This is a genomic window from Ralstonia sp. OTU4908 (genome assembly GCF_038440115.1).
Taxonomy (GTDB): Bacteria; Pseudomonadota; Gammaproteobacteria; order Burkholderiales; family Burkholderiaceae; genus Ralstonia; species Ralstonia pickettii.
Window position 1 is genome coordinate 57,672 of sequence record NZ_JASATD010000003.1, and the last position, 57,671, is coordinate 115,342.

Sequence of the window (57,671 nt, forward strand, 5' to 3'; positions counted from 1 at the left end):
CGGCCAGCGCTTTCTGGATGGCGGCGCGGACCGCCCGCCGTCCAGTGCAGACGGCATCCTGGCCGACATCAGCAACGTGCTGGAGGCCAACCGCGCCCTGGTGCAGCCGGAGGCATTCCGCGCCGCGGCGGTCGCACTGGTGGCGGCGCGCATGATTGCCGTGTTCGGCATGGGCGGCGGCTCGACCACCATGGCCGACGAAATGCGCTACCGGCTCGCCCGCCTGGGACGGCCGGTCACCACCTATCATGATTCGATGCTGCAGCGGATGGTCGCGGCCACGCTCAGCCCGGACGATGTGGTGGTCGTGTTTTCCGTGACCGGCCACGTGCCGGAGGTCATCGACAGCGTGACCATCGCGCGCGAGTACGGCGCCCGGATCGTCGCCATCACGGCCATCGGCTCGCCGCTGGCGGCGCTGGCCGATGTCTTGCTGCCGATCCAGGCCATGGAAACCGATTTCATCTTCAAGCCGTCGTCATCGCGCTACGCCATGATGATGATGATCGACTTGCTGGCCACCGAAGTCGCACTGCAGCAAGCCGATCGCAGCAAAGAGCTTTTACGGCGCATCAAGTACGTGCTCGATGCGCATCGCGGCGGCGGCAATCGTCAGCCGCTCGGAGATTGACATGCAGCAGTACGACACCGTCATCCGTCAGGTCCGCATTGTGGACGGCAGCGGCCACGACCCCGAGGCCACGCTGTTCGACGTCGCCATCACCGACGGCCGCATCGCCGCCATCGCCACATCGGACTCCACCGCCTGGCTGGGCGATGAGGAAATCGCTGGCGAAGGCCGCGTCCTCGCCCCCGGCTTCATCGACGTGCATACGCACGACGACACCAACGTGATCCGCACGCCCGACATGCTGTGCAAGGTGTCGCAGGGCATTACGACGGTGATCGTGGGCAACTGCGGCATCAGCGCGTCGCCCGCAACGCTCAAGGGCGACCCGCCCGATCCGATGAACCTGCTGGGGCCTGCCAGCGCGTTTGCGTACCCGACCTTCGCGTCGTACGTGAACGCCGTCGAACGCGCGCAACCGGCTGTGAACGTTGCCGCGCTGGTCGGGCACACGGCACTGCGCAATAACCATCTGGACCGTCTCGACCGCCCCGCGACCGCTGGCGAGGTTGAAGGCATGCGCGCGCAGTTGCGCGAGGCGCTCGCCCACGGCGCGCTCGGCCTGTCGACAGGTCTGGCCTACGCCAACGCCTTTGCGTCGACCACCGAAGAAGTGATGGGCCTGACGGAGCCGCTGGCCGAAGCTGGCGCGATCTACACGACGCATCTGCGTACAGAATTTGCGGCGATTCTCGATGCGATGGACGAGGCGTACCGCGTCGGCAAACATGCGCGCGTGCCGGTCGTGATCTCACACCTGAAATGCGCGGGCGCTGCAAACTGGGGCCGCGCGGGCGAGGTGCTGGAATCCATCGAAGGTGCACAGCGCTATCAGCCGGTGGGTTGCGACTGCTATCCGTACACCGCAAGCTCGTCCACGCTGGACCTCAAGCAGGTGACGGACGAATTCGACATCTTCATCACGTGGTCGGAGCCCGAACCCAGCATGGCCGGGCAGACGCTCAAGGAGATTGCGGCCGCGTGGGGCACCGACCTGATGGACGCCGCGCGCCGCCTGCAGCCGGCCGGCGCCGTGTACCACAACATGTCCGCGCAGGATCTGGACCGCATCATCACCCACCCCGCCACCGTCATCGGCTCCGATGGCCTGCCGAACGATCCGAAGCCGCATCCGCGCCTGTGGGGCGCCTTCCCGCGCGTGCTCGGCTACTACAGCCGGGAGCGCAAGCTGCTCTCGCTCGCAGCCGCCATCCGCAAGATGACAGGCCAGTCCGCCGAGCGTTTCGGCCTGACCGAACGCGGCCTGGTGCGTGAAGGCTACTGGGCCGATCTCGTGCTGTTCGACCCCGAAACGGTGCGCGATGTCGCCACCTTTACCGACCCGCAGCAACCGGCGGCGGGCATTGCGGCGGTGTGGGTCAACGGCCATCTGTCGTATCAGGGCGGCGCCGCGCAGCCTGCTGTGCGAACACCCGGCGCGGGTCGCTTCCTCAAGCGCGGCCCGCGTGCGCCGGCAACGGCGCGCACCGAAACTCACTGAATCCAAGTTTTGTTTGCAAGTTTGAAAGAAGGAACGTAGCGATGACGATTACCCGAATTGGCGTTGAAGGCGGCACCGGCACCGGTGGCCAGCACCTCCCCTTTGCCCGCGCAGCCGGCGCAGACGGCTGGCTGTTCGTTTCGGGCCAGACGCCCATGGTGAACGGCGAGGTGGTCGGCAACGGCATCGTCGAGCAATCGCACCAGACCATCAAGAACGTGCTCGCCATCCTGGCCGAAGCGGGCTACGGGCCCGAGCACGTCGTGCGCTGTGGCGTGTGGCTGGATGACCCGCGCGACTTCCAGTCGTTCAACAAGGTGTTCAAGGAGTACTTCGGTGCCAACCCGCCCGCGCGCGCCTGCGTGGTGTCGAGCATGGTCATCGATTGCAAGGTTGAAGTCGATTGCGTGGCGTACAAGAAGCCGTAATCCGCATTTTCGTAAAGGCGCCCTGCACGACGGGGCGCCCAGACAACAAGAGCCGTGAATATCCCTGAGGAGGAAACCCGATGGTCCCGATGCAAGGCAACTCGCTGTTGCTGACCGCCGCGCTGGCGGTGGTCGCACTGATTTACCTGATTGCTGTCCAGAAACTGAACCCGTTCGTCACGCTGATCGTCGTCTCGCTTGTGCTGGGCGTGGTGGTTGGCATGCCGATGGGCAACATCGTAAAGGCGTTCGAAACCGGGGTGGGCAACACGCTCGGCCACATCGCCCTGGTGGTGGGCCTCGGGACGATGCTCGGCAAGATGATGGCGGAATCAGGGGGTGCCGAGCGCATCGCCAAAACGCTCATCAGTGCCTTTGGCGAGAAGAACGCGCACTGGGCCATGATGGTCGTGGCGTTCATCATCGGCTTGCCGGTCTTCTTTGAAGTCGGCTTTGTGCTGCTGATCCCGATTGCGTTCAACGTGGCCAAGCGCACGGGTACGCCGATCCTGCTGGTGGGCCTGCCAATGGTGGCCGGTCTGTCGGTGGTGCATGGCCTGATCCCCCCGCATCCGGCCGCGCTGCTGGCGGTGACGGCATACCAGGCAGACATCGGCAAGACCATCATGTATGCGCTGATCGTCGGCCTGCCGACCGCCATCCTGGCCGGTCCGCTGTGGGCGATGCTGGTCTCGCGCTACGTCAAGCCGGACGAAAACAACCCGCTGGCCGCGCAGTTTGTTGAAGCCGACCAGAAGCGCGAGCTGCCGGGCTTTGGCGTGACGCTGTTCACGATCCTGCTACCGGTGGTGCTGATGCTGATCGGCAGCTGGGCCGACCTGATCGTCCCGCCCAAGACGCTGGCAAACGACATCCTGAAGCTGGCGGGCAACTCGGTGATGGCCCTGCTGATTGCCGCCATCGTGAGCTTCTACACGTTCGGCAAGGCACGCGGCTTCAATCGCGACACCATCCTCAAGTTCACCAACGAGTGTCTGGCCCCGATCGCCACGATCACGCTGGTGGTGGGCGCGGGCGGCGGCTTCGGCCAGATCCTGCGTGATTCGGGGGTGTCGAAGGCCATCGTGGCCGTCGCCACCGATGCACATCTGTCGCCGCTGCTGCTGGGCTGGGTGGTGGCCGTGCTGATCCGCATCGCAACGGGTTCGGCCACGGTGGCCATGACGACCGCCTGCGGTATCGTCGCCCCAATCGCCGCAGCGTCAGGCGCCGCCGTCAAGCCGGAGCTGATGGTGCTGGCCACGGGTGCCGGTTCCCTGATCCTGTCGCACGTGAACGACGGCGGCTTCTGGCTGGTGAAGGAGTACTTCAACCTGACCGTGCCGCAAACCTTCAAGACGTGGACGGTGCTGGAGACCATCATCTCGATCGTTGCGCTGCTGCTCACGCTGGCGCTGGCGACCGTTGTTTAAGCTTGTTCCGTTGAAGTTGATCTAGGAGAACGTTGTGGGTATCGATTCCGTCGTCAAGGCCGGCCCGGTCATCCCGGTGCTGCAGTTCCAATCTGTCGATGAGGGCGTCAAGGTGTGCCGCGCGCTGTACGAGGGCGGTATCCGCACGTTCGAGATCACGATGCGCACGCCGGTGGCGCTGGATGTGATCGGTGCGGTAGTGAAGGACCTCGGCAGCGACGCCATCGTCGGTGCCGGTACGCTCACGCGGCCGGAGCATTTCCAGCAGGCGAAGGATGCCGGTGCGGTGTTCGCGGTATCGCCGGGTATTACGCCCATGCTGGCCGTGGCACAAGCCAAGGCCGAGCTGGACTGGCTGCCGGGCATTGCCACGCCGTCCGAGCTGATCCTGGCGCTGGAGTTCGGCCTGAACACGCTCAAGTTCTTCCCGGCCGAAGCGGCGGGCGGCATCCCGATGCTCAAGTCGATCTACGGGCCGTTTGGCGATGTGCGTTTCTGCCCGACCGGCGGCATCACGCCGCAAAGCGCGCCAGACTATCTCGCGCTGCCCAACGTGGTGTGCGTGGGCGGCTCGTGGATGGTGCCCAAGGACAAGGTCGCGGCCGGCGATTGGGCAGGCATCACGGCGCTCGCCAAGGAAGCCGCCGCGCTCAAGCGGTAACCAGCGTCACCTCCCTCGCGCGGCCGGCTGGTCGTCAGACAAAGCTGACCGCGCGCTCCATCTGCTCCCGATATTGAACGATATCTTCGATGGTCAGCACCGGCAGGTTGTGCTGATCGGCAAAGCGCACCGCGTCGTCGCGGCGCGCCATGGTGCCATCGGGCAGCATCAGTTCGCATAGCACGGCCGCCGGCGGCAAGCCCGCCAGACGTGCCAGGTCGACCGAGCCTTCGGTATGCCCGCGCCGCGCCAATACTCCACCCTCCTTCGCCACCAGCGGAAATACGTGCCCGGGGCTGACGACCGATTGCGTATCGGCATCCGGCGCGATGGCCGCGCGGATGGTCGTGATGCGGTCCGCCGCAGATACGCCGGTACTCACGCCCGTGCGTGCCTCGATCGACACCGTGAACGCCGTGCCGTACTGGCTGCGGTTGTCTTCCACCATCGGACGCAAGCCGAGCGATGCGCTCTTCTCCGCCGTCAGGCACAGGCAGACGATGCCGCTGCACTCGCGAATCAGCATGGCCATGCTGGCCTGCGTGAGCTTGTCGGCGGCGACGATGAGGTCGGCCTCGTTTTCGCGATCGGCATCGTCGAGCACGACAACGGGCACGCCAAGCCGCACCGCGTCGAGGGCGGCGGCCATGCGCGCAGGCATGTCGGCCGGATCGAAGCGGGCTTCGATGGCGTCAAACGCCACATTCGCGGCAGGCAATGCGGGCGGGTGAACTGCTGGGGATTGCTGAGTGGACAACATGGAAACGCTCCTCGCAAGATTGGCGACAAGACGTTCCAGGGCAAGCAGACAAACACGCGCGAGCCATGCAGCGGCGCAGCCCGGCACAAAACCAGGCGCGCTCCTGTAGCACGAGCGTGTTGTTCCGCACATCTTCTTCCATCCGGACTCTGACCGTCGGCCCCGGCATCTCACCGGATCTGCTGACCCCTGCATGCAGGCGCATGCAAGGCGCTCGCGGGCTCGCGGACACACGGTCCGCATACCGCCGGTGGGGAATTTCACCCCGCCCTGAAGACGTACTGAACCGGCAGGATCGCCGGCAAGCGCAATGCTACCGCAACAAGTTGCAACGATTCGACCCTACTGACGGGTCGGGCAAAGCGCTCTCCAGGCTTCGCGATGGCTCTGCCCCTCATGCACAGCATGAATATCAACGCTGATCCAGCATCGACTAGAATCCTAGCCTTTCCGACCGTGCCAGCGAAGTTCACCCCCAGCATGGAATCCCGCCTCTCTTCTTCCCGCCGCTCGCCATGGATGGTGTTGCTCGTTGTCGCGCTCATCGGCGTGTTCCTTGCGCTGTGGACGGACGACCTGTTCCAGCGGTCCACCCTGTTCCGACCCGATGAAGGCCGCTATGCGGAGATCCCACGCGAGATGGTGGTCTCTGGCGACTGGGTAACGCCGCGCCTGAACGATCTCAAGTACTTCGAAAAGCCGCCTCTGCAATACTGGACGACCGCTGCCACGTTCGAGGCATTTGGAGTCAACGCCTGGGGCGCGCGCCTGTGGCCGGTTCTGTTCGGGCTGGGTGGCATCCTGATGACGGCATGGACGCTGGCGGTCTATCGGGGTGGGCGCACGGCGGCGACCGGCGCGGCGATTCTGGCGTCGTCGCTGCTGTATCTGCTGTTCGGGCAGGTCATCACGCTCGACATGGGCGTGGGCTTTTTCCTGACTGTGGGTGCGTGCGGTTTTGCGCTGGCGCAGCGGTCGGGCGCATCGCGTGGCGGACGGCTCGCCTGGATGCTCGTGGTGTGGTTGGCGCTCGCAGGCGCGACGCTCACCAAGGGATTGATCGGGCTGGTCGTGCCCGGCCTGATCGGTGTGGCGTATCTGCTGATGACGCGCGACTGGGCGCTGATCCGCCGCATGCATTGGCTGCCGGGCCTGGCGCTGTACCTGATCGCCACGGTGCCGTGGTTCGTGATCGTGCAGCAGCGCAATCCAGAGTTCTTCAACTTCTTCTTCATCCACGAACATTTTCAGCGCTTCCTCACCAACGAGCACCATCGCAGCGGCAAATGGTGGTACTTCATCGCGGTGGGCGCGGCCGGGTTGCTGCCATGGACACCCCTTCTGTTTGCAGCCATCGGACGGCGGATTGGTCGCGTGGCCGATCTCTTTGTCGGCACGCGGCAGTTTGACTTGATGCGCTGGTCGATTGCCTGGGCGGCGATGATCTTCCTGTTCTTTTCGGTATCCAGTTCGAAGCTGCCCGGCTACATCGTGCCGGCCTTCCCGGCACTGGCGATTGTGCTGGCCCTGGCGCTGGAGAAAATGCCCGCGCGCGCGGTTGCGTGGTCGCTGGGCGTCAATCTGCTGATCGCCATTGGGCTGTGGTTTGCCGTGCCGGTCATCGGCGCCAAGGCCGGCGCGAAGATGCCTGCCGAACAGGTTGCCGTGGCCATGCCTGCGTTGCGTCAGGTGATGGCCATGCTGGCCGTCGGCACGCTCGCTGCACTCGTGGCGCTGCGTTGGCAGAGGCGCACCGTGGCCGTGGTCGTCCTGTCGATCTCGGCCCTGTTCTGCTGGGACCGCGTGCTCAACGCGAGCGAGATCTTCCGCGATGCGTTGTCTGCGCGGGATGTCATCGAAAAGACGCTGAATGCGACGGGGCCAATTCCGCCCGAGACGCCGTTCTACTCCGTCGAGTGGCTGGACCAGACGGCCATCTATTACCTTGGTCGACCGATGACACTGGTGTCGGGCTTTGACGAACTCGAAATGGGCGCCGGGCTTGAACCGAGCAAGGTCGTTGCTACCACGGCCGAATGGATTCGGCGCTGGACCGATGGGCCGCCCGCCTACGCCTTCATGCGCCGCACGACGTGGCAGAACCTGCAAGCTGCCGGCGTGCCGATGCGGCTCGTGGCCGAATCCGCCGACAAGGTGGTGGTGGCGCGGCGGTAAAGCATCGCCACACGAATCGCTTCTCCCAACAAAACGGGCCGCAACATCTGCGGCCCTTTTCGTTACGTGCAGCGGCTGCCGTCACTTACCACGTGCAACTGCCGCGCAGGAACGCCCATTCTTCGCATTCGTCTCCGCCGGGGCTTACGCAGGTTCCCACCTCGGCGCCATTGGCACGTGTGGAAAACTCAAGCTGACCGCCCCGCTGGAGGCAATACGTGGATGCCGGGTTCGCCATACCCGGTATTGCGCGGGGGGGTTCGGTGTCGGCGGCAGCCGGTGCCGCGTAGGCCGGCGGCTGGCTTGGCGCCGGCTGCATGGCAGGCGACGGTGGCAGCGGGGTAGCCGGCGCGGGTGCGGGTGCGGGCCTCGGCGGCGGGGGTGCGGGTTGGATGATCGTGCGCGGCGGCTCCCACGGAGGCATCGGCGACGAGCAAGCCGCCAGACCCGTCGCCAACAAACACGCGGCAACGGCGGCGGTCATGCGGGCCTGGCCAGCATCCTTGACGAGACAGACAGCGCGTTTCATGCGTTTCCTCCCGGAGTTCTGGTGAGCGCACGCAACAAGCGTGCTTGCCTCGCCTAGGATAGCTTACGCAAACGCTCGCCCGTATGTCAGTCGGACGATCGGGCGATCAGGCCGCCGCGGTCGAGACCGGAAACCGCATGGTGATCCGAAAACCTGGCGCCGACGCGTCCGCCGCTGTCGGCCCGACTGCGAGATCGCCGCCCAGGTGACGCACCAACCGATCGACAATGGCCAGGCCGAGCCCGCAGTGCGCATTGCCGCCGCGCGCCGGGTCCAGACGCACGAATGGCCGCATGACGCGGTCAAAATCGGCGGCGGGGATGCCCATGCCGTGATCTTCCACCGTCAGCGTATAGCTGGCGTCGTCCACGGCGGTGCGCACGTTGACAGGCTCCGCGCCATACGCGAACGCATTGTCGAGCAGATTGACGACAATGCGCTCCAGATGCGTCGGCTTAAGGCGGAAGCCGTCCCCGGCATGCAGATCGAGCGCGACATGCTTGCCCTGCTCGGCAAAGGGCTGCACCAGGCCGCGCAGATGGCGGTCGACCGACACCTCGCGCGCCTCGCCGTCGCCGCTTTGCGCGTAGGCCAGAAACTGCTCGACGATCGCCGACATGGATTCGACGTCGCGCTCGATACCGGCGCCGGCTTTCTGGTCGGCGAGCATTTCGGCACGCAGGCGCAGGCGCGAGAGCGGCGTCTTCAGGTCGTGCGCAATGCCGGCAAGCATGGTATTGCGCTCTTCGTCGGTAGCCGACAGGTCAGCAGCCATATGGTTGAACTGCTCGGTCAACCGGCGGAGCTCGTATGGACCGCGCTCCTTGAGCGGGGGCACGTAACGGCGCCTGGCGAGCGCGCCGGCAGCATCGGCCAGTTCGCGCACGGGGCGCTGGATCTGCCACGCCGCAAACAGCGAAAACGCGATGGCGATCGCCAGCACCACCATCACGCCAGGCACGACGGCCGAGATGGTGGGCGGCGCATGCACCCACACCAGCGGCATGGCAATCCACTTGCTCCGCTGCGGAAAGCGCACAAACACGCGGGGCGTGGGGCCCGCTTCCAGTCGCAACTGCGTGTCGGAAGGCAAGCGGCGCGCAAGTTGACGCACCAGCTCCGCAGACTTGTCGGATGCCGACGACACATCGCCGGCGGGCGGGTCTGCGGTTTCGGTCACGAGGTCGGGCAGCTTGACCTTCAAATGACCGTCCATCGCTGCCTGGAAGGCCTGCAGCTGGAACGCCATCTGGTCAACCGACGCCTGGAACTGCCGCTCCCGGCGTTCGGTACGCAGCACGCCCAGCCAAGAGAAATGGCTGAGCACGAGCACCACCACGATCAAACCGGCCAAACGGCCGAACAGCGTATCGAATCTGGGGCGGACCTTATTGAACTTCATTGAACTCTTCCCGCTCGTCCGGCACGAAGGTGTAGCCGCGGCCGCGCACGGTCTGGATATAGCGGGGGCGCTGGGCGTCCTCGTCGAGCACGCGACGCAGGCGCCAGATCTGCACGTCGATGCCCCGGTCGGACACGCCGCTGCCCGGCCCGTACATCAACTCGACGATGTGCTCGCGCGTGAGCACCTGCATCGCGTGACCGATCAGCAGCTTGAGCAATGCGAACTCGGTATCGCTGATGGAGAGCGCGCTGTCGCCGCGAAACAGCGTGCGCATGCGGAAGTTGAGCTTGAACGGGCCGAAGCTGAAGCTGTCGCGGTCTTCCGGTGCGGAGGCCGGCACGGCCAGGCGTCGGCGCAGCACGGCGTTGATGCGCGCAAGCAGCTCGCGTGGCGAAAACGGCTTGCCGAGGTAGTCGTCGGCGCCGATTTCCAGGCCGATGATGCGGTCGATCTCGTCGCTGCGGGCGGTGAGCAGGATGACCGGCACGTCGTCGTTGCGGGCGCGCAGGTCACGCAGGGCCGACAGGCCATCTACCTTGGGCATCATCAGGTCGAGGACGACCAGCGCGGGGCGCTCTCGCTCGAGCCGGGCGGCCAGGCCATCGCCGTCATGCAGCACGGAAACGGCAAAGCCCTGCTGGGTCAGGTATTCGCGCAGGAGGTCGCGCAGTTCGACGTCGTCATCGACGACCAGGATCTTGGTGCCGCTCATCTGTCTGGTGGAGTGTCGTACACGCAGGAAGGTGTGCTCATGATAGCGACTGTGGCCATCACGAATCCGGCGCGCTTTCACCATATTGTTTCTCCCGGTAACACCGCAACGGGTTTGTAATCTCACGTAATAGAACCTGCTGCGTCACTAATTCTGCGCAAAGACGTTGCCTTTAAGCTGCGGTCTCACTGGAACGGCCGCCCGCTATGATGTGCGCTCGTCCCCATATTGCTAAGAACAGGAACGCCAAATATGTCCGATCCCAAGGACCAGAAGCCCGGCCAGTTTGATGACGCCGGTCGCCGTCAATACGACGGGAACGAGACGACCCACGAGGTGTCTCCGACGCTGCTGCCGCCCCCGCGCGAGGGCGGCAAGCGCCGTCGCTGGGGCATCTGGTTGGTGATCGTTCTCCTGGTGCTGATCGGCTATGCGGTCTATCACGCGAAATATCGCAATGCCGGTGGCCCGGGCAGCTCAGGCGGACCCGGCGGGCGCGGCGCGTCCATGGCCAACAAGCCCATGCCGGTGATGGTCGGCACGGCCGTCAAGGGCGACATCAACGTGGTCCTGTCGGCGCTCGGCAACGTGACCCCGGTCAACAACGTGACGGTCAAGACACGCGTGGACGGCCAGCTCGTGCGCCTGGCGTTTACCGAAGGCCAGACCGTCAAGGCCGGCGACCTGCTGGCCGAGGTCGACCCGCGCACCTATCAGGCACAGCTCGCCCAGGCGGAAGGTCAGCTTGCGCGCGATCAGGCGCTGCTGCAGAACGCGAAGCTCGACCTGCAGCGCTATCAGACGCTGCTCTCGCAGGATTCGATCTCCAAGCAGCAGGTGGATACGCAGGCCGCGCTTGTGCGCCAATACGACGGCACGGTCAAGCTGGACCAGGGCAACGTCGACAACGCGCGCGTGCAGCTCTCCTACACGCGGATCACCGCCCCGGTATCTGGCCGGGTTGGCCTGCGCCAGGTCGATCCGGGCAACATCGTGCATGCGTCGGACACCAACGGCATCGTCGTCATCACGCAGATCGACCCGATCACCGTCATCTATTCCATTCCCGAAGACAACCTGCCCAAGGTCATGCCGCGCCTGCAGTCCGGCGACAAGCTGCCGGTGGAAGCGTGGGACCGCAGCCAGACCACGCAGCTTGCGCGTGGCGTGCTCATGACGGTGGACAACACCATCGACAACACCACCGGCACGGTCAAGCTGCGCGCGCAGTTCCCGAACCAGAACGCGATGCTGTTTCCCAATCAGTTCGTGAACGTGCGCATGCGGGTGGATACGCTGCGCGACGTGGTGATCGTGCCGGGTGCCGCCATCCAGCGCGGCACGCAGGGCACCTTCGTCTACGTGGTGGGCGACGACAACAAGGTGGCGCTGCGCCTGGTCAAGCTGGGCGTGACCGAAGGTGATCGTGTGTCGGTGGCGCAAGGCCTGCAGCCTGGCGAGCGCGTGGTGATTGACGGTGCCGACAAGCTGCGCGAAGGCTCGCCGGTGGAAGTGATCCAGCCGGGTGCCGCCGCTGCAAGCGCACCCGCCGCCGGCCAAGGCCATCAAGGCGGGCGTCATCGCCGTGGCCCGGGTGGCGCTTCGGCACCCGCCGCGAGTGCCCCGGCTGCCAAACCGTAAGCCCTGAGTGGTGCATTGCGTGCACTCGCCTGACGAAGTTTTCTGTTCCGAGCTGGCATGAATCCCTCCCGAATCTTCATCCTCCGGCCCGTGGCGACAACGCTGTTGATGGTCGCCATCCTGCTCTCGGGCCTGGTGGCTTATCGGATGCTGCCGCTCTCAGCGCTGCCCGAAGTCGATTACCCGACCATCCAGGTCACGACGCTGTATCCGGGCGCCAGCCCCGACGTGATGACGTCGTCCATCACCGCACCACTGGAGCGGCAGTTCGGGCAGATGCCCGGCCTGAAACAGATGACGTCGTCCAGCTCGGGCGGCGCCTCGGTGATCACGCTGCAGTTCGATCTGTCGCTCTCGCTCGACATTGCCGAGCAGGAAGTGCAGGCGGCCATCAACGCAGCGGGCAATCTGCTGCCGACGGACCTGCCAATGCCGCCGATCTACAGCAAGGTGAATCCGGCGGACGCGCCGATCCTCGCGCTGGCGATCACCTCCAATACGATGCCGTTGCCCAAGCTGGAAGACCTGGTCGACACGCGCATCGCGCAAAAGCTGTCGCAGTTGCCGGGCATCGGCCTCGTCAGCATCAGCGGCGGGCAGCGGCCGGCGGTGCGCATCCAGGCGAACACGTCGGCGCTGGCGGCGCTCGGGTTGTCGATCGATGACATCCGTAGCGCCATCGGCACCGCCAACGTGAACGGGGCCAAGGGCAGCTTCGACGGCCCGATGCGCGCTTCCACCATCGACGCCAACGACCAGCTCAAGTCGGCCGCCGAGTACGGCAAGATGATCGTCGCCTACAAGAACGGCGCGCCCATCCGCCTGACCGACGTGGCGCAGATCGTTGACGGCGCCGAAAACAGCAAGCTGGCCGCGTGGTCCAACACGACGCCCGCCATCATCCTCAACGTGCAGCGCCAGCCGGGCGCCAACGTGATCGAAGTGGTCAACCGCGCCAAGGCGCTGCTGCCACAGTTGAAGGAGACGCTGCCCGGCAACGTTGAGGTCTCGCTGCTGACCGACCGCACCACGACGATCCGTGCCTCGGTATCGGACGTGCAGTTCGAGCTGATGCTCGCCGTCGCGCTGGTCGTGATGGTGATCTTCCTATTCCTGCGCAACGTGCCGGCCACGGTCATTCCGGCGGTGGCGGTGCCGTTGTCGCTGGTCGGTACGTTTGGCGTGATGTACCTGGCAGGGTTTTCGATCAACAACCTCACGCTGATGGCGCTGACCATCGCCACGGGTTTCGTGGTGGACGATGCAATCGTCATGATCGAAAACATCGCGCGCTACATCGAAGACGGTGACCCGCCGATGGAAGCCGCGCTCAAGGGGTCCAAGCAGATCGGCTTCACGATCATCTCGCTCACCTTCTCGCTCATCGCGGTGCTGATTCCGCTGCTGTTCATGGGCGATGTGGTTGGGCGGCTGTTCCGCGAGTTCGCCATCACGCTGGCGGTGTCGATCCTGATCTCGGCCGTGGTCTCGCTGACGCTCACGCCGATGATGTGCGCACGCCTGCTCAAGCACATTCCCGAAGCCGAGCAATCGCGCTTCTATCACGCTGCGGGCGCGTTTTTCGACAACGTCATCGCGCGGTACGGCCGCATGCTGCAATGGGTGCTTGACCGGCAGAAGACGACGCTGCTGGTGGCCATCGGCACGCTGGTGCTGACGGGGCTGCTGTATGTGGTGGTGCCCAAAGGCTTCTTCCCGGTGCAGGACACGGGCGTGATCCAGGGCATTTCGGATGCGTCGCAGTCGATCTCGTTCTCGGCCATGGCCGAGCGGCAGCAGAAGCTGGCCGAGGTGGTGCTGAAAGACCCTGCGGTGGAGAGCCTGTCGTCGTTCATCGGCGTGGATGGCGTGAACACGACGCTTAACAGCGGGCGCATGCTGATCAACCTCAAGCCGAAGGATGAACGCGACGCCGACGCCACCGAGATCATCCAGCGCCTGCAACCCGAACTGGCCAAGGTGGCCGGTATCTCGCTGTACATGCAGCCGGTGCAGGACCTGACGATTGAAGACCGCGTCAGCCGCACGCAGTACCAGTTCACCGTCGAAGACCCGGACCCGAACAACCTTTCGAAGTGGGTGCCGAAACTCGTTGAACGCCTGCAGCAGACCCACGAGCTGCGTGATGTGGCGAGCGACCTGCAGGACAACGGCTTGCGCGCTTACGTGCAGGTCGATCGCGACAAGGCAGCGGTGTACGGCATCACGATGGCGGCGGTCGACAGCGCGCTGTACAGCGCCTATGGCCAACGCCTGGTGTCGACCATCTTCACCCAATCGAACCAATACCGCGTGGTGCTGGAAACCGACCCGAAGATGCAACTGGGGCCGCAATCGCTGTATGACCTGCACGTGGCATCGAGCGGCGGCCAGCAGATTCCGTTGGGCGCGTTTGCCACGGTGGTGGAACAGCCGGGCTCGCTCGTCGTGAACCATCAGGGCCAATTCCCGGCGGCAACCATCTCGTTCAACCTGGCCCCGCATGCGTCGCTAGGTGCGGCCGTCGACACCATCAATGCGGTCGAAGAGGAAATCGGCCTGCCGGCCAGCATGCAGACCAGTTTCCAAGGGGCAGCGTTGGCGTTCCGCGCGTCGCTGTCGAACCAGTTGTGGCTCATTCTTGCGGCCGTCATCACCATGTACATCGTGCTGGGTGTGCTGTACGAAAGCACGATTCACCCGGTGACGATCCTGTCGACGCTGCCGTCGGCTGGCGTGGGCGCCCTGCTGTCGCTGCTCGTGTCTGGCAAGGACATGGGCATCATTGCGATCATCGGGATCATCCTGCTGATCGGCATCGTCAAGAAGAACGCGATCATGATGATCGACTTCGCGCTGGAGGCCGAGCGCGAGCAGGGCATGACCCCGCGCGACGCCATCTACCAGGCGTGTCTGCTGCGCTTCCGCCCGATTCTGATGACGACCATGGCCGCCCTGCTGGGTGCCCTGCCCCTGATGCTCGGCACCGGCGTGGGCTCCGAGCTGCGCCAGCCGCTGGGTATCACAATGGTGGGCGGCCTGCTGGTCAGCCAGGTGCTGACGCTGTTCACCACCCCGGTCATCTATCTGGCCTTCGACAGCCTGGGCGGGCGCCTGCGTGACTGGCGCGCGCGCCGTGCCGCGCGGCGCCACGGTGCCGCGGGCGCCAACCAATCCGGCGGGCAACGATGAACCTGTCCGCCACCTTTATCGCGCGGCCGGTCGCCACGGCGCTGCTGACCATTGGCGTGGCGTTGGCCGGCATCGCGGCGTTCCGCCTGCTGCCGGTGTCCCCGCTGCCGCAGGTCGATTTTCCGACCATCTCGGTCAACGCATCGCTGCCGGGCGCCAGCCCCGAGACCATGGCGGCCACGGTAGCGACGCCGCTGGAGCGCTCGCTCGGCCGCATCGCCGGCATTACCGAGATGACCTCGTCTAGCTCGCTCGGTTCGTCGCGGATCACGCTGCAATTCGATCTGTCGCGCGACATCGATGGCGCGGCGCGCGATGTACAGGCGGCCATCAATGCCTCACGCAGCCTGCTGCCTTCGGGTCTGCCGAGCAACCCGACGTATCGCAAGGTCAACCCGGCCGATGCGCCGATCATGATCGTGGGGCTGACGTCCGACACCAAGTCACGCGGCGAGCTGTACGACGCGGCCTCGACCATCCTTGCGCAGAAGCTGTCGCAGATCAACGGCGTGGGCCAGGTCACCATTGGCGGTGCGTCGCTGCCGGCGGTGCGGGTGGAACTGAACCCGATGGCTCTGAACAAGTACGGCATCTCGATGGAGACCGTGCGCACGGTCATCACCAGCACGAACGCAAATAAGCCCAAGGGCATGATGGAATCCGGCGATCGCGTCTGGACCATTTATGCCAACGACCAGGCCAAGAAGGCCGTCGAATACCAGTCGCTCATCATCGCCTGGCGCAACGGCTCGCCGGTGCGGCTGGCCGACGTAGCAGAAGTGACTGACAGCGTGCAGGACATCCGCAACTACGGCTCGGCCAACGGCAAGCCTTCGGTGCTGCTGATCATCAGCCGGCAGCCGGGCGCCAACATCATCGACACAGTCGACCGCATCAACGACATCCTGCCGTACCTGCGCAACACCATTCCCGCGCAGATCAACCTCGATGTGATGATGGACCGCACGCCCACCATCCGCGCCTCGCTCAAGGACGTGGAGCGCACGCTGGTGCTTTCGATCGCGCTGGTGATCATGGTGGTGTTCCTGTTCCTGCGCAACGTGCGGGCGACGCTCATTCCCAGCGTGGCGGTGCCGGTCTCGCTCATCGGCACGTTCGGGGTGATGTACCTGTGCGGCTACAGCCTCGACAACCTGTCGCTCATGGCGCTGACCGTGGCGACAGGCTTTGTCGTGGACGATGCCATCGTCGTGCTGGAAAACGTCTCGCGCCACATCGAAAACGGCATGCGGCCCATGCAGGCTGCGCTCAAGGGCGCGCGCGAGGTCGGTTTCACCGTGGTGTCGATGAGCATTTCGCTGATTGCCGTGTTCATCCCGCTGCTGATGATGGGCGGCATCGTGGGCCGGCTGTTCCGCGAGTTTGCGGTGACGCTGTCGGTGGCGATCCTGGTGTCGCTGGTGGTTTCGCTGACCACCACGCCCATGATGTGCGCGCGCTTGCTCAAGCCTGCCGCCGAGGAAGAATACGGCTGGTTCCATCGCAAGACCGAAAGCTTCTTCACCTTCCTGCTCGACCTCTACCGCAACTCGCTGGCGTGGGCGCTGCGCCACAGTTGGTTGACGCTGCTGATCCTGCTGGCCACGGTGTGCCTGAACGTCTACCTGTACATCATCGTGCCCAAAGGGTTCTTCCCGCAGCAGGACACCGGCCGGGTGATCGGTTTCATCCAGGCAGACCAGTCCATCTCGTTCCAGGCAATGCGTACCAAGTTGACCGAATTCATCACCATCGTGCGGCAAGACCCCGCGGTGGAGAACGTGGTGGGGTTTACAGGCGGCAGTCAGCGCAATACCGGGCAGATGTTCATTCAGCTCAAGCCGCTGGCCGAGCGCAAGCTGTCTGCCGACCAGATCATCAACCGGCTGCGCGGCAAGCTGGCGGGTGAACCCGGCGCGAGCCTGTTCCTGCAATCGGTGCAGGACATCCGCGTCGGCGGTCGAGCCAGCAACGCGCAGTACCAATACACACTGCAGGCCGACGACCTGAACGAGTTGCGCGCGTGGGATCCGAAGATCAAGCAGGCGCTCACGCAGGTGAAGTCGCTGACGGACGTCAACACGGATACGCAGGACAAGGGCCTGCAGACATCGCTCGTCATCGACCGCGACAAGGCCAAATCGCTCGGCATCAACCCGAGCGATATCGACAACGCCTTGAACAACGCGTTCGGGCAGCGCCAGGTATCGACCATCTACAACCCGCTCAACCAATACCGCGTTGTGATGGAAGCGGCGCCGCAGTACTGGCAGAACCCCGACGGTCTGCGGGACATTTACATCATCACCTCGACGGGCGCGCAGGTACCGCTGTCGACCTTCTCGCACTACGAGCCCACCAACACGGCGCTGGCGGTCAACCACCAGGGGCAGTTTGCCGCAAGCACGATCTCGTTCAACCTCGCGCCGGGGGCATCGCTGTCCGGTGCCACGCAGGACATCCAGGACGCAATGAACCGCATCGGCGTGCCATCCTCCGTGCATGGCAGTTTCCAGGGCACCGCCAAGGCGTTCCAGGATTCGCTTTCCAGCCAGCCGGTGCTGATCCTGTTCGCGCTCATCACCATCTACATCGTGCTGGGCGTGTTGTACGAGAGCTACGTCCACCCGATCACGATTCTGTCGACGCTGCCCTCGGCCGGTGTGGGGGCGCTGCTGGCACTGATCATTACCGACACGGATTTCTCGATCATCGCGCTGATCGGCGTGATTCTGCTCATCGGCATCGTCAAGAAGAACGCCATCATGATGATCGACTTCGCGCTGGAGGCTGAGCGCAGCCAGGGCATGAGCCCGGCAGATGCGATCTTCCACGCCTGCGTGCTGCGCTTCCGGCCGATCCTGATGACGACGATGGCGGCGCTGCTGGGCGCCCTGCCCCTGGCGCTTGGCCACGGCGACGGCGCGGAGCTGCGTACGCCGCTGGGCATCTCCATTGTCGGCGGGCTGCTGGTCAGCCAGATCCTCACGCTATACACCACGCCGGTGGTCTACCTGGCACTCGACCGGCTGCGCCTGCGCCGCGCCGGCCGCAGCAAAGACGCGCCGCTGCCCGCATTGGATTCGCAAGGAAGCTGAACATGACAAGAGGCACCCAAGCCCTCCGTACCTCGATGCTCGCGCTGGCCGCGTGCGCACTCGTCTCGGCCTGCGCGGTCGGGCCTGACTACAAGCGGCCCGACGCCGAAGTGCCGCAGCAATACAAGGAAGCCGGCGACTGGAAAATCGCCGACCCGAGCGACGCCATCGCCCGCGGCAAGTGGTGGGAAATCTTCAATGACCCGCAGCTGAACGCATTGGAAGAACAGGTGGCCGCCGCCAACCAGAACATCCTGGTGGCCGAGGCACAGTACCGCCAGGCCCAGGCGCTGGTGCAATCGGCGCAGGCTTCGTTCTTCCCGACACTGGGTGCCAGCGCGTCGGCCACGCGCAGCCGGTCCGTACGTACCTCGATCAACCCGGATGGCAGCCTGTCAACCGGCAACCCGAGCCTGCTGAACTCGCAAAATCTGTCGCTCAACGCAAGCTGGGAGCTGGACCTGTGGGGCCGCATCCGCCGGACGGTCGAGTCGAACCAGGCCAGCGCGCAAGCCAGCGCAGGCGATCTATCGTCCGCCTTGCTGTCGGCCCAGGCGACCCTTGCGCAGAATTATTTTCAATTGCGTGTCACAGATACCCAAAAGGCCGTCCTGCAGCGCACGGTTGCCGATTACGAGCGGTTTCTGAAGCTCACGCAAAACCAGTACGCCGTGGGCGTGGCGCAGCGCTCGGATGTGCTGACCGCGCAGACGCAGCTCAAGCAATCGCAGGCGCTGCTGCTGGATACCGAAGTCGCCCGAGCGCAGCTTGAGCACGCCATTGCCGTGCTGATCGGCAAACCGCCGGCGGAGTTCTCGCTGGCCCCGGCCACAGCTGCGAGCGCCGCCGACCTGCCGGCCCTGCCTGCCATTCCGCTGGAAGTGCCATCAGCAGTGCTGGAGCGCCGTCCCGACATCGCCGCCGCCGAGCGACGCATGGCCGCTGCCAACGCGCAGATCGGCGTGGCCAAGGCCGCGTACTTCCCGACGCTTTCGCTGGGTGCCTCAGCCGGCCTGGCGGCCAACACGCTTTCGCGCCTGGCTACACTGCCCAGCCGCGTCTGGTCGATCGGCCCGACCCTGGCGGCCACGCTGTTTGATGGCGGTGCGCGTGCGGCCGCCCTCGACAAGGCCGGCGCTGCTTACGATGCATCGGTCGCAACGTACCGCCAGACCGTGCTCGGTGCATTCCAGGATGTCGAAGACAACCTCGCCGCGCTGCGCTGGCAAACGCAGGAATTTGGCGTACAGGCCGATGCCGTCAAGGCCGCGCAGGAAGCCGCGCAGCTCAACCTGAACCGCTATCGCGCGGGCACGGTGAGCTTCCTGGAAGTCATCACTGCACAAGCCACGGCCTACAGTGCCGAGCGCACGCTGCTCACGCTGCAGGGCAAGCAGTATTCGGCAGCGGTGCTGCTGGTGAAGGCGCTGGGCGGTGGCTGGCACGGCGAAGTGCCGGTGGTCGGCAAGGCCGCGCTGCAGCCGGCATCCACGCCAGCCGCGCAATAACCCTTCTGTTGTTGTGTTGCCGGCGGCCGACGACGTTTCGCCACCGGCAATGTCCCCTTGTGCGTAAGGCCGCACGCAGGCGGATAGTTCCCCCTATAATCGACGGAATTTATTTCAGACCGCCCCGATCATCTGGGCCGGCTGATGCAGCACCAGGCGCGCAAATTGCGTCGCCCGATGCCTTGCAAGCCCGCTCGGTGCCATCCAGACCGTCCGTTTGCCTGCCACCACGTCCGCCGCGCGCGTGGTTGCCGACGCAGTTGCCCCGATTCACGCGCGCCGCTCAACTGATTCTGCACTCTCTGATGATCCGATCCGCGCTTCCCCGTTCCGCCAAGCTGCTGGCCGCCGCCCTGGGTGCCGCCACGCTGTTTGCTGCCCTGCCCGCTCAGGCCGACCCGTCCGTGCGCGCCATCTACGGCAAAGACAACAAGCACGGCATCGAGAAATACGGCGTCGACCTGGATTTCGACTCGGGCTTCCACTGGGGCAACCCGCAAGGCTGGTTCGTGAACCTGGATTGGGAAGTCGCGCTGGGCCAGTGGCGCTCGACCAAGGGCACCAACCGCCAAAACATCACCGAATTCGGCGTGACGCCGCTGTTCCGCCTTGAAAAGCGCGGCGGCTCGTGGGTACCGTTCATCGAGGCTGGTGTAGGCCCGCGCTTGCTGTCGCACGTCAGCACGTCCAACGAGCACTATTTCAGCACGGCCTTCCAGTTCTCCGACATGATCGGCGTGGGCGTGGCCTTTGGCAGCAAGCAGCAATTCCAGATGGGCTACCGCTTCGAACACCTGTCGAACGCGTCGATCAAGCGTCCGAACCCCGGCACGGATCTGAACGAGCTGTACCTGCGTTACACGTTCTGAATTTCGAGCGTTTGCAACGCTTGAAGGAAAACGGCCTGCCTTGCGGCGGGCCGTTTTGTTTGGGTGCGCGGTAGCGGATCAACGCGCGTCGGCTTCGCCGTCGAGATCGCGATTGCGCGAGCGCATGCCCATCAGCCGCTCGTAGTTGAGCGAAGCATGGAACCCGAGGCCATTGCCGCCCGCACGTTTGACTTCATACATCGCGGCGTCGGCATTGCGGATGAGCGTCTGCGCGTCGTGCCCGTCGGTCGGGTACAACGCCACGCCAGCACTCACGCCCAACGACAGCACGTGGCCTTCCACACGGAAGGGCGTCTGCAATTGTTCGATCAGACGCTCCACAGTTTGCGTCACATCGTCGCGCGTGGCGCAATGCGTGAGGACGGCGACAAATTCATCGCCGCCCAGGCGCGCCACCGTGTCGGAAGCGCGCAGCCCGCTGCGCAACCGCATCGCCGTGGCCTTCAGGACGAGATCTCCCACCGCGTGGCCATACTCATCGTTGACGGGCTTGAAGCGATCGAGATCAATGAACACCACGGCAACCTGCCCGCGCGCGCGACGCGCCGCCTGAATGGCGACGAACAGGCGATCGCGAAGCAAACGTGCGTTGGGCAAGTCCGTCAGCGGATCATGCAACGCAAGGTGGTGCGCCTGGTCCAGCGCCGTGCGCCGCTTTGTCACGTCGAGCAGCGTGCCGCTCACACGCGTGGCCATGCCGCGGGCATCGCGCTCGGTCACGCGCCCGCGCGCAGCCACCCAGATCCATTGGCCATGGCGCGCGCGCATGCGCTGCTCGATTTCAAAGCTGTCGGCATCACCGCGCATATGGCGATAGATGCGCCGCGCGCTCAATGCGGCGTCCTGCGGATGCACCATGGCGAACCACGCATCCGGATCGTTGGACAGATCGGTCGGCTCGTAGCCGAGCATGTCGGCCGTCCGGCGGTTGAACGACACATGCCGTGCACGCGTGGACCAGTCGAACGTACCCAGCCCGGCGCCGTCCAGCACATAGGCCAGCCGTTGCTCCGAGGCGCGCAGCGATTCCAGCGCCAGGCGCCGCGCGGTCACGTCCTGCATCTGCACGACGAGGTGCTGGTTGCCGTGATCGTGCGCCACCGCCACGTCGGTCTGCACCCACACGGTGGTGCCGTCTTGACGGACCAGGCGCGTTTCCATCGACAGCGCATCGCGCTGGCCGGTGAGCAGCGACTCGATGCCGTGTCGCGTGCGCTCAGTGTGATCGGGGTGGCACAGGTCGAACAGATCGCGCTTGCGCAGCGCCTGTGCTTCGTGACCGGTCAGCGCGCACAGCGCTCGGTTCACGTCGAGGAAGCGACCCTCCGGCGCGCACAGGCCGATTCCTATCGGCGAATGTTCGATCGCAGCCTTGTACAAGTGGTCGTCCTCAAGCATGGCGATGCTGTTTCGCGAATGCGGCAGTCCCGGGGGTGGTTGATGTGGTGGCCATCGCGCCGCCGGGAGCCCTATGACGCAATGGTTGCGTCGGGCGCGCGCGGTGGGCGTTGGCGTGATCCCCGTAACCGGTCTCGTGGTCTGCGTGGACCAGTTGGCAGCTGGCACTGACAGACCTTGGTGCGTTGCAAGCGCACGAATCGAGGCGGACTATAGAAGCCGCGAGTTAACGGAGCAATCCCTTCCCGCGAGGGGACATGGACCCCGAGCGCGCTTTGGGTCCCCTCGTGCGCGAGATGACGCGAAGGAAACGCGCCCCGCGTCATTCCCGTCTGCGTTTGTCGACGTCGATTGTCGACTCTTGCCCAGCGTCGCTGGACACTTCACAACTGTACACCGTCCCCCCGCCGCGAAGCAGCTAGCCGTTCGGTTAGGTCGAGTAGACACTGCCAACACGCAATCGGTTGCCACACCGGTGGGCAGCGATCTCCACATTGTGAATGTCTTAAGGTGAAAACAAGGCCCCCAGCCTCATCCGGAAGGACGAAACGCGCAAAGGGCCGGCTCCGTTACTATTCTTCAATATCGCTTCAGGGGGGCGAATTCAAACACGGCGAGCCGCGGCAACAGCGCACGCGGTTGTGGGAGGTCGTATGGAATTGAGCTTTGTCGCCCCCGGCACGCAGACGCATCGGTATGCGCTCAAGCTAGCGGGCCTGCCCGAAGGCACCGGGCCCGGAACGACGCCAGTCGATCCAGCCTGGGTGGACGATGCCCTCACCGCCGCGGTGCGCGTATTCGACGCGCACCGCGTGCACTTTGCCGACGCCTATTTCGCCTATCGCGCACGTGAAACCGCGCAGCATCCCAAGCGCACCGCCGGCAAGACCTCAACTGCCCGCGTTGCCGGCGATCTTCACGACGATACGCCGCTGCTCGCGGATACGTTTGCGATTGCGCAGCTGGCGGCACTTGTCTCGCTGGAGGCGTCCGGCGTGGCCGATGTGATCGACATTCACCTGGTGGTGGAGCGCCTGCGGGACGATGCCCCTGTCCCGCCCGCTGACGGCATTGGTGACGTGACCTTCGTTTCGGAAACCGGCGTCGGCGTGCAGAGCGCGGCAAGCCGGCACTAACGCGCACGGCAGCGCCTCAGGGCCCGTTGTGCGTGGGCCGTGCCGGCACGATGGTCGGTTGAGGCTCCGTTGGCGCGGCGACGGCATCGGCGTCACGAAACGTCCAGTACCGGTGCACCAGGAAGTTGAAGATGGCAGTGATGGACGAGGCAAACACCTGCGCAATCAGGTAATACAAACCGATCCCCAGGCCGACGGCCATGATGGTCGCGTTGCACCCCAACGCTAGAAAGGCCACCAGGCCAAAGCGCACCATCGCGCCGATGTGCCCACGTGTGCTGTTGAAGACGGCCTGCCGGCTGATGAAGTAGTTGAGCGTGGCACCGATCACGCTGCCCGCCACCGACGCCCGCCACGGCGAGACCCCCACCTGCACGAGCCCGAACAGCACCACATAGTGCGCCAGCGTTGCACCGCCGCCGATGACGACATAGCGAGCAAACTGCTCCACCGCCGCCCAGAAATGCCGCCGAGACGCCATGCGCGTGCCCCCCATCCACGTTGGAACCGACATTGTGCTCGATCATAGCTCCCGGGCTGCAACTCGCGTGCCACCGACCCTGCACAATAAAGTGCGCTTAAAGTTGTGCAACATTTGGCCGTATAGAAACGTGGGGCCCCGCGCGGGCGTGGGCTCCCTATTGCCATGCTCGAACTTCAACCTCTCGACATTCCGCTTGCGATTCCCCTGCCGTGGCCGATGCTTGACGCCGACGGGCAGTTGCTCGTCCCGAAGGGCGATGTCATCCACTCGCCGGAGGAAATCGACCTGCTGTGTACGCTGCACCGCCCGCATCGTCAGCCGGACGGCACGCCCACGCCTGCTCCGGCGTTTGCCAATACGCAGTTCCCCAACACGATGTTCCCCGACATGGGGGACGACCCTGACGGTGAACGCACGATCGCCATGGAGCTGCTGGGCCTGCGCCCCGGCGGCATGCTGACCGTGCGCCTGACCGCAGGCGCCGGGCAAACCAAGGGCACCGCGCGGGTAATAGGCTACAGCCCGCAGCGCCATCTGCTCATCACCATGCCCATCGACGGCGGCCGCGCAGTCATGCCGGTCAAGGATGAATTGGTGGACGTTCACGCATTCTCGGGCGAGGGCATCGCCACTTTCGAATGCACGGTCATGGCAGTAAGCCGCATCCCGTTCGAATACGTGGTGTTGTCGCCGCCGCGGCGGATCAAGAACCGCGCGTTGCGCAAATCGCTGCGCGTGCGCGCCAACGTGGTCGGCAAGATGCTGGTGAGCGGCGACCCGCCACGCATGATCCATATCTCCGACATCAGCACCACGGGCGCGTCGTTCCGCTCGGCGCATCGGCTGGAAGTGAGCGGCGCGCCTGCGCGTCTGCGCTTCCGGGTCAAAACGCGCGACTATCACTCCGAGCTGGTGGCGGCCGCCCTGGTGCGCAGTGAAAAACCGGCCGACCTGCCCAACGTGTATCAATATGGCGTGGAATTCGTCGAGTTGGTCGCCGCCCAAAAGATGCTGCTGCAGTGCTTTATCTATGAACAGTTGCTTTGGGGTGGGCAGCGCATGGTGTAACGTGGAAACAGCACTGATATTCGCATCTTTTTGATCAGAATTAATTAGCGTTAAACGTTAAAGGCGTTCGCCTGATCCACGCAAAAAGATGCTGGGAAACGGCCATCATGGCTGCCTTTAGGCTTATGATGCCGCAGGCTTACCTGTGACAAAGCATTACAATTGACGGCGCCCCGAGCGCACGCATTTCCGTTTTAAAGGTATTTGCAGGACGATCCCCATTTATGAGCCGCGCAAGGTCTGCCGCGCCATCGAGTCTGGATCCCATCTCCGGATTGCCCGACCGCGGGCGATTCGTCCAATTGCTGGCTGCCATGCCTCAGCCCGCACGCCAGGATGCAATCGGCGCCCTGCTGCTGATCGGCTTCGACCATTTTGCCGAGGCGACCAACACGCTCGGGCCCTTGGCAGCGCGGGAGGTCATCGCCGAATGTGCATCGCGGCTTGAAGCGCTGAGCATGCCCGCCGCGGATGGCAATGCACCCATCGTCGGGCGCATCGGCCCCGAGACTTTTGCCGTTGCCTGCCCAGACTTCGTCTCGGCACAGGATGTACATGATCTGGCGCGGCGGATTTCTGCGGCACTCACGCGACCTTTCATCACGCATGGTTACGAGCTGGTCTGCTCTTGCAGTATCGGCATGACGCTTTTCGAGGGCATGCCCTCCGATGCGGCACGGCTGATTGAACAGGCCGACCGGGCACTCTATGGTGTTCAGCACGGTGCCGAACCAAGCCCCGCGCTGTATGCCCCGGCGGCCATGCCCCCAGGCACGGGCACCAACGTCGCCCGCGCCGCCGAATACGACGCCATCGCCGAGCACCCGCGCCTGGCCGCCCAACTGCGCCACGCGCTTGCGCGCCGCCAGTTCAGCCTGAACCTGCAGCCACAACTGAGCCTGACCGACGGACGGATCGTCGGCTACGAATTCTTGCTGCGCTGGAGCTCACCCGAGCTGGGAGGCGTGGCACCGGCGGATTTTCTGCCGATCCTGGAGCAGACCGGCGACATTCGCGAGGTGGGCCACTGGGTGCTCGACAGCGCAGCCCAGATGCTGGCCGGACTGCTGCGCGAAGAATCCGAGCGCGCGGGACGCAACAGCCGGCATCAGCCGGGCGTGCATGCAGCCGTCAACCTGTCGGTTGCACAGCTGCTCGATCCGCAATTGAGCGACGTCGTGCGCGACATTGCCGTGCGCCACGCGGTGCCGACCACCCGGCTTGTCTTCGAGATATCGGAACACACGCTGCACCGTGCCAACGGCTCGGCGCAGAAAGCGGTGGAAGCCCTGCACGCTTGCGGCGCGCGCGTGGCGGTGGAAGACTTTGGAGCCACCGCGCACAGCCTCGATTGCCTGGCAACGTTCCGCCCCGATCAGGTCAAGCTCGACCAGGGGATCGTCAACGCAGTGACCAACGCGAGCGATCACACGGTGCTGCAACGCCTGGTGACTGCCGCGCATGGTGCGGGCGTGCCCGTCATCGCAACGCGCGTGGAAACCGCCGCACAGCTCCATGCCTTGCGCGCCTGCCGCTGCGACGTGATCCAGGGCTACCTGCTCTCGCAGCCCTTCCCGGCCCGCTGGATCGACGACACACAAGACGTGATTGCCGAGCGCGCGCGCGATCTGATGCCGTAAAGGAAAATGCCTTCCCGCCTGTCAGGCGGAAGGGCATTGGTGTTTGCGCCCGCGCTGCTTATGCGTGTTCGACGCGGAAGACCGCCACCGCGCTGCGCAGCGCCTCGGCCTGCTCTTCCAGCGACTCCGCCGCGGCCGCAGCCTGCTCGACCAGCGCGGCGTTCTGCTGCGTCACCTGATCCATCTGCGTGACGGCCTGGTTGACCTGCTCGATGCCGCTGCTCTGCTCTTCCGACGCGGCACTGATCTCGCCCATGATGTCGGTAACGCGGCGCACGGCCACGACCACCTCCTCGATGACCGTGCCGGCTTCGGCCACCAGGGTCGAGCCGTTCTGCACGCGGCCCACTGAATCGCCGATCAGTTCCTTGATCTCCTTGGCCGCCGTGGCGCTGCGCTGCGCGAGGCTGCGCACCTCGCCGGCAACGACGGCAAAACCGCGGCCCTGCTCGCCAGCGCGTGCGGCTTCCACCGCGGCATTCAGCGCCAGGATGTTGGTCTGGAACGCAATGCCCTCGATCACGCCGATGATGTCGGCGATCTTGCGGCTGCTTTCGTTGATGCCGGCCATGGTGTCCACCACGCGGCCCACGACTTCTCCGCCTTTGACGGCGATGTCCGACGCGTTGACCGCCAGCGTGCTCGCCTGACGCGCGTTGTCGGCGTTCTGCTTCACGATGCTGGTCAGCTCTTCCATGCTCGACGCTGTTTCTTCCAGCGATGAAGCCTGCTGCTCCGTGCGCTGCGAGAGATCGGCATTGCCGGCTGCAATCTGCTTGGTGGCGCTGGCGATCGAATCCGATCCCGTGCGCACTTGCCCGATGATCTGCTGCAGGCTCGTTTGCATGGACGACACCGCGTGCATGAGACGGGCGGTTTCGTCGCGCCGGCCAGCGGTGGTCTGGCCTTCCATTCGGGTGGCGAGGTCGCCGGAGGCCATACGCTCGAACACCTGAATGGCGCGCTCCAGCGGACGCACCACGGTGCGGCCGAGTACGCCACGCGCCACCACCGACAGCACCAGCGCGGCGGCCAGCAAGCCACCCGAAATCCAGATGCTCATTGCGTAGCGCGATTGGGAATGGTCAAAGCGTTGCTGGCCGTACTTGAAGCGCGCCCCGACCAGCGGCCCGAGCGCCGTGTCGTAATCGACGAAGAGCTTCGGCACCAGATTCGTGTTCAGCTCCCGGTACGTGGTGAGGTCGCTGCGCTCCAGCGCGGCAATGGCCGGCTCCAGCGCGGTCTTGACGAACTTGGTGCGGGCGGCGTCGGCGGCTTGCAGCTGGGCGCGGTCGGCCTCCGGAATCGGCAGCTTCATGAACTGGGCCCAGGCATCGTTGGCCGAGTTGACCATGGTGTGCGCATCAGCCAGCAGCTTCTTGAGTTCTTCCGGCGACGAGACCGAATCGAAATTGGTCAGGTGGATGCGCGCCCACAGCAGGTTGATGGTGTCTTTGGCCAGCAGGTCCAACCCCTTGGCGTCTTCCAGATATACCGCGCGCAAATCGTCATTGGTCGCCCGGCCGGTGGTGATACCCGCGAAGCCCACCAGGGCAATCATCACTGCAAATACCGCGACCAGAAACGTCAGCCGCGTGCGAATGCTTGTGTCCATCCACTTCCACATGTGTTTTTCTCCTGCATGGTTGGGCCGTGCGGCGCCGAGATCCCGTCCCCGCGCCCCTCTTCAGGCACCCTGTTCACTCCCAAAGGTGCTAACGGCAGCGGACGGGAGAAGTAGAGGGCTGCGCCCCGAATGTCCGGAATGCGCCGCAAGTGATATGCAAGACGGCAAAAAAGATGCGGCCGACGCACCCCACGTGCGCGGGGTCGCACTAAAATGCGGATTGCGCCACCGCTGGGGTGGCAATCACCAACATCGTGCGGGATACCGCACGGCTCACAAGGGGATCGAGATGAAGAAACTGATCGCACTGCTGGCCCTGGGCTGCGCCGTTCTGGCTGGCTGCAACACGATGGCGGGCATGGGTAAGGACATCCAGACCGGTGGCCAGAAGCTGGAAAACGCGGCTGACAACACCAAGCAGAAGATGTAATGAGGCAACGGCCGGGCAACCCCTGGCCAGAGCTGCGAAACGCCGCCCTTCGCGGCGTTTTCTCTTTTTGGGCCCCGCTATAGCAGCTCTTCCGGGGTAAACGGCGCCAGCATCTGGATCCACGTCCGGCGGCCCAGGCCGACCTCGGGCTCGTGATCGACGACGACCTCCTTGCCGTTCTCGTGCGTGGTCCAGCGCAAGTGGCCATCATCCTTGGTCACCCGGTAGGCACTGTCGCGCACCGAGTCGTCAAACAGCCGGGCTACCGCCTCCGACAGCACTGGACTGCGGATGATCAACCCGGTTTCCGTGTTCAGTGCGATAGAGCGCGGGTCGATGTTCATCGAGCCGACAAACAGCGTGCTGCGGTCCACCACGATCGATTTCACATGCAGGCTCGCCTGCGAGGAACGGAACGTGCCGAACATCTTTGGGCGATCGCCCAGCGTCGGCCGCAGTTCGTACAGTTCAACGCCGTCGTCGACCAGCTCGCCGCGATATTTCGCATAGCCCACATGCACGATGGGTGCGTCGGTCGCCGCCAGCGAGTTGGTCAGCACACGCAGGCGCACGCCGCGATCCTCCAAATGCTTGGCCACCTCAACACCACGCTTGCCTGGCACGAAATAGGGCGAGATCAACACCACCTCGCGCTTGGCCTCGTCAATCAGGCGCAGGAGCGTCTGGGAAAGGCGTTCGCCGCCCGGTTCCACCTTGTCGCCCGATACCTTTGCCGGACGGTCGACGATCACCTGCGCGGGAGCCCACTCCAGGCGCAGCCGGCCCCGGGCGATCTGATCGGCAAGGAACCAGTCACGCGGGGCAGGCTTGAGCGGCAAGGGTTCTTCCGGCGCCGGGCTGACGAGGTCCGTCTGGTTGCGACGTTGCTCAAGTTGCGAGACCACCTGGCCCGATGACGGCTCGCTCGAACCCGAACCGGTGTCGATCGGCTGGGTCGGCACGTCGATATGCTGCGGCGCACCCTCCGGGCGACGCGGCATCGTCACGGGTGGCGGATAGTTACCCTCTTTTTGCTCGGGCGGATGCGCGGCAGTCGGCTCGGGCGCCAACGCCTGCACCGGATAGGCGAATTCGCTGTTCCAGTAGGCATCGAACGCCGACGACAATTGCCGCACCGCGGGCCCCGCGGCCAGCACGTCAAGATCCACAAAGTTGGTGGTCTGATTTTGGGTGAAATATTCGGCACCCAGATTGCGCCCGCCTGTCACGGCCAGCGCGTTGTCGGCAATGAAGGCCTTGTTGTGCATGCGCCGGTTGACGCGGCGGAACTCGGCCGCGCCGCTCAGATACCGCGTCAGATTCGACATCCGCCCGCCCGGAAACGGGTTGAACAGGCGTACATCGATGTTCTTGTGCGACGAGAACTTAAGGAACGCGAGATCACGCCCGTCGCTGTGCAGGTCGTCAACCAGCATGCGCACACGCACGCCGCGCTCGGCAGCCGCCAACACATGACGCATCAATTCGCGCACGCTGTTGTCGCTTTCAATGATGAAGTACTGCAAGTCCAGCGTGCGTTCTGCCCGGTCGGCCAGTGTGAGCAGCGTGGCGTAGGCTTCCTCGCCCGACGGAATCAGCCGGAAGCCCGACACATCCGCCGACGGCGCATTTGTCTGCGCAAGCCGCCCAAGCGACGTGGCCGACTCGGCGTTCGGCAGCGCCGTCGTGACGGGGCGATCCACGTGCTCCGGCAGGCTGACGCAGCCGCTCAGCAGCGCGATGGCCAAGCAGGTGAACCAAGCGCGCAGAGACGCGGTCGGGTGGTTCCTTGGGTGCCCTTGCATGTTCGATGTCATGGTGAAGACGGGGCGACAGGACGTCGACTTCACACCAGCATGGCGCGTGCCTGAGCCCGCCGCGCCACCAGACTACGCGAGAAGACAGCCGCGGCAATATCCGTGTTTGTCCGACGCCACCTGGGGCGTGTCAAAATGGCCCCAGGTGTGTCCTCCTCCCTGGGCTCTTGATGCTGACCAACACCACGGCATTTGCCGCCTTTCTCTTTGTTGTGCACTGCGTGGGCGTGCTCGCGGCCATGCATGCCGTGCTGACCGTGCGGACATCCCAGGGCGCCATCGCCTGGGCCATTTCACTGGTCACGCTGCCGGAATTCACGCTGATCCCGTATCTGATCTTCGGGCGGAGCACCTTTGCGGGCTATGTGGATGCGCGGCGCTTTCACAACGCCCGCCTGCGCGAAATCACCCTCTCCGACGACTGGCGTCGACTGCGCGACCATGAATCGAGCGTGGTCGCGCCGCAGCACACCTGCATGCAGGCCTTGCCGCGCCTGACCGGCACACCGTGCCTGGCGCGGAATCGCGTGCGGCTGCTCGTCAACGGCGCAGAAACCTTCGAGGCCATCTTTGCGGCCATTGCGCAGGCGCGCCGGGTGCTGATCGTGCAGTTCTTCATCGTGCACGACGACACGCTTGGCCGCCGACTCGCCGAACTGCTGCTCGATCGCGCGCGGGCCGGGGTGCGCGTCTACTTTCTTTTCGACAGCATCGGCTGCCACGCGCTGCCTCGCCGCTATGTGCAGCGGCTCATTGAAGGCGGCGTACACGCCAAGCCGTTCTCCACCCATGCCGGGTTCGTCAACCGCTTCCAACTCAATTTCCGCAACCACCGCAAGCTCGTGGTGGTGGACGGCGAGCGCGCTTACGTGGGCGGTCACAACGTCGGCAACGAATACATGGGCGAAAAGCCGCCGCTTGCACCGTGGCGCGACACGCATATCGAGATCGTCGGTGCCGCCGTGATGGACCTGCAGCTCACCTTTGCCGAAGACTGGTACTGGGCTGCCCGCGAAGTGCCGCAACTCATCGTGCCCGAGCTGCGCCCCGAAGAAGACATGGTTTGCCAGGTGGTCGCCAGCGGCCCGGCCGACAAGCAGGAAACCTGCTCGCTGTTCTTCATGGAGGCCATTCAGTCGGCGCGCAAGCGGCTGTGGATCACGTCGCCGTACTTCATTCCGGACGAAGCCGTGTTTGCCGCGCTGCGCCTGGCGGTGCTGCGCGGGGTGGACGTGCGCATCCTGATCCCATCGCGGCCGGACCACCACATGGTGTTCCTGGCCTCCACGTTGTATGCGTATCAGGCGATTCGCGCGGGCGTGAAGATCTACCGCTACCTGCCCGGCTTCCTGCATCAGAAGGTCGTGCTGATCGACGACGAGGCCGCTGCCGTGGGCAGCGCCAACCTGGACAACCGTTCGTTCCGCCTGAACTTCGAGCTGATGATCATGACCGCCGACTCGCGCTTCGCCAACGATGTCGCGCAGATGCTCGAAGCCGATTTTTCCGAAGCCGCCCGCGTGGGCCGTGACGAATACGAACGCGCACACCCGCTGCGCCGCGTAATCATGCACGTGGCCAAGCTGTTCGCGCCCATCCTGTAGCCACCGTCACGGTTCGAATTCGCCCGCAAGAAGCGGAGCGCACGCAGACATCGGCATCCCTACCCTGAAGCAACGTTTTTCAGGAGAGTGCGATGCCCGATTTTCATCCTTCAACCGCTAACCGCCTGCCCCCGGGCTTCAACCGGCTGGCCGGCTCCAACCTGGCCGCGCAGTCGGCCGAGCAGATTGCACTGGCGGCCATGCCAATGGTTGCTGTCCTCACACTGCATGCCGACGCCAGCACGGCAAGCTGGCTGCAAGTGGCGCTCACGCTGCCGTTTGTCCTGTTTGCCATTCCTATCGGCATGCTGGCCGACCGATGGCCCAAGCGCGCCCTGATGGCCGGCGCAGAGGCGGTGCGCGCGTTGGCCTTGTTTGCTGTGGCGGGGTTGCTGGTGGCCGGGCGGCTAAACCTCGCCGCGCTCGGTGTGCTGGGCTTTGTTGCCGTGTGCGGCACGGCGGTGTTCAGTGTGGCGGCGCCTGCATTGGTGCCATCGCTCGTGCCGGCAGCAATGCTCGCGCGCGCAAACGGCCGCATCGAATTGGCGCGCACGATCGCATTTGCGTGCGGGCCGGCCATCGGCGGTGCGCTGATCGGCTGGACAGGCTCAATGGCGACGTTCGCGCTGGCGGCGGCGCTGTCCGCCGTGGCTGCGGCGCTGATGGCTGGCGTAACCGCCCCGGCGCCCGTGGCCCGGCGCGCGGCGCATCCGCTGCAAGACATCGCCGAGGGCGCGCGCTTCGTGTTTCAGCATCCGCTGCTGCGGCCGGTATTCATCACGCAATGCGTTTTCACCATGTCCTTCTTCATGGTGCTTGCCGTCTTCGTTCCGTATGCGGCGCACCGGTTGAGTCTTTCTGCACAGGCGATTGGGTTGACGCTCGGCATGTACGGCGCGGGCATGGTGATCGGCGCACTGCTGGCCGCGCGCATCCTTGCGCGCTGGCGCTTCGGCCATGTGGTGGCAACTGGCCCGGTGTGCGGACTGGCGGGCGGCGTGCTGCTTGCGGCCACACTCTGGCAGCCTTGGCCGGTGCTGGCACAGGCGGGCTTCTTTCTGCTGGGTGGCGGACCCATTCTTTGGGTGGTGAGCACGACCACGCTGCGGCAGACGGTGACGCCACCCGCGTTGCTGGCGCGTGTATCCGCAGTGAATGTGATGTCGTATGGCGCTCGGCCGGTCGGCGCGGCAATGGCAGCGTGGCTCGCCGCACACGCCGGTGTGGGCGCGTGCCTCGTGGCGGCGGCGGCGGGCTTTGCCCTGCAGCTGCTGTGCATTGCGCAATCGCCCGCAGTGCGGTTGGTGCGTCAACCGCGTGCGGACGATGCGTCGGCCGGGCTCGAGCCTGCCTGAGCCGCATTGGCATCGCGACCACCGCGCCGCCTCTCGACCAGCCGGCAGCGGTGGCGTCAAACCATGCGGCGGATGCCGAACCGCTGCGCGCGGCGGCGCCATACGAGCGCGTAATACAGCCCCTGCATCACGAACATGGCAAGGAACGCGGCCGGGTATGCAGCCCAGATGCCATCGGTGCCGATATGCCGGCTCAGCACCCAGCCCACCGGCACTTCCACCGCCGCGATGGCGAGGATGGAAATGGCCGTGGGCGCCATCACCGTGCCGCTCGAGCGCATCACGCCCGAGAACACGCTCGCCATGCCAAAGATGACCGAGCTCCACAGCGAGATATGCAAAAGGCTCTGGGCAAGGCCCATCACTTCTGCACTGGTGGTAAACCAGCCGATCACGGCGCGCGAGAAGAGCAAGGCCATCACCACCAGTACGCCGGTAATGGCCACGTTGAGCCAGAGCCCCGTGCGGGTGATGGCGTCCAGCCGCTCAGTATTGCCCGCACCGATGGCCTGCGCACCCAGGATGGACGCCGTGATCGCAATCGACATGGCGGGAAACTGCACGTAGCTGATGATCTGCGTGCCGGCGCCGTAAGCGGCCGTCGCGTCGGAGCCGAAGCCGTTGACGAATGACAGCAGCGCCAGCTCGGCAATCGAGATCACCACGAGCTGCACGCCCGTCGGCACGCCGATCTTCAGCACGGTTTTGAGCACGCCAAAATCGACCCACAGGTGCCGCGCCAGCACGGCATCGGGCGCCAGCGGATGATTGCGGCGGCGCAGGAAGAAGGCGAGCCACACCAGCGCGACCGTGAACGAAATGATGGTCGCCGCGGCGCCGCTTGCCACGCCCAGTTGCGGCAAGCCGAACCAGCCGCGAATGAAGGTCGGCGTCAGCACCAGCCCGATCGCCGTCGACAGCGCGAGGGTGCGCAGCGGCGTGCGCGTATCGCCCACGCCGCGCATCATCGCCGTAGCCAGCAGGTAGACGAACAGGCCCGGCATGGCATAGAGCATGACGCTGGCGTAGAGCGTGGCGTCTTGCAGGATATCGGCCGGCGTGCCGAGCCAACCCAGCAGCGCGTTTGCGAAGGGGCCGCCCAGCAGTGCCACCGCCAGCCCGACGATGAAACCCACGGAGAGCGTGGTGCCGGCAACAGTCTTGACCGCCTCGGGCTTCTTGGCGCCCCACGCCTGCCCGATCAGCACCGCCGCACCGGACCCCAACCCGATGATGAAGGCGATGAAGAAGAACAGGATCGGGAAGAACGCCGACACCGCGGCGAGTGCCTTCACGCCCAGCATGTGGCCCACATAGACGTTGTTGAGCGTGCCCGACAACGATTGCAGGATGTTGGCCAGGATCAGCGGGCCGAGAAATGCAATGAATGTTCGCCACAACGGGCGAGCAGCAGGCGCTGTCATGCAGCCTCCTGTTGAGAATTGAAGGCCCGGCTCGCCAGTTCGCGCGCAAAGTCGCGCACGTCGGCGGGCCAGGACTGGGTGAAGGATTCGAACGCCGTGGCATCTGCGGCAAACAAGGCCAGCGTGGCGTCTTCAAAGCGTGCGGCATTGCCGGCCATGGCCGACATGAAGCGGTACGCAGCTTCTTGGGCCTCGCGTCGGCGGTTTGCGCCTTCGGCGGCGCGGCGTGCATCTTCCACCAGCTTGCGCAGCGTAACCGACGCCCCGCCCGGCTGCGCGGCCAGCCAGTCCCAGTGGCGCGGCAGCAAGGTGACCTCGCGCGCAATCACGCCGAGCTTTGGGCGGCCAGGGCCACGCGGGCGGCTTTCGGGTTCAGCGGGTTGCGTGGCAGATGGCGCGGCGCGATCGAGGCGGGCAAGCACGTCTTCCACCGTGCCGCGCAAGTCGAATTCCACCGGCTGCGCCGTGGTGTTGTCGAACACCAGCACCTGCGATTCGGGGTGTGCATCGACGTGGATCTTGACGGCCCGGGCGACGTCGCGGACGGGCCCGGCGGCCAGGCGCTGCGTGCCGCCAAAGGCCGTGCACGCGTGGATTGCTGCGGCATCCATGAGAAACGCTCCTGCTGAAGTTTCAACAGGAATGCATTCTACCCGGGTTTAATTGGATGTCAATATTACCCGGGCATAAAAGCGCTATCGCGCGCAGCGTGACGCGCAGTCACGCCGCCTGCTGCACGCGTGCCTCCACCAGCAACCGCTTCAGCTCCGGCACGCACGAGCCGCAATTGCCGCCCGCTTTCAGGCAGGCCGTGATTTCACCAGTGGATTGCAGGCCCTTGGTGCGAATCGCATTGCAGATGGTGTTGCGGCCCACGCCAAAGCAGGAGCAGACGGTCGGCCCCACATCGACGCCCGCTTCGATCGGCTGGCCGAGCAGCACGCCCGCGCGATCGACGTCTTCCAGGCGCTCTTGCGCAAACAGGCCAGCCAGCCAGTTGCGCGACGGCAGATCCGGGCGCGGTGAGAGAAACACGCAGGCTTCGATGCGGTCGTCCACCACGTGTACCGCGCGGTAGACACGCGCGGTGGTGTCTTCGTATTCAAGCCAGTCGGCGTGCGGATCCGTCACGCCAAGCAGCGCGCGCGCCCAATTGTGTACCGAGTCCAGTTGCTGGCGGCCGGCCAGCTCATAGCGCACGAATTGCTTGCCCTGAATCCGCGTCCACCACGTTGCATCGTCGGTGTCGAGTGCGCTGCGCGAGAGGACAAAGCCGTGCCAGGCCACATCGAACGGCTCGACCATCACCGGCGTGTGCTTGAACTCCGGCTCGCCGGATACCGGGTCGACCACCGGATTGACGACCGCACCGACGCGCGCATCGGAAGCAAACTGGCCGTTCCAGTGGATCGGCACGAACACGCTGCCGCGCGCGATGCCGCCCGTCATGCGCACACGCGCCACCACGCTGCCCCAACGCGACGACACGCGTGCCAGGTTGCCTTCGCGCACGCCAGCCAGCAGCGCATCGTGCGGGTGCAGATCGACGAACGGTTCGGGCACGTGGTCGGCCAGCTTGGGGGCGCGACCGGTGCGCGTCATGGTGTGCCATTGGTCGCGCACGCGGCCGGTGTTCAGGATGAGCGGATAGTCGCCATCGACCGCATGCGCCGGCGCGCGGGCCGGCGTCGGCACGAAACGCGCACGACCATCGGCGTGAGCGAAATGGCCATCGCTGAAGAGGCGCGCTTCGCTCTTGCCCGACGTTGCGATGGGCCATTGCACGGGCGACATGCCGTCGTATGCTCCGGCATCGAGCCCCGCCAGGCCGCCGAGGTGGAAGGCGCGGCGGACGCCGCTCGCATCGTTGGCGTAGGCGGACAGGCGCGCGTGTTCATCAAACACATCGCCGGGGCTTTTGAAATCGAAGCCGTCGTATCCCATGCGGCGAGCGACGTCGGCGATGACGTCCCAGTCGGCGCGCGCCTCGCCGGGTGCCGGCAGAAAGGCGCGCTGGCGCGAGATGCGGCGTTCGGAGTTCGTCACCGTGCCGTCTTTCTCGCCCCAGCCAAGCGCGGGCAGCAGGATATCGGCCAGCGCGGTAGTGTCGGTGGCTTCAACAATGTCTGAAACGACGACGAGTCTGCACTTGGCCAGCGCACGGCGCGCCTGGTCCGCATCCGGCAGGCTGACCACGGGATTGGTGCCGATGATCCACACGGCCTTGACGCGCCCGTCTTCAATGGCCTTGAACAGGTCGACCGCCTTGAGGCCCATCTTATCGGCCATGCGCGGCGACGCCCAGAACGTTTGCACGAGGTCGCGATGCGACGGATCATTCAGCTCCATATGCGCGGCCAGCATGTTGGCCAGACCGCCCACTTCGCGGCCGCCCATCGCATTCGGCTGGCCGGTAATCGAAAACGGCCCCATGCCCGCGCGGCCGATACGGCCCGTGAGCAAGTGGCAGTTGATGATGCTGTTGACCTTGTCCGTGCCCGCCGTCGATTGATTCACGCCCATCGAAAACGCCGTGATGGTGCGTTCGGTATCGGCAAACCAGCTGTAGAAGGTCAGCAGATCGTCGAGCTTGAGCTTGCATGCCTTGGCGACGGCTTCAACATCGTGGCTCTCGGTGCCGGCGGCTTCCAGCGCGGCGTCCGGGCCGTTGGTATGCAGCGTGACGAAATTCCTGTCCACCACACCACGCCGCGAGAGGAACGACAGCAGGCCGTTGAACAGCCGCACATCGGTACCGGGCTTGATGGGCAGATGCAGATCGGCCAGCTCGCACGTGGCCGTGTGGCGCGGGTCCACCACCACCACCTTCATCTCGGGCCGCGCCTCCTTGGCGCGCACGATGCGCTGGAACAGGATCGGGTGGCACCACGCCGTGTTGGAGCCGACCAGCACGATGAGTTCTGCCGTTTCCAGATCGTCGTAGCAGACGGGCACGAGGTCTTCACCGAACGCGCGCTTGTGCCCGGCCACGGCCGACGACATGCACAGCCGCGAGTTGGTATCGATGTTGGCCGTGCCGATGAAGCCCTTCATCAGTTTGTTGGCGACGTAGTAATCCTCGGTCAGAAACTGGCCGGAAACGTAGAGCGCGACCGCATCGGGGCCGTGTTCTTCGGCGATGCGGCGAAAGCCCTGCGCGACGGCGTCAAGTGCGGTGTCCCACGTCACACGCTGCAGCGGGGCAATGGAGGCGTCGAGATCATGCGAACGTTCGCGGATGGCGGGATACAGGAGGCGGCCTTCGAGGCCGACGGTTTCTCCCAGCGCTGAGCCCTTCACGCAGAGGCGCCCTGCGTTGGCGGGGTGCGTAGGGTCGCCTTGAATGTCGACGCTGCCATCCGCTTGCGGGGTTGCCAGCACGCCGCAGCCGACGCCGCAGTAGGGGCAGGTGGTGCGTACGGCGTTCGCTACTGGGTGGATGGGGATGGTGGTCATCGTCATTTCCGTATTGCTGTGCGTTTGTCGTGCACCCCTTGTTTCACCCCCTGCCGGGGGCGACTCACTTTCTTTGTCTTGCCAAAGAAAGTAAGCAAAGAAAGGCGCGCCCGAGATGGCGACTTCCCCTTGAATTTATGTAACCAGGCGGGGAAGGAGGCAAACTCGCTTCGCTCAGACAAGCCTCCTTCCTTTTTCCGCCCGCTTACAGAAATTCAAGGCGCCATCTAGGGCTTCAACTGCCACACCGGCGGCATGCAAAGGGTGTTGCCGGTGTCGTGTCTTGCCGGTGTTCATTACGCCGCCTCCGCTTCGCAAAGCGCGCGGCCAAACAACAGGCGCTGGCGGATCGACGTGATGGGCACCTCGCGTTGGATCAGGTCGAAGTACCACGGGCCGTCTGCTACATCGCCGTACAGGACTGCGCCGACGATACGGTCTTCCTTCAGCACCAGGCGCTTGTAGACGCCCCGGCGCGGGTCGCGCAGCACGATATCTTCGGTGCCGTCGCCGCCGATGAAATCACCGGCGGAATACAAGTCCACACCCGTGACCTTCAGCTTGGTTGCGGTGGCCTGCTGGACATAGCGCCGGTGCCCGGCACCGGCCAGGTGCGCGGCACACACGCGGGCCTGGTCCCAGATGGGAGCGACAAGTCCGAACGTGGCGCTGCGGTGCTGCACGCATTCGCCCACGGCGTAGATGCGCGGGTCGTAGGTCTGCAGCGTGTCGTCGACGACGATGGCGCGCTCGCAATGCAGGCCGGCGGCCTTGGCCAGCTCAATATTGGGGCGGACGCCGGCAGTCATCACCACGAGGTCGGCGGGAATCTGGGTGCCGTCCTTGAAGCGGACGGCGCTCACGCGGTCGGTGCCCAGCAACTCGGCCGTGTGCGCGCCCAGCAGGAAGCGCAGGCCCTTGGCTTCCAGCGCCTTCTGCAGCAACTGCCCGGCGGGCTTGTCCAGCTGTCGCTCCATCAGCGTGTCGGGCAGGTGCACGACCGTCACATCCATGCCTTGGCGCATCAGACCGTTGGCCGCTTCGAGCCCGAGCAGGCCGCCGCCGATGACGACGGCATGCCGATGATTGCGCGCGGCTTCGAGCATCGTCTCCACGTCTTGAATGTCGCGGAAGGCGATCACGCCCGGCAGCAGGTGCCCCGGCACCGGCAGGATGAACGGACGCGAGCCGGTGGCGATCAGCAGGCGGTCGTAGCGCACCTCCACGCCATCGCGCGAGCGCAGCGTGCGGCGCGGGCGGTCGATGGCGACCACCGGGTCGCCCGCGTGCAGCGTGATGTGGTTCTCGTCGTACCACTCATGCGTATTGAGCATGATGTCGTCAACCTGCTTCTCGCCCGCCAGCACGGGCGAGAGCAGGATGCGGTTGTAGTTGCCGTGCGGCTCTTCGCCGAACACGGTCACGTCGTACAGGTCCGGCGCGAGCTTGAGCAATTCTTCGACCGTGCGCATGCCGGCCATGCCATTGCCGATCACGACCAGCTTGGGGCGTACGGTCTTGGCGTTCATGCTGCCCTCTCCTGAAGTTTGTCGGTCATTGGAATCGGCTCATGCCGCTACCCACACCTTGCCGTCTTCCACCTTGGTCGCGTACGCGTGCACAGAGTTGGCCGGCGCTTCCAGGCACTCGCCCGTGGTCAGATCGAAATGCTGCTTGTAGATCGGCGAGGCCACGACGATGCGCTCTCCCAGATTGCCGACCAAGCCGCGCGAGAGCACGGCGGCGTCGGAGTTCGGATCGTAGTTGCCGATGGCGTACACGCCTTGCGACGTGTTGCCAGCCACACGGAACACGGCAACCTGGTCACCGTCCACCAGCGCGCAAACGCCGGTATTGGGGACGATGTCGTCCACGGCACAGATCGGGGTCCAACGGGATGCTTGCATGGCGTTCTCCTCTTCTCTCGGGCTCAAGCGGCTTCAGCCACAACGGGAATGCGTACGGGCCGCGTCTTGGCACGCTCCTCGACCGTCGCTGGGCGAATCTGGCCGCGCTCTTCGACGAAGACGACATTCGCATCCTTCGCTTCGCTGTTGACGAAGTGGCGGAAGCGCTTGCGCACGTCAGGGTTCGTCACAGCCGTCTTCCATTCGTCCTGGTAGGTGTCGACCACGTGCTGCATCTCGGCTTCGAGTTCCGCCACGATGCCCAGCTTGTCGTTGATCACCACGTCCTTCAGATAGTCGAGACCGCCTTCGAGGTTGTCCCGCCATGTGCTGGTGCGTTGCAGGCGGTCGGCCGTGCGCACGTAGAACATCAGGAAGCGGTCGACATACTTGATGAGCGTTTCCTGGTCGAGGTCGGCCGCCAGCAGTTCGGCATGGCGGGGCTTCATGCCGCCGTTGCCGCACACATACAGGTTCCAGCCCTTCTCGGTGGCGATGATGCCGACGTCCTTGCCTTGTGCCTCGGCGCATTCACGCGTGCAGCCCGACACGCCAAACTTGATCTTGTGCGGCGAGCGCAGGCCCTTGTAGCGGTTCTCCAGCGCCACCGCAAAGCCCACCGAATCGCCCACGCCATAGCGGCACCATGTGGAGCCCACGCACGACTTCACAGTGCGCAGCGATTTGCCGTACGCGTGGCCCGATTCAAAGCCGGCCGCGATCAGCTCTTCCCAGATCAGCGGCAACTGCTCCAGCCGCGCCCCGAACAGATCGACGCGCTGGCCGCCCGTGATCTTGGTGTACAGGCCGTATTTCTTGGCGACCTGGCCTACGGCGATCAGGCCGTCTGCCGTGACCTCGCCACCCGGCATGCGCGGCACGACGGAATACGTCCCGTCCTTCTGGATGTTGGCGAGGAAGTAGTCGTTGGAATCCTGCAGGCTGGCATGCTCTTTCTTGAGCACGAAGTCGTTCCAGCACGAAGCAAGGATGCTCGCGACGGCGGGCTTGCAAATGTCGCAGCCTATGCCGCTGCCATGCGCTTCCAGCAGCGCGTCGAACGACTGGATGCGGCCCACGCGCACCAGGTGATACAGCTCCTGACGCGAATACGGAAAGTGCTCGCAGATGTGGTTGTTGACGGCCAGGCCTTGCTTCTTCATCTCGGCCTTCATCACCTGCGTCATGAGCGGCACGCAGCCGCCACACGAAGTGCCGGCCTTGGTGGCGTCCTTGAGCGCGCCCACGGTCGTGGCGCCAGCACACACGGCCTGGCACAGCGCGCCCTTCGACACGTCGTTGCACGAGCAGATCTGCGCGCTTTCAGGCAGTGCATCCACACCCAGCGCCGGGCGTGCATTGCCATCGGCCTGCGGCAGGATCAGGAATTCCGGCGCCTCGGGCAGTTCGATGCGGTTGAGCATCATCTGCAGCAGCGTGCCGTATTCGGCCGCATCGCCCACCAGCACGCCGCCCAGCAAATACTTGCCGTCTTCCGATACCACCAGCTTCTTGTAGATCTGCTTGCGCTCGTCGGTGAACTGCACGCTGCGGCTGCCCGGCGTCACGCCCTGCGCATCGCCCAGGCTGGCGACGTCCACGCCCATCAGCTTGAGCTTGGTGCTCATGTCGGCGCCGCTGAACTCCGACGCATCGTCGGCGGCCAGGATCTGCTTGGCGGTGATGCGCGCCATCTCGTAGCCGGGCGCAACCAGACCGTAGACCTTGCCGCCCCACAGTGCGCATTCGCCAATCGCGAAAACATCCGGCGCGGAGGTGCGGCACTCGGAGTCGATCACGATGCCGCCGCGCTCGCCCACTTCCAGCCCGCAAGCGCGCGCCAGTTCGTCGCGCGGGCGGATGCCGGCCGAGAAGACGACCATGTCGGCTTCCAGGTGCGTGCCGTCGGCAAAGTTCAGGCGGTGCGTCGCCGTTTCGCCGTCGACGATCTCCGACGTGTTCTTCTGCGTGTGAACGGTCACGCCCAGGTCTTCGATCTTCCGGCGCAGCATGCGGCCGCCGCCGTCGTCCACCTGCATTGCCATCAGGCGACCGGCAAACTCGACCACATGCGTTTGCAGGTTCATGTCGCGCAGCGCCTTGGCGCATTCCAGCCCCAGCAGGCCGCCGCCGATGACGACGCCGGTCTTGGCGCGCTGGCCGCATTCGGCCATCGCTTCGAGGTCTTCAATGGTGCGATAGACGAAGCAGTCTTTGCGGTCGCGGCCCGGTACGGGCGGCACGAACGGCAACGAGCCCGAAGCGAGGACAAGCTTGTCGTACGGCAGCACCTCGCCGGTCGAGGCCGTCACCGTTTTGGCGGTGATGTCGATGGCCGTGGCGCGGGCGTTGAGCTTGAGCACCACGTCGTCGCGGTCAAAGAAGCCCGGCGCCACGAGCGAGAGCTCTTCCGCCGTCTTGCCCGTGAAGAATTCCGACAGGTGCACGCGGTCGTAGGCGGGGCGCGGCTCTTCGCACAGCACCGTCACCTGGAGGTGATGGCCCGGAGCATGCAGCAGGCTTTCCAGAAACTTGTGGCCCACCATTCCGTGGCCAATGACGACGATCTTCATGGTCATGGTGATGTCCTCTTTCAGGCGTTGCCGGCAGCGGCCAGCGTGTTGTCGTACAGCGCTTGTTCGCGCGCCTTGTGTTCTGCCGAGAAGCGCACGGCAATGGCGCAGATGGCTGATAGCGCCACCAGAACGCCGAGGATGGACAGCGTGGCCTGCGTATCGGCCATGCCCTTGAGCAGGAAGCCCGCCGCCACCGCGCCGGCGTTGCCGCCCGCACCGATGATGCCGGCCACACCGCCGAGTGCACGGCGGTCAATGAACGGCACCAGCGCATACGTGGCACCGCATGCCATATGCGTGAACAGGCCGAAGCCCAGCATCGCGAGAATGGCCACCGGCACGCTGCCGGCATGGGCAAAGCCGAACAGGCCCAGGCCCTCGCCCATCATCAGCACGCACAGCAGTTGGGTGCGCGCATCCAGGCCTCGCTTGGCAGCCACGCGGTCCGACACGATGCCACCCAGCGCACGGGCAAACAGCGCCAGCAGGCCGAAGCTCGCCGCAGCCATGCCCGCGGCCGACAGCGACAGGCCGAAATGATCGACGTAGTAGGTGGCGGCGATGTTATGGATGAAGATCTCCACGCCAAAGCACGCGCCGTAGGTAATGAACAGCAGCCACACCCGGTAGTTGCCGGCGGCGGCCACAAAGCTGCCCCAGCCGCCCTTCTTGCCGCCTTCGATGGTCTTGCCGGCGGCGCGCAGTGCGCTGAAGTTGCCTTCCGGGCAGTCCTGCGTATAGCGCCAGTACAGCGCCGCGACGAGCAGCATCGCCACGCCCGGCACCACCATGGCCAGGCGCCAGCCCATGCTCTGCGTCACGCCCATCATCACGATGGCGGTCAGCAGCAGCGGCATCGTGCCTTGCGCCACACCGCCGCCTGCGTTGCCCCAGCCGGCCGCCGCCGCGTTGGCGGTGCCCACCACGTTCGGCGCGAACATGACCGACGTGTGGTACTGCGTGATGACGAAGCTCGCACCAATCGCGCCAATCGCCAGGCGGAAGAACAGGAAGGTCTCGTAGCTTTGCGCGAGTGCCACGCCCAGCACCGGGATGGCCCCCAGCAGCAGCAAGCCGGTATACGTCTTGCGCGGGCCGAAGCGGTCGCACAGCGGGCCGACGATCAACCGCACCAGGATCGTCACCGCCACCGCCGCGATGTTGATGTTGGCGATCTGCCCCGGCGTGAGGTGGAACTCGCCTTTGAGCACCGGCATGAGCGGCGCGCAGGCGAACCATGCGTAGAAACACACGAAGAACGCGAGCCACGTCAGATGGAAGGCGCGCATCTGCGGCGTACGCAGGCTGAACAGGTCGATTCGGGTGGCTTTGCCGGTCATGTTGAATCCCAATCAGGGGCCGAAAAAAAGAAAGGCGTCCGAGAGCCCGGCTGCACTAGCCAGGGTCTGGGACGCCGTTGTCCAAGTCGCCCTGAGCACCAGGGCCTTCACCACGAAGAGCACGGATCGCCTTTGACCCGCGCAATGGTGCTACGCAACAGGTATGCCAGGCTCACAAAGCCTTGTCCTATCGCGGTTTACAGGAAATTGGCCAGACACCGGCCAGGGCGCGTGCCTCACACACGGGCACCGCACCGCACGCTTTCGGTGCAGACACGATTCGGGATGGTGCGGCACAGCAAATGCGTCGGCCGCCGCCAAGGGCGACCGGCGCATCTCGCGCATTGACCGATAGGAAGGGAAGCTGCCGGATCAGGTTTCGGCGTCAGTAGCCGTGCGTCACGATCGACAGCACCGAGAGATCCGGATGCGTGCCGTCGACAATGCTGCGCGCCACGTGTACGGCTTCCTCCATGGCCTCTTCGGGGCTGCGGAAGGTATCGTCGCCATCTGCATGAAAGGGCACGACATGACCGGGCAACTGTGGATCGGCGCCGGGGTGGCACACGTAGCCGGTGTAGGTGTAGCGCGAGGAGTTTGCCCGTGTCGGGCTTGGAACAACGTGAATTTCGAACCCTTCGTAGAGTTCTTGCGGTGCGGTGGTGAGCTGGTCAGACATGGTGGCCTCGCCGGGTTAGCGTGTACCGGCCCCGCCGGCGCTTGTGGCGCGGCGCGGCTGCCCTGGGTTCAACCAGTCTAGGTGATGCGGTGCATGTTGAAATCCGGCGGTTGGATGACATGCGCATCCACCGCCGTTCTTGGCGCCGGTGCCGGCGCGCGCTATGCGCGCTTGATTAGCCGGATGATGAACAGCAGGATCACCGCGCCGATCACCGCCGTGATGATCGAGCCGATCCACCCACCGCCCAGCGAGATGCCGAGCACCCCCGCCAGCCATCCGCCGATGAACGCACCGACGATGCCGACCACGATGTCGACGAAGATGCCGAAACCGCCGCCCTTGACCAGGATGCCGGCCAGCCAACCCGCCACCGCGCCAATGATCAGCCAGGCAATCAAACCGTGTGAGGCCATGTTTGCGCTCCAGAGAATGTGCGTTTTGAGGGACGTTACCGCATAGGCATAGTAGGCGAAGACAGCACAATCGCGATGTGCGTTCGACGGGGTTTTTGCAATTGCGTCGGGCTATCCGAGCATCCCGCGACAGCGCGTCACATTGCACTGCAGGGTAGGACGCCTAAAATTTCAAAAATTCCTGAAAATTGAGAAAGATCAAAACAATGCAACTCTCTCCCTTGAAACAGCGCTTCGTCCTGCATTTCGGCGAGATGGGCAGCCGCTGGGGCATCAACCGCACCGTCGGGCAGATCTACGCGCTGCTCTATGCTGCGCGCGAGCCGATCAACGCGGACGAGATCGCCGAGTCGCTGGGCTTCTCCCGCTCGAACGTGAGCATCGGGCTGAAGGAGTTGGAGTCTTGGAAGCTGGTCCGCCTCTCGCACAAGCCGGGCGACCGGCGGGAATATTTTTCCGCCCCGGACGACATCTGGACCATCTTCCGCACGCTGGCCGAGGAGCGCCGCAAGCGCGAGATCGACCCCACGCTCTCGCTGCTGCGGGACGTGATGCTGGAATCCCCCACCGATCCCGACGACCGCCACGCCCAGGCGCGCATGAAGGAGATGTACCAGCTCATCACGCTCATGACCAACTGGTTCGACGACGTGCAGAAGCTCGACGCCGAATCGCTTCAGCAACTCATGAAGATGGGTGCCAAGGTGCATAAGTTGTTGGAAATGAAGAACAAGCTTGCCGTTGTCGTTGGCGGCAAGTCCAAGTAGCCCCCGAGAAAGCCATGTCACTCGATCCCGTTGTCCTGGCGCGCATCCAGTTTGGCGCCAACATCACCTTCCACATCCTCTTTCCCACCATCAGCATCGCGCTTGCGTGGGTGCTTCTGTTCTTCAAGCTGCGCTATCGCAAGACCGGTGACGAGGCCTGGATGGCCGCCTATCGCCTTTGGGTGAAGGTCTTCGCATTGACGTTCGCGCTGGGCGTGGTATCCGGCGTGACGATGAGCTTTCAGTTCGGCACGAACTGGCCTGGCTATATGAATACCGTCGGCAATATCGCCGGACCGCTGCTGGCGTATGAGGTGCTGACCGCGTTCTTTCTGGAAGCCAGCTTTCTCGGGATCATGCTATTCGGCACCGGCCGCGTGAGCCCGCGCATCCACACATTCGCGACGTTCCTTGTCGCGTTGGGCACGACCATCTCTGTCTTCTGGATCATCGCGCTCAATTCGTGGATGCAGACACCCGCCGGCTACGTGATGATCGACGGCCGTGCGCATCCGCAAAGCTGGCTGGCGATCATCTTCAACCCGTCGTTTCCCTACCGGTTCACGCACATGCTGCTGGCGTCGGGGCTGACGGTGTCGTTCCTGCTGGCGGGGTTGTCCGCTTACCGCTGGCTGCGCAACGACCGCGGTGGCGACGTGCGTGCGGCGCTCAAGACCGGCGTGGTGCTTGCCGCCATGCTCATCCCGTTGCAGATTGCCGCCGGAGATGCGCACGGCCTGAATACGCTGGAACATCAACCTGCCAAGCTGGCCGCGATGGAAGGCATCTGGCAAACCGAACGCGGTGTGCCGGCCGTGCTGTTCGGCATTCCCGATGCAGCAACGCGCAGCAATCGCTACGAGATCGCGGTGCCGAAGGTGGCATCGCTGTATCTCACTCACTCGCTCGACGGCGAAGTGCGGGGGCTCGATCAGTTCGATCAGCATCCGCCCGTGCTGCCCGTGTTCTTCGCCTTCCGCCTGATGGTGGGCGTTGGCTTGCTGATGCTGGCGGTGTCGTGGACCAGCGCCTGGCGCCTTCGCCGCAATGGTGAACTGCCGCGCTGGCTGGCGCGCACCCTCGTCGCCATGACGTTCTCCGGCTGGGTGGCGGTGGTGGCCGGCTGGTACGTGACCGAGATCGGCCGGCAACCGTGGCTTGTCTACGGCGTGCTGACCACCGCGCAGGCCGCCTCATCCGTGCCCGCGCGGATGATCGGCAGCACGCTGGCAATGTATCTCGCGCTGTACGCGTTCCTCATCGCCTCCTACATTGGCGTGGTGTTCTATCTGGCCCGCAAGGCCGGCGGCGCCATCGACCCGACCGATGCCGACATCCCCGGCAAGCACACCTCTGAACTTTCCGCGCCCGTCGCGAGCCACGCATGAGCACCATTCCTGACCTCACCCAACCCGCCGGCTGGCTGCCGGTGGTCTTCATGGCCCTGATGGGGATCGCCGTGCTGGCCTACGTCGTCCTGGACGGCTACGACCTGGGCGTCGGCATCCTGCTGCGCCGCGCCGACGACGCCGAGAAGGACACCATGATCGCCTCCATCGGCCCGTTCTGGGACGCCAACGAAACCTGGCTCGTGCTCGGGGTCGGGCTGTTGCTGGTGGCGTTTCCGGCCGCGCATGGCGAGATCCTGGGCGCGCTGTATCTGCCGGTGGCGCTGATGCTGTTCGGGCTCATCCTGCGTGGCGTGGCATTCGACTTTCGCGTCAAGGCACGCGCGCACCACAAGCCGTGGTGGAATCGCGCGTTCTATGCCGGCTCTGTCATTGCCACCGCAGCGCAGGGCCTGATGCTCGGGCTGTACATCACCGGCTTCCAGTACGACGCGGCCAACGTCATCTTTGCGATCTGCACGGCAGGCGGCCTGATTGCCGGCTACCTGCTGCTGGGCGCCACGTGGCTCATCATGAAGACGGAAGGCGCGCTGCAGCTGCGCGCGGTGCTGTGGGCACGCGGCAGCCTGTGGTTTACCGCGTTGGGCGTGGCCGCCGTGTCGCTGGCGACGCCGTGGGTCAGCACTCGCGTGTTCGACAAATGGTTTGCGCTACCGAACATCATCCTGCTGGCGCCCGTGCCGCTGGTGACAATCGTGCTGTTCCTGCTGATCGACTGGGTACTGCGCCGCCTGCCGCAGCAGATTGCGAAGGGCGATGAACACCTCGTCTGGGCGCCGTTCGTCGGCACCGGCGCCATCTTTCTGCTGGCCTTCAACGGCCTCGCCTACAGCCTCTTCCCGTATCTCGTGGTGGACCGGCTCGACATCTGGCAAGCGGCCAGCGCGCCGGAATCGCTCGAGTTCATGCTGGTGGGCGTGGCCATCGTGCTGCCGACCATCGTCGGCTACACGATCTACTCGTACAAGGTGTTCCACGGCAAGGCGACGGAGTTGCGGTACTACTGAGTCAGCTACGAGCGCAGATACGTCCGCCCGGTGCTGTCTTGACGCTCGACTAGCCTTGCGGCCGGCGCTGCGACAGCACCCACAACATCGCGCCCACGGCTTCCGCCTGCGAGCGCGTGCAAGTCTTTTCAAACATGGCCCGAAGTTGCGAGCGTACGGTCGACCGAAGCGGTAGATCATCGACTGCCGATAGGCGACCATTTGCGCTACGCTTACACCCTTTCGCCCGACCGGGCTTTCATCGCCTTTTGCGTCACCTCATGCCCGCCCTGCAACACGTCGACCTCCGCACGGACCCCGCCGCCCGCCCTTTTGTGAAGGACGAAACCGTCCACGTCGACTTTGCTGCCGAAGCCGGCGAGCTGATGAGCCTGGAAGGCCCCAATCGCTACGCCCCCGGCGATGCGCTGATCACCGGTTCAACCGGCGACCGCTGGGTGGTCTCGCGCGAGCGTTTCGATGCGAAGTACGTCCCCGCCGATGCATCGCTCGCGCAGGGTCAGGCTGGCGCCTACCGCAACCGGCCGAGCGTGGTGCTGGCCAAGCAGATGCGCGAAGCGTTCTCGATGGCGCGCTCCGAAGCCGGCGATGTACTGCACGGCCAGGCCGGTGACTGGGTGCTCCAGTACGCCCCTGGCGACTACGGCGTCGTGCAGGCGCAGCGCTTCGCCAAGGTCTACCGCCCAGCCTGAAGCGTTACTGCGCCGCCTGCTGCTGGCGCTCGACTTCGTGGTGCTTCATCTGCAGGTAATCCTGCCGTTCGACTTCATGCAACTGGCGCGGGTACTGCTCGGTGGCGCTGAACCAGGTATTGAGCCGCTGCTGCAAGCGCTTGTCGGCCGGCGCCGACAGCGACTTCAGGTAGGCGTCGATGGCGAGGTAGTAGCGCATCGTGTTGCGCTCGAGCAGGCCGCGCACGCCGCCCACATATTCGGGCTCCCCGCCCGATGAGGACTCCGCCGTCTTGGTAAAGCCGACCTTGCCGCTACCGACCGTGGCAAGGTATGTGCGCATCGCCAGACGCCCCGCCGTACCGTAACCGTACGCGTAGGTCAGGTGCAGGAAGGTATGGTTGCCGGCGCCCGGCGCGGGAATGGCCTCCAGCATGATGTGATAGTCACGCGTGCTGAGCGGGCCGGAAGCCGCGCTGAGTTCCACGCGAAAATAATCTGCACTGCTGGCAACGGGGTGATAACCGAACTCGAGGCGATAGCTGCTGGAGAGCGAGTCTTCCACCTTGCGGCCGAGGTTCACGTTAAGCACGCTGCCATCCGTACCCTGCGTGGCGTGGCAGTACTTGATATTCAGATGCAGGATGAGGACGTCGCACCAGTTGGCAGCGCCGTGCTCCGGATCGCCCAGCGCGCTCTTGACGGTGGCGAACGGGTAGTCGAGCACGCTATAGATGTCGCTCTTGAGCCGTTCGGGCGCTTCGGTGGATTCCAGCACCAACGGCCGATGGAACACGTTATCGGCCAGCTGGGGCGCCACGGTCTGGTATTTGTCGCGCAGCGCTTGCGCGTTGTCTGCCGCACGCGCGGGAAAGCTCAGGCACAGGCCTGCCATCAAGGTAATCAGGGCAGGCGAGCACAACCAGGCGGTATGTCGACGGGGGGTCATAGGCATGGCGTTCTCGTGGAATCGTTCTTCATTCTAGGAGGCGCGGATGCACATGCCGTCGCAACAAATGGTCCTGCGCCGGCACATCGTCCATGCGGCGTTCTGTCATCACGGCAGCCAACGCATGCGCCGATGCGGCTCGGTAAAATGAGCGCTTCTTCGCCTCGTGCTTCCCGGCACTTTCGGCACCATGCCCTCGCCACTCGACGCCATTCGCGAACGCATCGCCAACCAGGTCCGCGGCCTGACGCGCGCCACCGGCAGCCTTACCCTCGACATTGCTTCACCGCCGGGCGACCCCGGCCTGTTCGGCCCCGACGCGGTCTGCTGGAAGGTGCACGCCGATTTTCCGGCGATGATGGCCGGCGGCATCAGCGCGTTGTTGTTGCAGGCGCTGCACCCCCGCGCGCTGGCCGGCGTGTGGGACCACTCCAATTTTCGTGAAGACCTGCAAGGGCGCCTGGGCCGCACCGCGCAGTTCGTGGCCGGCACCACGTATGGCAGCCGGCAAGATGCGCTGGCGCTCATCGACCGCGTGAAGACGATCCACGACCGCGTGCAGGGCATCGCGCCCGATGGCCGGCCGTATTCCGCCAACGACCCCGACTTGCTCACCTGGGTGCACGTGGCCGAAATGTCGAGCTTCCTGGCGGGCTATTTGCGCTATGTAGATGCCAGCCTGAGCGGCGCGCAGCAGGATCGTTACTTTGAAGAGACTGCGCTGGTGGCCGAGATGCTCGGCGCGCGGGACGTGCCGAAATCGCGGGCGGCCGTGCAGACCTATCTGAACGCGATGCGCGCCGAGCTGGTGGCCAGCGATCGCACGCGCACGGTGGTGGACGTCTTGATGACGTGGCAGGCCCCGCGGCCAGGGTTGCGTCCAGCGGTCCGCCTCTTCCTGGACGCGGGCATCCAGCTATTGCCACCGTGGGCCATCCAGATGCTCGATCTGAAGCGGCCGCCGCTGCAGGCGGCGTTTGCCTCGGCGGCCATGCGGACCGTGGCACCGACGCTGCGCTGGGCGTTGCATGACGGCAGCGTGGCGCGCCGCGCTCGTCGGCGCGCGCTGGCGCCTGCAGCCACCTAGCGCGCCCGGCTTTTACTCGATGGCTTCGGCAAGCGACACCTTGCCGCGCAGCGCCTTCTCTTCCAGCCGCACGATCAGCAGCGGCGAAATCACCGACACCGCAGCAGCAAAGAAGAACAGATGCCGGAACGCGCTCTCGCCTGCGCGTTGCAACGCCTGGGCGTCGGCGCCATTGCTTGCCAGGGCCGCGTGGAATAGGTCCATCAGCACGTCGCCGCCGGCGGCCACCTGCGCTTCGGGCGCAGCCTGACGCAGCAGCGCAATCAGCACGGACGTCAGCACTGCCACACCCACAGCGCCACCCAGCAGGCGCGAGAACGCCGTCAGCGCCGTGGCCAGGCCCACAGTCTGCGGGGGCACCGCGTTTTGCGTGGCGACCAGGCCGGTCGGGAATTGCACGCCAATCGCCAGTCCGAGCACGATCATCGCAAGGGTGAGCGCCAGTACGCTGTGCGGGTCCAGCAAACCCAGCGATGCCACAGCAAACGGCACCACGCATGCGCCGCCCACCATCAGCGGCTTATAGCGGCCGCTGTGCGTCATCCACTTGCCGGCGATGAAGGCGCCGAGCGGAATCGACAGCGTGAGCGGCACCAGGCGCAGCGCGGCGGCATCAGGGCTGGCACCGGCCACCATCTGAAAGCGCAGCGGCATCAGCACCGACGTGGCAATCAACTGGAAGAAACACAGGAAGAGCGCCAGGCAGCAGATCGTGACCGTGCGCACACGGAACATCGACAGCGGAATGATCGGCTCGGCGGCACGGTTTTCTTGCCAGACGAACGCGCCCAGCAACACCACCGCGCCCGCCAGCAGGCCGAGGTTGTCGGGCTGCCTGAGCGGCGCGCCCTGCCCCACCCGGGTGATCATCAGCAAGAGCGCGGTCAACCCCGCGGCAAACAGCACCACGCCCGGCACGTCGATCGGGCGACGCTGATGCGCCACCGGCAGATGCCGCAGCGTGCGGCGCACGACGAGCAGCGCGACGATGCCCAGCGGCAGGTTGATCCAGAAAATCCAGCGCCACGATAGGTAATGCGTCAGGTAGCCGCCGATCACCGGCCCGGCGAGGCTGGCCATGGCCCACATGCCGCTCACGTAGCCCTGGTAGCGGCCGCGCTCACGCAGCGGCACCACATCGGCAATCGTGGCCTGCGACACCGAGATCAAGCCGCCGCCGCCCAGGCCTTGCAGCACGCGCGCAACCAGCAGCATCGGCATGCTGGTCGCCAACGCGCACGCCACCGACGCCAGCACGAACAGGACGATGGCCGTCGTCAGCATGGCGCGGCGACCGTAGAGGTCGCTCAACTTGCCGTAGATGGGCGTGACGACCGTGGACGCCACCAGATACGCCGACACCAGCCACGCCATCAGCGCAAAGCCGTTGAATTCGCCCGCGATCACGGGCAACGCCACGGCAACGATCGTCTGTTCCAGCGCGCCCAGCAAGATGGCGAGCATCAGCCCGCCCATCACCGCCATCACCGGAATTTCAGGCACGGGTAGCGCATCCAACGGGCTGGATGCCGACGCAATGGGCGCAGTAGGCGTATCTGGCTTGGGCGGTTCGATGCTGGGGCGGGAGGACATGGAAGCGTGCGCGCATGCCGCTCAAGGCACTCGCGCCAATGGGAGAAGCGAAGCCGTTGATGATACTGCCGATTCGCAATCGTTGCAGAGTCAACGATCGGGCTGCCGAACGATGTCCTCATAGCAGCGACTGACATTTGCCGTCATGCCGGGCAACTCTTCTGCCAGGAATTCGATAAACGCGCGCACCGCCGGTACCAAGCCCCGGCGTGACGGAAACACCGCGTGAAACTGGTGCACCGGCAACCGGTATCCCGGCAGCAGCACAACCAGCCGGCCATCACGAACCGGCTCCGCGCAGAGGTTGAACGGCAGTTGCGCAACGCCAATGCCGGCCAGCGTGGTCTGCCCCATCAGATACAGGTCGTCCGTCACCAGCGCGGGGGTGTATTCGATATCGACCGCACCGCCTTCGGGAGCGGTCAGGCGCCAGCGCGTCCGCTCACCGGCCGCGCCGTCGACACCCACGCCCATCACGCCGCGCATGGATTCGGGCGTCTCAAACGGGCCATGCTCGGCAACAAACGACGGGCTGGCCACCAGCACCTGGTCGCTCACGCCAAAACTGCGCACGACGAGGTTGGAATCGTCCAGCGTCGAGCGCACGCGCAGCGCCACGTCGTAGCCGTCGCCTATCACGTCGACACGGCGGTTTGTCACGTCCAGCTCCAGGCGCACATCGGGCTGTGCGCGCAGGAATTTCGACAGCACGGGCGCGATGAACACATGCGCCACGCCCACCGGACAGCTCACGCGCAGGCGGCCAGAAGGTTTCTCGCCGGCGTGCTCGGCCACCTCGAAGGCGGCGCGGGCGGCCTGGGTCATCGATTCGCAATGCGTAAAGAACGCCGAGCCCACGTCCGTGACATGCACGGCGCGCGTTGAGCGCTGCAGGAGCCGCACCCCCAGACGTGTTTCCAGATCCGCCACGCGGCGGCTCACGCGCGATTTGGGAATCCCCAGCGCCCTGGCGGCGCCGGAAAAACTGCCGTGCGTCACCACGCTGGCAAACAGGACGAGGTCGTTCAGGTCTTCCATGGCGGTTCTCCAAAGCACCCGCGCATTGTCCCACTCATAGAACGATATGTGTCGATTGGACCCACTACTGGAACTCGCTGCATCGCACTATCTTTGCAGCAACCCACCTTTTTCCTGGAGAGACACCATGCAAGTCCTTCACATTGATTCCAGCATCCTCGGTGACGCCTCGGCCTCGCGCCTGCTGAGCGCCGCCATTGTTGACGAGCTGCGCCGCGAAAACCCCAGCGCCACCGTCGTCCACCGTGATCTGTCGGTCGAAGCCATTCCGCACCTGGACGGCGCCATTGCCGCGGGCTTCCGCGCCACGGGCGCCGACGATTTTGACGACGCGACCCGCGCAGAGCATGCACGCTCGGAAACGCTCGTGAATGAACTGCTCGCCAGCGATGTGATCGTGGTCGGCGCGCCGATGTACAACTTTTCGGTGCCCAGCCAGCTCAAGGCCTGGATCGACCGCGTGGCGCAAGCCGGCCGTACGTTCAAGTACACGGCAACTGGCCCGGTCGGACTGGCCGGTGGCAAGAAGGTGATCGTTGCGTCGACGCGCGGCGGCATGTACTCCGCCGGCCCGGCCGCCGCCATGGATTTCCAGGAGGCCTATCTGAAGACCGTGTTCGGCTTCTTCGGTATCACCGATGTGCAGTTCGTGCGCGCAGAACGCCTGGCGATGGGCCCGGACGCCCGCGCACAAGCCCTGGAAGCCGCACACGCCGCCATGCGCGACGTTGTAAGCCAGGCCGTGGCAGCCTGAGCGAACAGGATTGCGGCACAACGGGACGCGCCACACCCTGCCTCGCACAATGCCAAACGGGCGCCGCATCGCTGCTGGCGCCCGTTTTCGTTTTCTACTGCCGTGACAACAAGGTGCGATCGCCCGGCGGGCTGATCGGCCGATTACTCGTCGTGGTGTTCGCGCGCCTGATGCATGGCTTCGAGCACACGGCGCGCCCGCAGTTTGTTCCACACAGCCGGCACGACGATCGCGGTGGCGATCAGGCACGGTGCAGCCCAGGCGATGGTGGATTCCAGAAAATTCGTCATGATGCATCCCCCCGATATGTTGCCGATGCGCACGGTTGGGCGGCGCGCATCGCATGGTCCCCGCAGGGCTTGCTGCCTCGACTGGGCCAAGGCGCCCTGACATCTGTCTCTATATAAACGGCTATCGGCGCCTCGCGTTCAAACTTGAAGCACAACGTTTGCCGTTTGGTGTATTTCCCGCCGATCTCGACGATCTGTCAATGGTGTGACGATAAGTTCGTAGAACATTGTGGCGCAGCGCTGACAGCGCCCGGGCGACCGGCCTCCGCTCCACAGTCTCGCCGCAAAGGTAACGGCGAATTACGGGGGCCCCGCAGCGAGTGTTGCCAACGCCGGGAGGACGGCCGTTTGCCGGCTTGGGCGCCACAGTTTTGCTTACAAACCGTAAAGCGCGGTTGCGAGGCATTTCCATACAGTGAGGCCAGATCAACGGCCACCAACACCTAGGAGCCTCATCATGAAACGCACCATCGCCCTGCTCATCCTTGCTGCTGCCGCTACCTCTGCGCTGAGCGCCTGCGTGGTGGTGCCGGCCGGCGGCTATTACGATCGCCCGCATTACTACCACCCGTACTACCGCGGCTATTGATCCGCAAACTGCGTGGCGCGGCCGGCATGTCCGCCCCTCAGGCCTTGCGCGCCTGCAGCATGCGGATGCGCGCGACGGCTTGGTGGTCGGTCGTGGCGGCGTCACAAAGGCGCGCCGGGTCGGCCTTCAGTGCCGTGCGCGAACCGCCGTCCAGGTACACCATGAGCCCCGACGGATAGAACCCCGCCGACAGGTTCTTGCGCACATCGGCATCCAGCAAGGGCATCGCCTTCAGATCCAGCATGGTCTGGTAGAACGGCGTGACGAAGTCGTAGTAGCCGTTGGCGGAAAACACCTTCAAATCCACGTTCAGGCTCATCGTGGCGGGCGTCGGTATTGACCTTGAAGTACACGGCCAGCGTGGCGCCCGGCGCAGTTGCGCCTCCCACCTCCAGGTCGAGCACGACTTCGCCGTCGGGCCCGCTCGGGTCGCCGGTTGGGCGGTTTGCGCCCTGCCCGACGGGCACGGCCGTCACCGTCGGCACGGGCACGCCCAGCTCCTGGAAGTACGCACGCAGACCGTCTTGCCGGTAGCCGCCGCCGCGTTCGATAAACGCAATGCACTGGCCCGCGCCGTCGCCCTGCGGAAAGCCGTAGAGCTGCGCGAGCTGCATCGGTGTGTACGACGCGGTGGGGACCGCACGCGCGGGCCGGATGCCTCCCGGCTCAGTCGACCCGGCAGGCAGCGGCACGAAGCGGAAATGCGGCTGCGCCTGTGGGCGCGAGTCGAGCCCCAGTACGGCAACAACCACGTCCTGCAATGACTCCGGCAACCGCAGCGGGCCGGAACGCCCGCGGTATTCGCAATCGCCATGTGCCACGCGGTGCAGGTGCGTATCGAACGCGCGGCAGAACTGTTCGACGGAGCCCTCGAGCGTGACGGTGGCGGCGGCCACGTTCACTTCCACCACTTGCAGACGGTGTTCGCGAGCAAAGGCGCGGACGGCATCGATGTCGTCCGTAGTGGCGCCAAACTGGGCGGCCCATTCTTCGCGGGTCAGCGGTGTGGGCGGGGGCGTCCCGGCGGCATGCGCGTGAACACAGCCCGACAGGCGCGCATCGAGTTCAGCCTCGTTCGGCCGGCGCAATTGCACAAGCGCCCGGATCTGCTCCGCCGGGTGCGCATCGCCGAGAATGCGTGCGTCTTCAGGAATCGTGCGCTCGCTGCCGTGCAGGGGGTGCCGGACCATGGGCCATCTCCATGTAGGTAGGTGGCCCGTGCGTCGCAACCGGCGTGCCGCGGCGCTGAGGGTGCCGGCAGGATGCGGCGCCACCTCCCACCACGTTAGGCGATGGCTTGTCCGCTTGATCTGCGGGGTTCGTCAGTCGGCGAAATCGGCGCTGCCAGCGCCTTCTGCGGAATGCTGCGGCTTGCCTTCGGCAAAGGCACGGCGAATCAGCGCGCCGCATGCCGCGCTGCGCACATAGGCGCGTGGGCCAAGGGTCTCGCGCACGAGCATGCCGTAGTACCGCTTGTCAGCGGTGATCCACGGATAGAAGCCGAACGCCCCGGCCGAACTGAACGCGCCGTCGCCGCCGGGCTGATCCTCGATCCAGTAATTGAGCGCGTAATGCCATGGCAGCGCGGCGGGCGTGCTGACGGCAGTTGGGCATGTGCCGGGCTCGGTGCAGACGGCATGCTGGCCGAGCATCCTGCCGAGCTGATATTCACCGCGGATGAGACGACGCAGGAACTGGCCGTAAGCAGCCGGCGTGGCGATCATTCCGCCGGCCGGTTCGGGCGCGAGATAACGGATGCCGAGCGGCTTGCCGGCATCGCGCAGGCCCGGTGCATTGGCAAGCTGGTGGTCGAGGTCATTGTTGAGCGCTTCGGCATCGGCGCGGCCCAGGCCGAGATCGATCAGCAGCTTCTGATCATGACCGCCGTTGTAGCTGAAACGGCCGACGTGCCCGGGCGTGAAGGTCGCGTTGCGACCGCGCGCAAAGCAGCTTTGCACGGTGTCATTGCGATTGCACAGCAACGGATTGAGCCCGTCGTAGCCCGAGCGCATGGTGAGCGCGTCGATTTCGGCGGGTGTGGGCTTGCCTTGCGCACGCTCGACCACGTAGGCGCCAAATATCCATTTGGAGGCCGATGCCAACCGCACCGTCTTGTTGGCGCCGATGCGCTGGCCCTGCTGCCCGTGCATCAGCTCGCCGTGGGCGTCACCGATTTCCCAGTAGTAATCGCCTAGACGCTGACAACTGCCGGCATGCGCCAGTGTTGATTGCACCGCGGCACGGCGCGCTGCCAGGCTCGGCGCAGCGGCGTGGGCGGCGGCCCCTGCCACCAATGCAGCCCATGCCACCAAAGCGGCACGCCCCCCTTGCCCGAACCCTGCGAACGCCCTGTTGTTCCGGGCGCGTCTTGCTTGCGTCATGTCGATGTCCTGCTCGTTCTGTGTTGCCTTGCCAGCCCGGCGGCACTGTAACGCAGGTGCGTGGCATTTCGCTGTTTTACGCTCGGGCGCTTGTTGCTGTGCAGTCTTGCAACAAGTCATCCACGAAACGCGCGTGACTGTATCGGTGGCACCTTGCAGGCAGGTTGCGGGGCGCCATCGTCATGCGTTTCAAACGTAAGCGTTTGCGCATCGATTAA

The 57,671-nt window shown here is 65.1% G+C and carries 46 protein-coding genes, 2 pseudogenes and 1 riboswitch (1 of these 49 only partly in view); of the genes and pseudogenes, 24 read left to right on the forward strand and 24 right to left on the reverse strand.

Going from position 1 to position 57,671, the window contains the following annotated elements; genetic code table 11:
• From AAHM38_RS03785 to AAHM38_RS03805, 5 genes are all read left to right on the forward strand, one after another.
• On the forward strand, positions 1-631 hold the 3' portion of the coding sequence (locus AAHM38_RS03785; RefSeq protein WP_024542574.1) for a MurR/RpiR family transcriptional regulator. The gene continues 239 nt to the left of window position 1, outside the view; only the last 631 of its 870 coding nucleotides appear in the window; its start codon lies off the left edge, out of view; the stop codon is at positions 629-631.
• 1 nt (position 632) lies between these two features.
• Positions 633-2,129: an N-acyl-D-amino-acid deacylase family protein gene (locus tag AAHM38_RS03790; protein ID WP_116575328.1), complete on the forward strand. Its 1,497-nt coding sequence runs from the start codon at positions 633-635 to the stop codon at positions 2,127-2,129.
• Positions 2,130-2,170: 41 nt separating this feature from the next.
• Positions 2,171-2,557 (forward strand): RidA family protein, encoded by a 387-nt coding sequence (locus AAHM38_RS03795; protein WP_009240594.1) that lies wholly within the window; start codon positions 2,171-2,173, stop codon positions 2,555-2,557.
• An 80-nt stretch (positions 2,558-2,637) separates the two neighbouring features.
• A complete protein-coding gene (locus tag AAHM38_RS03800) occupies positions 2,638-3,990 on the forward strand; it encodes a GntT/GntP/DsdX family permease (RefSeq protein ID WP_027679122.1) in 1,353 nt (450 codons plus the stop codon).
• Between the two features lie 34 nt (positions 3,991-4,024).
• Positions 4,025-4,651 (forward strand): bifunctional 4-hydroxy-2-oxoglutarate aldolase/2-dehydro-3-deoxy-phosphogluconate aldolase, encoded by a 627-nt coding sequence (locus tag AAHM38_RS03805; protein WP_116575205.1) that lies wholly within the window; start codon positions 4,025-4,027, stop codon positions 4,649-4,651.
• Positions 4,652-4,685: 34 nt separating this feature from the next.
• Here the strand turns inward: AAHM38_RS03805 and ribB are convergent, their stop codons facing one another.
• Positions 4,686-5,411, reverse strand: coding sequence for a 3,4-dihydroxy-2-butanone-4-phosphate synthase (gene ribB, locus AAHM38_RS03810; protein WP_116575206.1), 726 nt, complete (start codon positions 5,409-5,411; stop codon positions 4,686-4,688).
• Between the two features lie 126 nt (positions 5,412-5,537).
• Positions 5,538-5,693, reverse strand: a riboswitch (FMN riboswitch).
• Between the two features lie 198 nt (positions 5,694-5,891).
• Between ribB and AAHM38_RS03815 the strand changes: the two genes are divergently transcribed.
• Complete coding sequence (locus AAHM38_RS03815; protein ID WP_179817498.1) at positions 5,892-7,586, forward strand: ArnT family glycosyltransferase; 1,695 nt, start codon at positions 5,892-5,894, stop codon at positions 7,584-7,586.
• A gap of 85 nt (positions 7,587-7,671) precedes the next feature.
• On the opposite strand, the gene AAHM38_RS03820 is transcribed toward AAHM38_RS03815, so the two are convergent.
• The 3 genes from AAHM38_RS03820 to AAHM38_RS03830 all read right to left on the reverse strand — a co-directional run bounded on the left by AAHM38_RS03820 (position 7,672) and on the right by AAHM38_RS03830 (position 10,232).
• Positions 7,672-8,115, reverse strand: coding sequence for a putative hemolysin (locus tag AAHM38_RS03820; RefSeq protein ID WP_116575208.1), 444 nt, complete (start codon positions 8,113-8,115; stop codon positions 7,672-7,674).
• Between the two features lie 106 nt (positions 8,116-8,221).
• Positions 8,222-9,517 (reverse strand): ATP-binding protein, encoded by a 1,296-nt coding sequence (locus AAHM38_RS03825; protein ID WP_116575209.1) that lies wholly within the window; start codon positions 9,515-9,517, stop codon positions 8,222-8,224.
• Entirely contained in the window at positions 9,504-10,232 is a 729-nt protein-coding gene (locus tag AAHM38_RS03830; protein ID WP_116575210.1) for a response regulator, read from the reverse strand. Before AAHM38_RS03830 ends, AAHM38_RS03825 begins: the two co-directional genes overlap by 14 nt.
• Before the next feature lie 252 nt (positions 10,233-10,484).
• On the opposite strand from AAHM38_RS03830, the gene AAHM38_RS03835 reads away from it, so the two are divergent.
• The 5 genes from AAHM38_RS03835 to AAHM38_RS03855 all read left to right on the forward strand — a co-directional run bounded on the left by AAHM38_RS03835 (position 10,485) and on the right by AAHM38_RS03855 (position 20,540).
• Positions 10,485-11,873, forward strand: a complete 1,389-nt coding sequence (locus AAHM38_RS03835; RefSeq protein WP_116575211.1) for an MdtA/MuxA family multidrug efflux RND transporter periplasmic adaptor subunit — start codon at positions 10,485-10,487, stop codon at positions 11,871-11,873.
• A 57-nt stretch (positions 11,874-11,930) separates the two neighbouring features.
• Entirely contained in the window at positions 11,931-15,065 is a 3,135-nt protein-coding gene (locus AAHM38_RS03840) for an MdtB/MuxB family multidrug efflux RND transporter permease subunit (RefSeq protein WP_116575212.1), read from the forward strand.
• A complete protein-coding gene (locus AAHM38_RS03845; RefSeq protein WP_065854514.1) occupies positions 15,062-18,163 on the forward strand; it encodes a multidrug efflux RND transporter permease subunit in 3,102 nt (1,033 codons plus the stop codon). Before AAHM38_RS03840 ends, AAHM38_RS03845 begins: the two co-directional genes overlap by 4 nt.
• 2 nt (positions 18,164-18,165) lie before the next feature.
• Positions 18,166-19,671: an efflux transporter outer membrane subunit gene (locus AAHM38_RS03850; protein WP_116575213.1), complete on the forward strand. Its 1,506-nt coding sequence runs from the start codon at positions 18,166-18,168 to the stop codon at positions 19,669-19,671.
• Between the two features lie 305 nt (positions 19,672-19,976).
• Positions 19,977-20,540 carry an acyloxyacyl hydrolase gene (locus tag AAHM38_RS03855; RefSeq protein WP_009240582.1) on the forward strand — a complete coding sequence of 188 codons (564 nt, stop codon included), beginning with the start codon at positions 19,977-19,979 and terminating at the stop codon, positions 20,538-20,540.
• A gap of 78 nt (positions 20,541-20,618) precedes the next feature.
• On the opposite strand, the gene AAHM38_RS03860 is transcribed toward AAHM38_RS03855, so the two are convergent.
• On the reverse strand, positions 20,619-21,959 hold the full coding sequence (locus AAHM38_RS03860; protein ID WP_116575214.1) for a sensor domain-containing diguanylate cyclase: 1,341 nt from the start codon (positions 21,957-21,959) through the stop codon (positions 20,619-20,621).
• 653 nt (positions 21,960-22,612) lie between these two features.
• On the opposite strand from AAHM38_RS03860, the gene AAHM38_RS03865 reads away from it, so the two are divergent.
• Positions 22,613-23,095 (forward strand): hypothetical protein, encoded by a 483-nt coding sequence (locus tag AAHM38_RS03865; RefSeq protein WP_116575215.1) that lies wholly within the window; start codon positions 22,613-22,615, stop codon positions 23,093-23,095.
• A 16-nt stretch (positions 23,096-23,111) separates the two neighbouring features.
• On the opposite strand, the gene AAHM38_RS03870 is transcribed toward AAHM38_RS03865, so the two are convergent.
• On the reverse strand, positions 23,112-23,609 hold the full coding sequence (locus tag AAHM38_RS03870; protein WP_257019782.1) for a GtrA family protein: 498 nt from the start codon (positions 23,607-23,609) through the stop codon (positions 23,112-23,114).
• Positions 23,610-23,741: 132 nt separating this feature from the next.
• Between AAHM38_RS03870 and AAHM38_RS03875 the strand changes: the two genes are divergently transcribed.
• Positions 23,742-24,647: a flagellar brake protein gene (locus tag AAHM38_RS03875; RefSeq protein ID WP_103519126.1), complete on the forward strand. Its 906-nt coding sequence runs from the start codon at positions 23,742-23,744 to the stop codon at positions 24,645-24,647.
• Positions 24,648-24,871: 224 nt separating this feature from the next.
• A complete protein-coding gene (locus AAHM38_RS03880) occupies positions 24,872-26,287 on the forward strand; it encodes a bifunctional diguanylate cyclase/phosphodiesterase (RefSeq protein ID WP_116575216.1) in 1,416 nt (471 codons plus the stop codon).
• A gap of 58 nt (positions 26,288-26,345) precedes the next feature.
• On the opposite strand, the gene AAHM38_RS03885 is transcribed toward AAHM38_RS03880, so the two are convergent.
• Entirely contained in the window at positions 26,346-27,914 is a 1,569-nt protein-coding gene (locus tag AAHM38_RS03885; protein ID WP_103519128.1) for a methyl-accepting chemotaxis protein, read from the reverse strand.
• A 289-nt stretch (positions 27,915-28,203) separates the two neighbouring features.
• Here AAHM38_RS03885 and AAHM38_RS03890 point away from each other — a divergent pair, with 289 nt between their 5' ends.
• On the forward strand, positions 28,204-28,344 hold the full coding sequence (locus tag AAHM38_RS03890; protein WP_009240575.1) for an entericidin A/B family lipoprotein: 141 nt from the start codon (positions 28,204-28,206) through the stop codon (positions 28,342-28,344).
• Between the two features lie 77 nt (positions 28,345-28,421).
• On the opposite strand, the gene AAHM38_RS03895 is transcribed toward AAHM38_RS03890, so the two are convergent.
• Positions 28,422-30,149, reverse strand: a complete 1,728-nt coding sequence (locus AAHM38_RS03895; RefSeq protein WP_103519483.1) for a phospholipase D family protein — start codon at positions 30,147-30,149, stop codon at positions 28,422-28,424.
• A 182-nt stretch (positions 30,150-30,331) separates the two neighbouring features.
• On the opposite strand from AAHM38_RS03895, the gene cls reads away from it, so the two are divergent.
• Together cls and AAHM38_RS03905 are read left to right on the forward strand one after the other, a co-directional pair.
• Entirely contained in the window at positions 30,332-31,765 is a 1,434-nt protein-coding gene (cls, locus tag AAHM38_RS03900) for a cardiolipin synthase (RefSeq protein WP_103519129.1), read from the forward strand.
• A 92-nt stretch (positions 31,766-31,857) separates the two neighbouring features.
• A complete protein-coding gene (locus AAHM38_RS03905; protein WP_116575217.1) occupies positions 31,858-33,120 on the forward strand; it encodes an MFS transporter in 1,263 nt (420 codons plus the stop codon).
• A gap of 56 nt (positions 33,121-33,176) precedes the next feature.
• Here AAHM38_RS03905 and AAHM38_RS03910 read toward each other — a convergent pair whose 3' ends face one another.
• The 9 genes from AAHM38_RS03910 to AAHM38_RS03950 form a co-directional block, all read right to left on the reverse strand.
• On the reverse strand, positions 33,177-34,544 hold the full coding sequence (locus AAHM38_RS03910; RefSeq protein WP_103519131.1) for an MATE family efflux transporter: 1,368 nt from the start codon (positions 34,542-34,544) through the stop codon (positions 33,177-33,179).
• Positions 34,541-35,155: a DUF2239 family protein gene (locus tag AAHM38_RS03915; protein WP_116575218.1), complete on the reverse strand. Its 615-nt coding sequence runs from the start codon at positions 35,153-35,155 to the stop codon at positions 34,541-34,543. Before AAHM38_RS03915 ends, AAHM38_RS03910 begins: the two co-directional genes overlap by 4 nt.
• A gap of 109 nt (positions 35,156-35,264) precedes the next feature.
• Positions 35,265-38,006 carry a nitrate reductase gene (locus AAHM38_RS03920; RefSeq protein ID WP_179817496.1) on the reverse strand — a complete coding sequence of 914 codons (2,742 nt, stop codon included), beginning with the start codon at positions 38,004-38,006 and terminating at the stop codon, positions 35,265-35,267.
• A gap of 290 nt (positions 38,007-38,296) precedes the next feature.
• A complete protein-coding gene (locus tag AAHM38_RS03925; protein WP_116575220.1) occupies positions 38,297-39,529 on the reverse strand; it encodes an NAD(P)/FAD-dependent oxidoreductase in 1,233 nt (410 codons plus the stop codon).
• Between the two features lie 39 nt (positions 39,530-39,568).
• Entirely contained in the window at positions 39,569-39,907 is a 339-nt protein-coding gene (gene nirD, locus AAHM38_RS03930; RefSeq protein ID WP_116575221.1) for a nitrite reductase small subunit NirD, read from the reverse strand.
• A 23-nt stretch (positions 39,908-39,930) separates the two neighbouring features.
• On the reverse strand, positions 39,931-42,486 hold the full coding sequence (gene nirB, locus AAHM38_RS03935; protein ID WP_116575222.1) for a nitrite reductase large subunit NirB: 2,556 nt from the start codon (positions 42,484-42,486) through the stop codon (positions 39,931-39,933).
• Positions 42,487-42,500: 14 nt separating this feature from the next.
• Entirely contained in the window at positions 42,501-43,823 is a 1,323-nt protein-coding gene (locus tag AAHM38_RS03940) for an MFS transporter (protein ID WP_012430233.1), read from the reverse strand.
• A 385-nt stretch (positions 43,824-44,208) separates the two neighbouring features.
• The gene (locus AAHM38_RS03945; protein WP_004627538.1) at positions 44,209-44,502 is read right to left on the reverse strand and encodes a hypothetical protein; all 294 of its coding nucleotides are present in this window, start codon (positions 44,500-44,502) and stop codon (positions 44,209-44,211) included.
• A gap of 161 nt (positions 44,503-44,663) precedes the next feature.
• Positions 44,664-44,918 (reverse strand): GlsB/YeaQ/YmgE family stress response membrane protein, encoded by a 255-nt coding sequence (locus AAHM38_RS03950; RefSeq protein ID WP_004627540.1) that lies wholly within the window; start codon positions 44,916-44,918, stop codon positions 44,664-44,666.
• Between the two features lie 206 nt (positions 44,919-45,124).
• Here AAHM38_RS03950 and AAHM38_RS03955 point away from each other — a divergent pair, with 206 nt between their 5' ends.
• The 4 genes from AAHM38_RS03955 (at position 45,125) to AAHM38_RS03970 (ending at position 48,793) form a co-directional block, all read left to right on the forward strand.
• Positions 45,125-45,685 (forward strand): GbsR/MarR family transcriptional regulator, encoded by a 561-nt coding sequence (locus AAHM38_RS03955; protein ID WP_024974666.1) that lies wholly within the window; start codon positions 45,125-45,127, stop codon positions 45,683-45,685.
• A gap of 14 nt (positions 45,686-45,699) precedes the next feature.
• Positions 45,700-47,073 (forward strand): cytochrome ubiquinol oxidase subunit I, encoded by a 1,374-nt coding sequence (locus tag AAHM38_RS03960; protein ID WP_103519137.1) that lies wholly within the window; start codon positions 45,700-45,702, stop codon positions 47,071-47,073.
• Complete coding sequence (locus AAHM38_RS03965) at positions 47,070-48,101, forward strand: cytochrome d ubiquinol oxidase subunit II (protein WP_004627546.1); 1,032 nt, start codon at positions 47,070-47,072, stop codon at positions 48,099-48,101. Before AAHM38_RS03960 ends, AAHM38_RS03965 begins: the two co-directional genes overlap by 4 nt.
• A 260-nt stretch (positions 48,102-48,361) precedes the next feature.
• Positions 48,362-48,793 (forward strand): PGDYG domain-containing protein, encoded by a 432-nt coding sequence (locus tag AAHM38_RS03970; protein ID WP_116575223.1) that lies wholly within the window; start codon positions 48,362-48,364, stop codon positions 48,791-48,793.
• 4 nt (positions 48,794-48,797) lie between these two features.
• Here the strand turns inward: AAHM38_RS03970 and AAHM38_RS03975 are convergent, their stop codons facing one another.
• Positions 48,798-49,727, reverse strand: coding sequence for a hypothetical protein (locus tag AAHM38_RS03975; RefSeq protein ID WP_116575224.1), 930 nt, complete (start codon positions 49,725-49,727; stop codon positions 48,798-48,800).
• A 184-nt stretch (positions 49,728-49,911) separates the two neighbouring features.
• Here AAHM38_RS03975 and AAHM38_RS03980 point away from each other — a divergent pair, with 184 nt between their 5' ends.
• Positions 49,912-50,808, forward strand: coding sequence for an oxygenase MpaB family protein (locus tag AAHM38_RS03980; protein ID WP_116575225.1), 897 nt, complete (start codon positions 49,912-49,914; stop codon positions 50,806-50,808).
• Positions 50,809-50,820: 12 nt separating this feature from the next.
• On the opposite strand, the gene AAHM38_RS03985 is transcribed toward AAHM38_RS03980, so the two are convergent.
• Together AAHM38_RS03985 and AAHM38_RS03990 are read right to left on the reverse strand one after the other, a co-directional pair.
• Positions 50,821-52,401 (reverse strand): MDR family MFS transporter, encoded by a 1,581-nt coding sequence (locus AAHM38_RS03985; RefSeq protein WP_116575226.1) that lies wholly within the window; start codon positions 52,399-52,401, stop codon positions 50,821-50,823.
• Between the two features lie 90 nt (positions 52,402-52,491).
• Positions 52,492-53,439 (reverse strand): LysR family transcriptional regulator, encoded by a 948-nt coding sequence (locus tag AAHM38_RS03990; RefSeq protein WP_116575227.1) that lies wholly within the window; start codon positions 53,437-53,439, stop codon positions 52,492-52,494.
• 127 nt (positions 53,440-53,566) lie between these two features.
• On the opposite strand from AAHM38_RS03990, the gene AAHM38_RS03995 reads away from it, so the two are divergent.
• Positions 53,567-54,193 (forward strand): FMN-dependent NADH-azoreductase, encoded by a 627-nt coding sequence (locus AAHM38_RS03995; protein WP_116575228.1) that lies wholly within the window; start codon positions 53,567-53,569, stop codon positions 54,191-54,193.
• 143 nt (positions 54,194-54,336) lie between these two features.
• Here the strand turns inward: AAHM38_RS03995 and AAHM38_RS04000 are convergent, their stop codons facing one another.
• A complete protein-coding gene (locus AAHM38_RS04000) occupies positions 54,337-54,483 on the reverse strand; it encodes a hypothetical protein (protein WP_165835776.1) in 147 nt (48 codons plus the stop codon).
• Between the two features lie 457 nt (positions 54,484-54,940).
• Here AAHM38_RS04000 and AAHM38_RS04005 point away from each other — a divergent pair, with 457 nt between their 5' ends.
• Entirely contained in the window at positions 54,941-55,072 is a 132-nt protein-coding gene (locus tag AAHM38_RS04005; protein WP_004627564.1) for a hypothetical protein, read from the forward strand.
• Between the two features lie 37 nt (positions 55,073-55,109).
• On the opposite strand, the pseudogene AAHM38_RS04010 reads toward AAHM38_RS04005, so the two are convergent.
• The 3 genes and pseudogenes from AAHM38_RS04010 to AAHM38_RS04020 form a co-directional block, all read right to left on the reverse strand.
• Positions 55,110-55,397: pseudogene (locus tag AAHM38_RS04010) on the reverse strand (peptidase S1); the annotation flags it as partial.
• 409 nt (positions 55,398-55,806) lie between these two features.
• Positions 55,807-56,262, reverse strand: a pseudogene (locus AAHM38_RS04015) (protease pro-enzyme activation domain-containing protein); the annotation flags it as partial.
• 132 nt (positions 56,263-56,394) lie between these two features.
• Positions 56,395-57,453: a hypothetical protein gene (locus tag AAHM38_RS04020; protein WP_116575230.1), complete on the reverse strand. Its 1,059-nt coding sequence runs from the start codon at positions 57,451-57,453 to the stop codon at positions 56,395-56,397.
• Positions 57,454-57,671 lie beyond the last annotated feature (218 nt).

Excerpts from the sequence above, each read along its gene's own strand:
- AAHM38_RS03995 (WP_116575228.1), top strand. The coding sequence starts at position 53,567 with ATGCAAGTCCTTCACATTGATTCCAGCATCCTCGGTGACGCCTCGGCC.
- AAHM38_RS03950 (WP_004627540.1), bottom strand. The coding sequence starts at position 44,918 with ATGGCCTCACACGGTTTGATTGCCTGGCTGATCATTGGCGCGGTGGCG.
- AAHM38_RS03850 (WP_116575213.1), top strand. The coding sequence starts at position 18,166 with ATGACAAGAGGCACCCAAGCCCTCCGTACCTCGATGCTCGCGCTGGCC.
- AAHM38_RS03875 (WP_103519126.1), top strand. The coding sequence starts at position 23,742 with ATGCTCGAACTTCAACCTCTCGACATTCCGCTTGCGATTCCCCTGCCG.
- AAHM38_RS03835 (WP_116575211.1), top strand. The coding sequence starts at position 10,485 with ATGTCCGATCCCAAGGACCAGAAGCCCGGCCAGTTTGATGACGCCGGT.
- ribB (WP_116575206.1), bottom strand. The coding sequence starts at position 5,411 with ATGTTGTCCACTCAGCAATCCCCAGCAGTTCACCCGCCCGCATTGCCT.
- AAHM38_RS03855 (WP_009240582.1), top strand. The coding sequence starts at position 19,977 with ATGATCCGATCCGCGCTTCCCCGTTCCGCCAAGCTGCTGGCCGCCGCC.
- AAHM38_RS04000 (WP_165835776.1), bottom strand. The coding sequence starts at position 54,483 with ATGACGAATTTTCTGGAATCCACCATCGCCTGGGCTGCACCGTGCCTG.
- AAHM38_RS03960 (WP_103519137.1), top strand. The coding sequence starts at position 45,700 with ATGTCACTCGATCCCGTTGTCCTGGCGCGCATCCAGTTTGGCGCCAAC.
- AAHM38_RS03970 (WP_116575223.1), top strand. The coding sequence starts at position 48,362 with ATGCCCGCCCTGCAACACGTCGACCTCCGCACGGACCCCGCCGCCCGC.
- AAHM38_RS03870 (WP_257019782.1), bottom strand. The coding sequence starts at position 23,609 with ATGTCGGTTCCAACGTGGATGGGGGGCACGCGCATGGCGTCTCGGCGG.
- nirB (WP_116575222.1), bottom strand. The coding sequence starts at position 42,486 with ATGACCATGAAGATCGTCGTCATTGGCCACGGAATGGTGGGCCACAAG.
- AAHM38_RS03890 (WP_009240575.1), top strand. The coding sequence starts at position 28,204 with ATGAAGAAACTGATCGCACTGCTGGCCCTGGGCTGCGCCGTTCTGGCT.
- cls (WP_103519129.1), top strand. The coding sequence starts at position 30,332 with ATGCTGACCAACACCACGGCATTTGCCGCCTTTCTCTTTGTTGTGCAC.
- AAHM38_RS03825 (WP_116575209.1), bottom strand. The coding sequence starts at position 9,517 with ATGAAGTTCAATAAGGTCCGCCCCAGATTCGATACGCTGTTCGGCCGT.
- AAHM38_RS03910 (WP_103519131.1), bottom strand. The coding sequence starts at position 34,544 with ATGACAGCGCCTGCTGCTCGCCCGTTGTGGCGAACATTCATTGCATTT.
- AAHM38_RS03830 (WP_116575210.1), bottom strand. The coding sequence starts at position 10,232 with ATGAGCGGCACCAAGATCCTGGTCGTCGATGACGACGTCGAACTGCGC.
- AAHM38_RS04005 (WP_004627564.1), top strand. The coding sequence starts at position 54,941 with ATGAAACGCACCATCGCCCTGCTCATCCTTGCTGCTGCCGCTACCTCT.
- AAHM38_RS03865 (WP_116575215.1), top strand. The coding sequence starts at position 22,613 with ATGGAATTGAGCTTTGTCGCCCCCGGCACGCAGACGCATCGGTATGCG.
- AAHM38_RS03845 (WP_065854514.1), top strand. The coding sequence starts at position 15,062 with ATGAACCTGTCCGCCACCTTTATCGCGCGGCCGGTCGCCACGGCGCTG.
- AAHM38_RS03940 (WP_012430233.1), bottom strand. The coding sequence starts at position 43,823 with ATGACCGGCAAAGCCACCCGAATCGACCTGTTCAGCCTGCGTACGCCG.
- nirD (WP_116575221.1), bottom strand. The coding sequence starts at position 39,907 with ATGCAAGCATCCCGTTGGACCCCGATCTGTGCCGTGGACGACATCGTC.
- AAHM38_RS03880 (WP_116575216.1), top strand. The coding sequence starts at position 24,872 with ATGAGCCGCGCAAGGTCTGCCGCGCCATCGAGTCTGGATCCCATCTCC.
- AAHM38_RS03975 (WP_116575224.1), bottom strand. The coding sequence starts at position 49,727 with ATGCCTATGACCCCCCGTCGACATACCGCCTGGTTGTGCTCGCCTGCC.
- AAHM38_RS03815 (WP_179817498.1), top strand. The coding sequence starts at position 5,892 with ATGGAATCCCGCCTCTCTTCTTCCCGCCGCTCGCCATGGATGGTGTTG.
- AAHM38_RS03790 (WP_116575328.1), top strand. The coding sequence starts at position 633 with ATGCAGCAGTACGACACCGTCATCCGTCAGGTCCGCATTGTGGACGGC.
- AAHM38_RS03955 (WP_024974666.1), top strand. The coding sequence starts at position 45,125 with ATGCAACTCTCTCCCTTGAAACAGCGCTTCGTCCTGCATTTCGGCGAG.
- AAHM38_RS03990 (WP_116575227.1), bottom strand. The coding sequence starts at position 53,439 with ATGGAAGACCTGAACGACCTCGTCCTGTTTGCCAGCGTGGTGACGCAC.
- AAHM38_RS03895 (WP_103519483.1), bottom strand. The coding sequence starts at position 30,149 with ATGCAAGGGCACCCAAGGAACCACCCGACCGCGTCTCTGCGCGCTTGG.
- AAHM38_RS03985 (WP_116575226.1), bottom strand. The coding sequence starts at position 52,401 with ATGTCCTCCCGCCCCAGCATCGAACCGCCCAAGCCAGATACGCCTACT.
- AAHM38_RS03920 (WP_179817496.1), bottom strand. The coding sequence starts at position 38,006 with ATGACGATGACCACCATCCCCATCCACCCAGTAGCGAACGCCGTACGC.
- AAHM38_RS03945 (WP_004627538.1), bottom strand. The coding sequence starts at position 44,502 with ATGTCTGACCAGCTCACCACCGCACCGCAAGAACTCTACGAAGGGTTC.
- AAHM38_RS03905 (WP_116575217.1), top strand. The coding sequence starts at position 31,858 with ATGCCCGATTTTCATCCTTCAACCGCTAACCGCCTGCCCCCGGGCTTC.
- AAHM38_RS03925 (WP_116575220.1), bottom strand. The coding sequence starts at position 39,529 with ATGAACGCCAAGACCGTACGCCCCAAGCTGGTCGTGATCGGCAATGGC.
- AAHM38_RS03965 (WP_004627546.1), top strand. The coding sequence starts at position 47,070 with ATGAGCACCATTCCTGACCTCACCCAACCCGCCGGCTGGCTGCCGGTG.
- AAHM38_RS03860 (WP_116575214.1), bottom strand. The coding sequence starts at position 21,959 with ATGCTTGAGGACGACCACTTGTACAAGGCTGCGATCGAACATTCGCCG.
- AAHM38_RS03820 (WP_116575208.1), bottom strand. The coding sequence starts at position 8,115 with ATGAAACGCGCTGTCTGTCTCGTCAAGGATGCTGGCCAGGCCCGCATG.
- AAHM38_RS03800 (WP_027679122.1), top strand. The coding sequence starts at position 2,638 with ATGGTCCCGATGCAAGGCAACTCGCTGTTGCTGACCGCCGCGCTGGCG.
- AAHM38_RS03840 (WP_116575212.1), top strand. The coding sequence starts at position 11,931 with ATGAATCCCTCCCGAATCTTCATCCTCCGGCCCGTGGCGACAACGCTG.
- AAHM38_RS04020 (WP_116575230.1), bottom strand. The coding sequence starts at position 57,453 with ATGACGCAAGCAAGACGCGCCCGGAACAACAGGGCGTTCGCAGGGTTC.
- AAHM38_RS03980 (WP_116575225.1), top strand. The coding sequence starts at position 49,912 with ATGCCCTCGCCACTCGACGCCATTCGCGAACGCATCGCCAACCAGGTC.
- AAHM38_RS03915 (WP_116575218.1), bottom strand. The coding sequence starts at position 35,155 with ATGGATGCCGCAGCAATCCACGCGTGCACGGCCTTTGGCGGCACGCAG.
- AAHM38_RS03795 (WP_009240594.1), top strand. The coding sequence starts at position 2,171 with ATGACGATTACCCGAATTGGCGTTGAAGGCGGCACCGGCACCGGTGGC.
- AAHM38_RS03885 (WP_103519128.1), bottom strand. The coding sequence starts at position 27,914 with ATGTGGAAGTGGATGGACACAAGCATTCGCACGCGGCTGACGTTTCTG.